Origin of the sequence: Pseudoalteromonas sp. T1lg88, from assembly GCF_002964765.1 — a bacterium.
GTDB lineage: Bacteria > Pseudomonadota > Gammaproteobacteria > Enterobacterales > Alteromonadaceae > Pseudoalteromonas.
In genome coordinates, this window is the sequence record NZ_PQCF01000006.1 from 107,757 (window position 1) to 165,010 (window position 57,254).

The window sequence follows — 57,254 nt, forward strand, 5'->3', positions numbered from 1 at the left end:
TGTTCGGCAGCCAGACGCTCCTGCTCTGCTTGCTCTTGAGCCGCTTGTTCAGCAGCCAGACGTTCTTGCTCTGCTTGCTCGCGGGCCGCTTGTTCGGCAGCCAGACGTTCTTGCTCTGCTTGCTCTTGAGCCGCTTGCTCAGCAGCCAGACGTTCCTGCTCGGCTAGCTGCTCGGCCTTTTCACGGGCTTCCTCGGCAAGCTGTTCGGCTTGCTCTTCGGCTAGACGCTGTTGCTCTAGCTCCTGTTCCTGTTGTTCTTGCTTATCTTTTTTGCCTAAACCGAACCAAGACAGAAACTTACTTTTTTTAGCCATAATCTGAAACCGTACACTCAATATTAAGGTGGGCCATGGGTCTGAAAACGCAGGTATTCCCCCGCCGATATCGACCACCCAAACTCGGGCCGCTGTTGCTAGCGACAAATATTATTTATAATTGCGCGTTATATTATCATTTTCCCAGCATATGGAAAAAGCATAAGTGAGTAAAAGCATGATCGGCCGACGAAAAACGGTAAAAAACAGCCCTAAAAACCACTCTGGTGCCGGACAAATCCGCATTATTGGTGGTCAGCATAGAGGGCGAAAGCTACCGGTTCATGACGTTCTCGGCTTAAGACCAACAACGGATCGCCTCAAAGAAACCATTTTTAACTGGTTAATGATGGATGTACGTGATGCTAGTGTATTGGACTGCTTTGCCGGGGCCGGAAGCCTGAGCTTTGAAGCCCTGTCACGCTTTGCCAGCGATGCGACCTTGCTTGAACTCGACGCCAAAGCGGCAAAACAACTGGAAGAAAATGCGCAACTGCTGAACCTGACCAATGCCGAGATAATACGCGGCGATGCCATGGCATTTTTACAATGCCCAGCCAGCCGCCAGTTCGCTCTTGTATTCGTCGACCCGCCCTTTAACCGCAATCTAAGCACGCCATGTTGCGCCGCCCTGGAACAACAAAATTGGCTAAGCGATCAGGCACTTATTTATGTCGAAGTGGAAAGTGATAATCAGGACTTTTGCGCTCCTGCCAACTGGCAGTTGCTAAAGGAAAAGCAGGCCGGACAGGTTTGGTGCCGACTGTATCAAAGAGTAACGCAGGCCTAGCAAGGGCCAAGCCTGCAAAATAGCCTTATATCTCTACGCCAATATTGGTCTGGCCATCGGCAACGGCCAATTGGCGCAGCGCCTTGGCGCTGTCTTTATCGAGTCGCACCATGGCGGCAACAAAGTCGATTAACTCGCCTAGCACCTCGATTTCATATTCCATCAACGGATGCTGATTCACATCCTGCGCACTGTAAGGCTGCTCATCGAGTTCAAATTGATATTCGATAAGGCGGGCAACGGTTCCCTGCGCTATTTTACAAACGCTCACATACTCGTGCTCGTCCTTACTCTGCAAGCCCTGCAACAAGGTCAGCAAGGCGGTGGCGGCATCTATGGCCGGGTATACGCCAAACACATCGAAGTCATTTACCTCGGGCACATTTGGCTCTACCTTTTCAATCAGTTTTTCTATGCTGATCTTACTCTTAGGCAGCAGGATCTTTTCCCAGCATAAGGCCAGAGCATTGCGCAATACCTCGGGCTCACCAAATTCAAGGGCCTCACTAAAGAGCGTATAATTTGGCAACATGCGTTCTAACAAGGCCGCCGCTAGGGCCGCCTTTTGCACCGTATTCAACTCACGAATACGCTGAAAGTTATTAGGCTTCTTCATTTTTATCTTTCATACAGGACCAGCACAAATCGAAACTAGCGGGATTCCACTGCCGACAGAACTGGCACTGCCATTTCGCTGCTGATGTTTTTGATTGGCGGTATTCTAGCAAGATTTCTTGAGCTGCGGGCAGTTTTATATCGTATACCCAGACACTGACGGTGGTTTCGGCGAAGGGGATCTCGCCGAGCGCCCCTTGCAGGGCTTCACCTTTAAGCAGGCATTGAATGCCGGCATGCTCTAGCATGCCTTTGACAATATTGGCCTCGACGCTGTGCTCAGCGTCAAAGGCCAGTACCCATTTAAAGCTCATTAGTGCGAGCCGATTTAGGCATCGCTTTGCAGCTGTTTCTGGGCGTAGTCGAACTTAAGTTTATATTCCATCATTTTTTCTTGCGCCTGCTCAAGCTCATCTTTTAATTCAAGATGCTCTGAGCGCAGGCTGTCAAATGCCTGACGCGCTTGTTTCGAATCATTGTCGATACGCGAGCGCAGACTTTCATTGCGCTGTTGCTCATCGCGATGACGCGAACCCAGGTTTTCTACCTGAATTTTTAGCTGCTCAATTTCCTGGTTTTCCTGAGCACTGCGATCTTGCATCTGTTCGAGCTCAGCACTAATGGCGTTTTTCTCTTCATCAAGTGCCTGATTTTGCTCTTCAAGCTCGGCTAAGCGCTGCTGCAGTTCGGCATGCTGTTGCTGCCACTGCTCTTGCTCCTGTTTCAGTAAGCTGTGCTGTTGCTTAGCTTGCTCTTTTAGCGCTTGCTCATGCAGCTGCTCTTGCTCTTGCAGTTGCTGCTGTAAATCTTCGATGGCGGCTAACTGCTCACTAAGGCTGGCAATTTCTTGCTGTGCTTGCTCATATTGCTGCTCAGTTTCCTGCTGCTGCGCTTGGAACTCGGCCAGCTGCTGAGTCAGCTGCTCATTAGCCGCTCTTTGCTCAGCCAATTGCTCCTGTTCGGCATTAAGCTCATTGCGTAGCTCTTCGCCCAGGTTCTTTAAGCGCTGCACCATCACCTGCTGGTTTTCACCTTCTTCGGTTGATTCATTCAACTGCTCCGATAGATCCGAAAGCTGTTGGTTTTGACGGCTAACCAGTTGTTCGTAATGAGCAAGCTGTTCTGAAATGGCTTCGTTTTCTTTCTGCAATTCAACAAGCTGCTGTGCCGCTTCCTCACTGCCCTGTTGTTGCTCGGCCATTTCCTTGAGCTTTTCTTGCCAAGCGATATTGCTTTGACGCTGGCTTTCTAACGCTTGTTTTAATGTTTGATTATCTTTTTCAAAAGCTGCTTTTTGCTCTCTTAAGGTGGCTACCGCGTTAAGTAACTCTTCACGCTCACCTTGAGAATTATAGTTATCGCTTTCGAGCTCGGTTAATTTATGCTTAAGCGCGGCCAGCTCATGTTGTTTTTGTTTTAGCTGCACATGCTCATCGGCATACTGAGCGTTTTCTTGTTGCGCTTCTAGTAATTGACGATTCTGCGTTGCATAACGCTCTTTTAAAGCTGCAAGCTCACCGCGTACTTCTTCGAGTTGCTCGGCATCACCGGCATCGGTGTTATTACCCAATTGCGCGGCAACCAAAGCTATACTCAGCTGTTGACTTAGTTGTGCGGCGAATTGGTGCAGTGGTTGATTGTCTGATGAGTCAGCCAGGGCGTTATTTAATTGCTCCGGCTCAACGTTAAATAAATCTGCACAGCGCAGTGTGAACTCCTGTGCCAATTTATCTGGCGCCTCTTTTTGTTGAGGCTTACCATTGTTGATAGCCATGTTTCCCCCTTAACTAGATGCAGGTATTGTTTTTATCACTTAAACCGAACATCTATTCGCATATATATGCTTGATTAAACTTGTCTAATGCCTTAGTTTCTAAGACCGACAGCAAAATTGTTAATATTAAGCCTGTTATTTGTAAAAAAGTCTAGCCTATAGTTAACATTCCACTATTATAAACTCCAATAATGGAAAAAAGATGACATTAACCACGCCAGCACTACTTTTTCCTGCTATTTCCCTACTACTTTTAGCTTACACAAACCGCTTTTTAGTGCTGGCTCAATTGATCCGTGAACTTAATGCTCGTGAGGGTGAAAACATCCGCCCTTTTGTGGTTCAGCAAATCGATAATTTAAAGAAGCGAATTCGCCTTATCCGTACCATGCAGGTGTGGGGTGTTGTTTCTTTTTTATTATGTACTTTGGCAATGTTTGCGCTATTTGTACAGGTTAATTTGGTCGGCACTATTTTATTTGGTATCAGTTTAGTAGCCTTGATGATTTCCCTGCTAACTTCCTTGTATGAAATACATATTTCCTGTGATGCCATTGCCATTGAGCTCGAATCTATAGGACAAAAAAAATAATCCTTTATCATTAAAACCAGTCATTACTTTAGCCAGCAGAAAAGGCGTACAACATCAGGTAAATATAGGCCAAAACAGAGTATAAAATTATATTTTTAGGAGCGCTTATTCAGGTTTCTAATACAAGCGAAAAAACGACTTTTTAGCGGCCCCCCTATTTATTTGGGGTACAATGTACTAATATTGGATTCGGCTACAAAGCAAAGACCTAATATACTTACTTTAAGGGATTTAAAAGTGAGATTTGAACAATTAAAGCAGTTTTTAGCACTCGGCTCGTTACGCCATTTTCGTCAGGCCGCAGAACAAACCAACATCAGTACTTCAGCATTAACCCGCAGTATTCAAACACTCGAACAAGAAGTGGGCCATCAACTGGTTAAACGTTCTACCCGTTCGGTAATATTGACCGAGCAAGGGGAAGTGTTCCTGCATTTTTGCAGACGCACTTTGGACGAATACAGTCAAGTAATTCAACGCTTAGATCATAGCCAGGGGAAACGCGATAACCTCTTAGTGGTAGGTTACACCAACTCCGCCAGCACCATAGTGCCCGTTTCCTGCGGTCAATTTATGGCCAGGCATCCAGAGATCAAAATTGAGATGCAGCTGCAAGAAAGCGATGCGCTTTACTCCATGCTCAAGCGCGGCGAAATAGATATTTATGTCAGCGAAGAAGATCAAGACAACAACACCATAGATCTCCACCTGCCCGATCAACTGCTGCTCTTTGCCCGTCAGGATCACCCTCTGGCCAACCAGGAATGTATTACTCTGGACGACCTGGCTCCCTATCCATTGTTCGGTTGTTTTTCACAGAGCCTGCATGTGCAAAGCATGATAGCCGAAGCGGCACAGCTGCTGAACAAGGGCGATGATATTCGTCTTGGTAGCCTGGGCGAAATCATTAGCTGCGTAAACAACAACCGCAACATAGCTATTGCCGCCATTGAGCATGCAAAGACCCTAAGTGCTCACCCAGAACTGATACAACTTCGCTCCAACAGCAACTCCACTGCGGCTCGCTTTGTGGTCAAAACCCAGCAGGCATCGCAGCCCCATAGCCATCTTGATGAGCTGCTGACAGTCATTACACAAACGGCCAATGCGTTGGGGTTAGAAGCTTAAAAGTAATACCGTTGATAAAGTTCTCACTGCTTTTCTTTTTCAGCGGTATACTTAGCCACCATTAATTACCCTGTCCCACATGTGAATACAGAATTGTTGTTTGATCGTGTCCTTGATGATGTCCATCAACAAGGCTACGCCATTATTGAGCAAGCCCTGTGCCCAGATCTCACCGCACAACTTTACGCAACCGCGCAAGCCCAGCTGTCAGCATTTTCTCCAGCCGCTATAGGCCGCCAGGACGAGCAGCAACTAAATTCTGAGGTGAGAAAGGACAAGACCTTGTGGTTTAGCGGCAGCTGCGCTGCAGAGCGCGATTATTTGGCTGTCATGGAGGCGTTGCGTTTAACCGTAAACAGGCACTTCTATTTAGGTTTATTCGACTATGAATGTCACTTTGCCTATTACCAAGCTGGGGATTTCTATAAAAAACACTATGATGCTTTTAAGGGGCGTTCAAACCGAGTGTTAACTACGGTTTTCTATCTGAATACCCCAGCTCAGGGCGGCGAGCTGTTGATTTATAAACCCCGCTCCAAGGAAATAGCGGAGCGAGTGGCGCCTAAAGCCGGCACCTTGGTAGTATTTGAAAGCGAACGCTTTATGCATGAGGTTTTGCCAGCGCAACAACCACGCTTTTCCATCGCTGGCTGGTTTAGGAAAAATAACTCCATTGCCGGGGTGATCGACCCGCCGCGCTAAGCAACAAATAGCACGAGATGCGCCCATCATAGGGCGCATGGCTAGTACAAACTCGCCACCAGGCCGATAAAGATGGCCATGCCCACATAATGATTATTTAAAAACGCTGCAAAGCAGGCATCGCGGTCTCGTTGGCGACTTAAATACAGCTGACGCATTAACAGTAACGCCGCAACCAAAAGCCCAAGCCAATAAGGCCAGGTCAACTCGGCCGAGCTACCTATATACACAAGTATGGCCATAAACAGGGTATTAAGAAGCGCCACCATGGCTAAATCACAGCGGCCAAAAAGAACCGCCGTGGACTTAATGCCAATTTTTACATCATCGTCCCTATCCACCATGGCGTACAGGGTATCGTAGGCAACAGTCCATACTAGATTGGCAATAAACAACAGCCAGGCCTGCATAGGCACGGTTTCCATCGTTGCCATATAGGCCATAGGAATCGCCCAGCTAAAGGCCGCGCCCAACACCACCTGAGGCAAATGGGTATAGCGCTTCATAAAGGGATAACAGGCTGCCAGGGCCAAGGCTGCAAAAGACAGGACTAGGGTCTGCCAATTGAGCAATAAAACCAAGACAAAAGCCAGCAGGATAAGCAAGACGAATAAACTTAGCGCCTCACCAGCACTGACCTTGCCTGCGGCCAGTGGCCGAGCCTGCGTACGTGCTACGGCGCCGTCTACCTTGCGATCGGCAAAGTCATTGATCACACAGCCGGCGCTGCGCATCACAAACACTCCGGCGGAAAAAATCACTATCAGCTCAATGGCCGGCCAGGTCGCATCACCGGCTGCCAACCACAAAGCCCAGAGCGTTGGCCATAGCAACAACAAGGTGCCTATGGGCTTGTCGGTGCGCATAAGCTGCTTATAGTAAGGCCAGTGCGCCCACTGCAATGCTGCTAACTTCATAGGTAGGCATAAGCTCCAGGTAAAAACACCTCACACACCATAATCTGCTGCCCAGTTAGATTAAAGCGGCTGCGACGCCCCCATAACGGCTGGTTTGGCAAATTAAAGGATTGGGTCAGCGCCAGAAGATCAGCATTAGCGCTAAAGTCAGCAACCTGTAATTGTTGACGGGACAATTGAGGGTCCTGAAAAATCACCTCACCCAAGGGCGTAGCGCCCAGATGAGTCAGATCCACACCCTGCTCTGCGTGCTCATAGCAGGGGATCCAGCTTTGGGCATACACCATAGGGCGATTATCACAAAACAAGATAACTTCACGCACACGCACCTGCTGGGTATCGCAGGTAAATATATCGCCTTGGTAAGCAGCAGCATCCACAAGACGCTCGCTCAGCACCTCAACGGCAAACTGCTCGGAAAATGATTTCAGCCGCCGGGTAAGTGAATTTGGCTCGACCAACCAGTCAAGCAATTGCGCGGATAAGGAGACGCGCTCAACATCTTGCCATTGCGCCTGCAGCGAAAGGGGATAAGTAGGCAAAGGACCACTCGAATAAATCAAAAAAACACCGCAGGATCATACCACCGCTGAGGCAATGGCTAAAGAGATGTGTTTGCCGCTGTGCTGTTGCATTTTGCTTGTCCGCAAAACTACGAGCACCTAAGGTAGCGCTAGAGGAGTTAATTATAGCGATCGCGCCTTATGCATTTTGCAATTAACAAGGTGTTTTAGCAGGATTAATTATTCACATTGGCGGGTACTAAGAGAGCCTAAAAAATGCTTAGAGTGCGTTAAGGTTCTGCTCCAACAAGTAAAAAAGCGACCTAGGTCGCTTTTTTACTATTACCACTGAATGCCATAAACACAGCTATCAGCATGCCGCTAAGCAGGCCTCCCAAGTGCGCCCAATTGGCCATGGGCATAAAGAAGGTATCGGTAAAACCAAAGGCCAGCCACAGCAATAAAAAGCCTATCATACCCTTGGTCATCATCGGCTTGGTCTTCGCCAACAAGGGGTAAATCCAGCAAAAGCCGACCTGGGCATACACCACACCGGAGAGGCCGCCAAAATTAGGCCCCACCATTAAATACTGCGCCCAGCTGCTCACCAAGGAGCCAAGAATAAACACACTTACCAGCGTCAGTTTTGAGGTTTGTCGCTCAATAGCGGGCCCCAAAGTCAGCCACCATAACACATTGAAAATAATGTGAAGCGCGGAAAAGTGGACGATAGATGGCGTCAACCAGGACAAGGGCTGTGCGGGGTTAAACTGCAGCAGCGGGAAAATCTCGGTAAACTGACCCAACAAAAATAAGGCATAGATGAGTATGCTAAGAATACTCACGCCTTTAACCAGCAGGCTTAACTGGTTAAAACGCTGTAGCAGGTTCAGCTTAGTGCCGCCGTAAACCAGGCCCGAGTCGGTACGGCCACTTTGCCAGGCCGCATCCGCATAACGGGGGTGTTCTGGCTGTGCCTGAAATTCTTGCCATAACGGCTGAACCTGATGGAAATGCTCTGGGGCAACGCCAATGATCACATGGCCCTGCTCGCCTTGTCGTAGCGCACCCACAAAGCCCTTAGTGCCGATATAATCGACAAAGCCTTGTGCCGCGCGCACATTATTGGTGCTGCCTAGTTCAATCATTTTTCAACCAGTTCCGGGAATTGAGTAGCCCAGGCCGAGAAACCGCCGTCCATAGTGTACACATCATCAAAGCCCTGCTCGGCCAGGTAGCCCGCCGCGCCTTGTGAGCTAATACCATGATAGCAAACAACAATAATGGGCTGGTCATACTCTTTGTGGAGCATAAACTCACCAATATTACTGTTGCTTAGGTGTTCGGCCTTAGGAATATGTCCGGCCGCGAACGAGTTAGGATCGCGAATATCCGCAATCACCACATTTTCATCATTTAACAGGGCTTGGGTCTGCGCCACTGAAATATGTTTATACGCCATAGTGCTATAACTACTCTTCTAAAACAAAAGGCGGCCTAAGCCGCCTTATTTCTGTGCATTATGCCCAGTCTAGGATGACTTTACCAGACTGGCCGCCAAGCATGGTATCAAAGCCTTCCTGGAAGTCATCGATACTAAACTCATGGGTGATAATGGGTGAGATATCCAGACCCGATTGGATCAGGCTGGCCATCTTGTACCAGGTTTCGAACATTTCTCGACCGTAAATACCCTTGATGATCAAGCCCTTGAAAATAACCTGGTTCCAATCAACGGCCATATCCGAAGGTGGAATACCCAGCATGGCAATTTTACCGCCATGGTTCATGTTATTAAGCATGGAGTTGAATGCCACAGGCACACCCGACATTTCCAGGCCCACGTCGAAGCCTTCGGTCATGCCCAGCTCTTTCATCACGTCTTCAAGTTTTTCCTGGCTTACGTTAACTGTGCGGGTAGCACCCATTTTTTTAGCCAGATCAAGACGATATTCATTGATATCGGTAATAACTACATTGCGGGCACCCACGTGCTTAGCAACCGCAGCGGCCATAATACCGATAGGGCCAGCACCTGTGATCAGCACGTCTTCACCAACCAGGTCGAATGACAGCGCCGTGTGCACCGCATTACCGAACGGGTCGAAGATAGACGCCAGCTCATCTGAGATATTGTCTGGAATTTTAAACGCATTGAATGCAGGAATAACCAGATATTCAGCGAAGCTGCCTTCACGGTTTACGCCCACACCTATAGTGTTGCGGCACAGGTGTACACGACCGGCGCGACAGTTACGGCAGTGGCCACAGGTAATATGGCCTTCACCAGATACACGGTCGCCAATATTGAAACCGCGTACTTCCTGGCCCATGTCCACTACTTCGCCCACATATTCATGGCCAACAACCATGGGCACAGGAATGGTATTTTGCGCCCACTCATCCCAGTTGTAGATATGAACATCGGTACCACAGATGGCGGTTTTACGAATTTTAATCAGTAGATCATTATGACCTACTTCCGGCTTAGGAGCATCCGTCATCCAGATGCCTTTTTCTGCCTTAAGTTTTGATAATGCTTTCATCAACGCGCTCCTTAAATAACGCCCAACTCTTTACCGATACGGGTAAAGGCCGCAATCGCTTTGTCCAGCTGCTCTTTGGTGTGGGCAGCGGAGATTTGCGTACGAATACGCGCCTGACCTTTAGGTACCACAGGGAAAGAGAAGCCAGTGACATAAATGCCTTCGGCCAATAGTTTATCCGCCATGGCGCCGGCTAGCTTGGCATCGCCCAGCATCACAGGAATAATGGCGTGGTCTTTACCGGCACAGGTAAAGCCGGCGGCTTCCATTTGCTCACGGAAGTAAGCGGCGTTTGACCACAAGGTATCGCGCAGCTCTTTGCCGTCGGCCAGCATGTCTAATACCTTGATTGACGCGGTCACAATTGACGGAGCCAAAGAGTTTGAGAACAAGTATGGACGCGAACGCTGACGCAACCACTCAACAATTTCTTTCTTACCCGAAGTATAGCCGCCCGAAGCGCCGCCCAGGGCCTTACCCAGGGTACCCGTGATAATATCAACACGGTCCATTACGCCACAGTATTCCGGCGTACCACGGCCGTTTTCACCCACGAAACCAACGGCGTGTGAGTCATCCACCATCACCAGGGCATCGTATTTGTCGGCCAGGTCACAAACGGCTTTAAGATTACAGATCACGCCGTCCATTGAGAACACGCCATCGGTGGCGATCAGCTTGGTTTTAGCACCCGCTTCGTCGGCAGCGATCAATTGTTGCTCGAGATCCGCCATATCGTTATTGGCATAACGGAAACGCTTGGCTTTACACAGACGCACACCGTCGATGATAGAAGCGTGGTTTAATGAATCCGAGATAATCGCGTCGTCGGCACCAAGAATGGTTTCGAATAGGCCGGCATTGGCGTCAAAACACGAAGAGTACAAAATCGTGTCTTCGGTTTGTAAAAACTCGCTGATTTTCGCTTCAAGAGTTTTATGAATATCCTGCGTACCACAGATAAAGCGCACAGAAGCCACACCAAAGCCGTGATCGCTTAAACCTTGCTGCGCAGCCTTAATTAGTTCTGGGTGGTTAGCTAAACCCAAGTAGTTGTTGGCACAGAAGTTAATAACCTTGTCGCCACTGGCTACTTGAATTTCGGCTTGCTGTTGTGAGGTGATAATACGCTCACTTTTGTACAGACCATCGGCTTTCACTTGCTCGATTTGTGCTTGCAGCTGGCTATAAAACGCAGAAGCTCTCATAAATTTCTCCAATACTTGAACCGACTCCCTTGGCTAGGTCGGTTCAGCGGTTAATAAATATTTGCGGGTATTGTAAAAGGTTTGCGGCACAATTGCATCGTTTGTCGTTCATCACGGCACCTATAATCATGCATGGAACGAGAATAAATACCCAGGCTGTATCTAAGCTTTTATCAGAGCGGGTACTTCGGCAAGGGAATCACAGACCAGATCGGCATCAGCCAGCGCCTGCTCGGCAAATTCCTGGCCGCTGCGCACCAGTACCTTGGTGCCTACGCCGCAGCTTTTAGCCGCCAACATATCACCATGTTTGTCACCAACCATGATGCATTGGCCTGGGTCTAAATCAAAGGCTTCTATGCCCTGTTGCAACATGCCGGGCTCGGGTTTACGACAGTCGCAGTCAACGCCGTAGTCGCCTTGACCCTTGGTTGGGTGGTGGGGGCAATAATAAATGGCATCAAGCTGTACACCATGCTCGGCGAATTGTGCCTTCATCCAGTCGCTCAGCTCGGCAAATTGTGTCTCGCTGTAATAACCCCGACCAATGCCCGACTGATTAGTGACCACGATTAAACGATAGCCCATATTCTGAAATGCGAGACAGGCGCCAAACACGCCATCGATAAATTCAAAGTCTTCGGCCTTATGGACATAGGCATGATCGACATTGATCACCCCATCCCTATCTAAAAATACCGCTTTATTACTCATAGTCGGTGCTCTCGTACTAACTTATCGAACATGGCAATCACATCATCCACGGCAATGCGGTCCATCAGCTCACCCTTGGCGCGTACGCCCCAGGGCAGCTCACTGGCCGGCTTACCGTATTGCTCTTGCACCGCCTGGTTGTACACCTCAACCACATAATCCTGATACAAATAGGGTCCGGTGCGTTTGGGGTTGGAATGGGCGTAAAGACCGATCACCGGCGTACCCTGAGTCACGGCCATGTGTGCCGGGCCGGTATCCGGTGCCAACACCAGGGTCGCCAAGCCCAACACACAGGTTAATTCTTTTAGGCTGGTTTTACCCACCAGGTTGAGCACCGGCTGCTGACAATGGGCAATGATCTGCTCGGCAAGCTGCTGCTCCATGGCCGTGGGCCCGCCGCTAATGGCGACACGGAATCCCTGTGCCATAGCATGCTCGGCCACCGCGGCATAACGCTCCGGCAACCAGTTGCGCTCGGCCTTACTCGCTGCTGGGCTTATCACCAGCAGGGGCTCACCATCGTCGCCCACCAGCTTCATGGCGTTTTGCTTGTCGGTGTCGCTGAGCGGCATTTGCCAATGAGGGGTAAAGTCGGTCACACCCAGTTGCTCGGCAAACTGCATAAAGCCTTCTAATACATGGGGCTGCTCTTTGGCGGCAATACGACGGTTGATAAACCAGCTATGTAATTCTTTTGAGCGCGCCTTATCGAAGCCGATTTTGACCTTGGCGCGAATACAGCGGCTCGCCAATCCGGCGCGAAAGGCAACCTGCATATTTAGCAACACATCGAATTCTCGCCCGTTAAGCTGCTCCCGCAAGGTTTTAAACGCCTGGCGCCCCTGCTTTTTATCAAACACCACAAACTCAACGCCGGGTAAACCGTCGAGCAACATGGCCTCGACCTTACCTATTACCCAGGTGATTTTGGCTTCGGGATGCACCCGTTGAATGGCTTGTACGGCGGCCACCGCGTGACAAACATCACCGATGGCAGATAAACGAAGAATACAGATAGATTGCACGGAATTGAGTTGCAAAACGAGCGTCCTAAAGCAAAAGTCTGAGCAAATGTTAAAGCAACGCCAGCGCATTGCAAGTTCAATAGTGAGTTTATCGTTGCGGCAAAAAAAGCTACACTGGCAAGCACCTGCAGCCAATGTGTTTATTATGCAACTGACTCCCCTAGCCCCGAACAAAACCCTGTTTACCGCAAATGCCAATGTTGGCGAGATCACCGAACTATGGTTTTCTCCTGAACACTGGTTGGCCGAGGATAAGGTGTACGCACAAAAAACCGGACGTGCCACCGCCTACTTTTTTGCCGAGGGCGATTTACGCGCCGTGCTCCGTCATTATTGGCGCGGTGGTCTGATAGGCAAGGTTTTGCAGGATCAGTACCTCTATACCGGCATAAAGAACACCCGGGTGTACCGCGAATTTGACCTGATGTGCGACCTGTATCAGCAAGGCCTGCCCGTGGTTGAGCCCATTGCCGCCCTGGTTAAGCGCTCCGGTCTGATTTACCGCGGCGACATCATTACCCGCGCCTTAGAAGGGGCACAAAGTCTGTGTGAGCGCCTGCAAGCCGGTTCCTTAAACGAGCACACCTTAGAGCGCATAGGCCAAACCTTGGCTCGCTTCCATAACGCCGGGGTCTATCACGCCGATTTGAATATCAATAATATTCTCTTTGATGGCGAAGATAATGTGTATGTCATTGATTTTGATAGGGGGGAGGTACGCCAGCCAGATGAACAATGGCAGCAGCAGAATATGGCCAGATTAGCGCGCAGTTTTGCCAAGGAAGCCGGTCGACAAAGCACCTTTCACTGGCAGGAAAAAGACTGGCTGTGTTTAATGGCAGCCTATCAGCAAGCACTTACCTACTGATAGGGCCTGCTGATAGGATAAACGGCGAATTAAGTGCGGATTTTGCTGATCACGTTGGACGTTGAGCAGCCGTTTAGAAACTCCAGCACCTCAACCTGACCGCCGTGACGCAGTACATGCTCGGCACCTGCTATCTCTTCCACCTTATAATCCCCGCCTTTAACGAGAATATCCGGGCTCACCTGCTCAATCAGCTTGGCCGGGGTATCATTTTCTTCCACTTTTCCGAAGGGGATCACCCAGTCCACCGAGGCTAACGCACTCAGCACCATGGCGCGCTCTTCAAGCGGATTGATAGGACGCTCCGGACCCTTTAAGCGGGCAATGGAATCATCGGTATTTAACCCGACTACCAAGCGGTCGCCCATGGCCTTGGCCTGGGCCAGATAGCGCACATGGCCGGCATGAAGAATATCGAAACAACCGTTAGTGAAAACGATTTTCTCACCATTTTGCTTGGCAAATTCAATATGCTGCAACACGGACTCAAAAGGCGCCTGATAATGCTCGCCATTTTCGCGCAGGTATTGTCCCAGCTTACGGCTGAGCTCTTCCGGCGAAACGGTAGCGGCACCGAGTTTGCTTACCGCAATACCGGCGGCAATATTAGCCAGCTCCACCGCATCCGCTGGGGCCATGCCGGCACCTAGCATCACGGTCAGGGTAGCAATCACAGTATCACCGGCACCGGTAACATCACTGACCTCACGCACCTGGGCGGCAAAGTCGTGCTTTTCTGTGGCGCTGATCAGCGACATGCCCTGCTCGGAGCGGGTCAACAACATGGCACCTATGCCGGCCTCGCGAATAAGTGCACGGGCACTGGCGGTCAATGCCTGCTCATCGCTGCTGTCACCGCCGGCTAGCCTAAATTCATTGAGGTTTGGGGTGATATAATCGGCACCACGATACAGGCTTAGCTGTGGCGATTTAGGGTCAACCAACACGGTTTTGCCGGCATCCTTGGCAACGCGGATCATCGCCTCAATCAGGGTCAGTGAACCCTTGTTGTAGTCGGAGAAAAGTACAAAGTCGTAGTCATCCACCACGCGCTCAAGGCGTTGCAGCAACAATTGTGAATGCTCTTTATTGAATTGCTCTTCCTGATCCAGACGCACCACCTGCTGATGACGGCTGATCACCCGCATTTTCGCTATGGTCGGCAGCTCCACTACCTGCACCAGCTGCGAGTCGATATGTTCCTGAGCCAAAATGCGCTGCAGGGTTTGCCCGCTTTCGTCATCACCGATCAGACCCAGTAAGGCCACCTGGCCATCAAGCCGGGCAATGTTTTTGGCGACGTTGGCTGCACCACCGGCCTTGTCTTCAAGGCGGTTTATCTTAACAACAGGTACCGGCGCCTCAGGTGAGATGCGTCCGGAGTCACCGTGCCAGTAGCGGTCAAGCATGACATCGCCAACCACCAACACCTTGGCTTTATTTAGATTTTTAAGTAATCCCAGATCCATGCTTACTCCGCTACCAGCAAATCAAGCGCTTCACAAAGCCAGTGGCCGATAAACATATGCGCCTCTTGAATGCGGGCGGTTTCATCGTTGGCTATGATGATGGGCAGCTTGGCGATGTTTTTTACCTCACCACCGTCACGACCGGTTAAAGCCACGGTATAAGCACCGATTTCATTGGCGGCTTTGAGTGCCAGATTGATATTGGCACTGGTGCCCGAAGTCGTCAGGCCGATCACCAAGTCTTCTGGCTTACACAGAGCCTGCACCTGACGTTCAAAAACGGTATCGAAATGATAGTCGTTAGAGTGAGCGGTGAGGATCGAGGTATCCGTGGTCAGGGCTATCGACGCCAAGGGGCCGCGCTCTTTTTTATAGCGCACCACAAATTCAGCGGCCAGATGCTGGGCATCGGCGGCGCTGCCACCATTACCAAACCAAACCACCTTACCACCGGCTTGCAATGCCTGATGACAGGCTGCCAGTAATTCGGTTGCTTGCTGTTGATAGGTATCCATAACATCAAAAAGTGCGCGATGGCGGGCAAGGCTATCCAGGTAGGTAGCCGCTAGGGTGTCGGTATTGACCATTTTCGATCCTCATTCATGAGTTTTAACGGCATTATTCCAAAGAGTATTTAGAATTGCACGTTTTTGTCTGAGATTGGCAGCCGCAGCCTGTAATAGACAAGCATACTCGGCAGAGCCTACACGCGGAATTTAGTTAATAAAGCTTAACTGTTAACTTAAATGCCACAATTGGGCACTGCCATTGCCTCCTAGGCTTTGTTATTATTAGCCGGCATTAAACTAAATCAGGCAATATTAGGTGACTAAGCACGGAAGTAATCCCTTAATCGGCGCAACCCAATTAAAAAATGCCAAGCGCATACTCTATATGAGCCATTTGGCACTGGGTGATTACGTCTATCAAGGGGTGTTTTTACAACAGCTGGCCGCCACCTATCCGCATTTAGAAATTGATATTTGGTTTGATGACTGCCGCGAGCAACAAAAAAGCTGGCATGGCGGGCGCAATCAAATTCTCGGCCAATGGTTAGAGAGCGAGTCCCATATCGGCCATATCTACCCCAATCCAGACTCAGAGCAGCAGCGTCAACAGCAAATACAAGATGCACAGCAGCGCAATTATGATCTGGTATTTTTTATCGCCACCACACGCAGCGAACGTTTCTGCCATTATGCCCGCCTGATTGCCGGTGACCGCTGTGCCGTTGGCGCCTACGCCCTGAGCGCCCTGCAACGCTGGCAACACAAAGAGACCATTGCTGCTCTCGATGCCGGTATCAAGGTCAGAAAAAGCACCCGTTTCGATCATATTAGCGATTTTTACCGCCATCACTTTCACGCCCTGGTTGCCATGGACGCCCCAAACCAGGCATTTCAACACCTGCAGGTGCCCAAGCCTTATCTGGATGCGTTGCAACAAAGCGATGAGCTAAATAATTTCGTGTTTATCAATCATCTGTCGACCACTGAAAAGCGCGATTGGCAATTGGCCCAAGTGTTTGAATGCATAACCAACTTGCACCAAAAACAGCCGACATTGCGCTTTGTGATCAACGCCCCCAATGAGCAATTGGCGCAGTTGCAGCAAGAAGTGCAAGACAACGAGCAACTTAAAGGCATCGATATCAGTACCTTTAGCGCTAAACAGCATTTTTATGAATTGCCGGCGATGATCAGCCGAGCTCGTCTGGTGATCAGTGTGGAAACGGCGATCATGCACCTGGCCGCCAGCTTAAACGTGCCGGCGCTGGCGCTGATCCGTGCCAAAGCACACCAATGGCGCCCCTTAGGGCCGGGAGAAATTTTGGTGGGCGGTAAGCGCGTCGACAGCATCAGCGCGCAAACCGTAACCGATAAGGCCCTGGCGCTACTCGCCAAGGCCTAAGGTCTGCTTATCTGTACTGTTTTTACCAGTACAGGGAGACAGAGGCGTGACCGTAACTCTCGTCAAACACATCATTACCATAGGTCACCTGAGTTTCCACTCGATACCCATCAATCATACTGCTATTAAGTAACTGCAGCTCCTGAGCACCGCTGTACTGGGCAGAATCATTATCCTGCAGGGTCAGCTTAAGCTGCCATAAGGAGTCCATATCCTGCTGATAGTCCAGCACCAGAGCATGCACTTCGGCGGGCACACCGTCACCAAAGATACGTCGGTCGCCGGCATAATGACCGAACACAAAGCCATCATTGGTGTTACCAAACTTATACAGGTGGTTGGTATACCAAGATGATTTCCACTTGTTGTACTCGTAACGCAGGGCCACATCCGAGGTTAACTGAGGCAGGTAGGCTCCAAAGGAGGTGACCTGATTACCCAGGCTAAAGTTGCTGCCGCCCTCTGTATCTTCGCCACCGTACTCAAAGTAGATTTCCGTGGGCATGCCCCAATCGAAATAGAAGGTCGAGGTTACCGAGGCCAATTGGTCGCCCAGCTCAGTTTCCCTTTCTTCTTCGCTGTAGCTGTTATCGCTGCCTGCAGGGTCGAAAAAGGCATCAAGCACATCGCCAAAGTCCACCTCACGAGGGCCACCACCGAATTGCATAATACGGTTAAAGCCCAGCTTCCAACCGCTTACCGGCTCAAGACTGATGTGGGTACCGGCGACACGCGGCTTACCATCGTGCCACTCGCCCTGATAGCGAATACCTTCTTTGACCTCGTCCAGCTCGGTGTAAAAGAGTTCAAAGTCAAAGTTCCACCAGTTATGTGCTGGCGCCACCATGCCCAAGGAAATAGAAGGCGAGGCCTTGGCATTGGTCGAGATCATCTGGGCACTGGTTTTAAATGGTGAGAACCAATGCTCCTTGTAACCAATATTAAGCTGCAGATCTTCACCTGCAATGGCCACAAAGGTGTTATAGGGCACCAGGTCGCCCGCTTCGGCGCGGAACTCTAGGCCCACTTGCATCAACATCATATCGTTCGGGCGCCAAATGCCCTCGAACATCACCTGGCCCCACTCGTCCGTGGTTAAACCCCTTTGATTGGCCAAAGGCGTGGTCTGGTCGTGCTCGTAACGCAAGGTCACACCGGCACGGGTGATATTGTCTTCGCCGCGATAACGGATAAGCTTGGCATTGATGGAACTAAATAGAGCCGGGTTTTGCTCTTTTAGCTGGGCTAAGGCCTTATCTATATCGCTAAAGCGATACGGCTTACTCATGGGCGTGCCTGTGGTTTGCACAAACATGCGATCCAATTGCTGCTCTAAATTTACGTCGTAGCCGATTGGCAAATATGCCGTAGGTTTGGCCGCGGCCGCACCACTGAATGCCAATAGCAGAGCTGCACCAGCCACAGAGGTGGCGAACTTATGTCCTTTCATGCGATTTCCTAGCGCCTTAAAATAATGGCGAAAATACTATCAAATTCATGGCCATTACTCAGCTGTTAAATTGTAAAGTTTTGGCACTGGGGAGAACTCGGGTTACACTAAGGCTTTGCAATTTCAGGCCAGTTATTCTTTTGTTTGCGCGCTTTTTATATTCCCTTACCCTGCTAATTCTTATGCCCTTGGCCTGCTTTTATCTGTATGTATTACGCGGGCGTAAAAACCCGGGCTACAGGCAAGACTTTAGCGAACGCTTTGGCTTTACCGACGCCAGCGGCGACATCATCTTGCATTGCGCCTCGGTGGGCGAAGTACTGGCCACATTGCCATTAATCAAGGCGTTGCTTGCCGACAAACATCAATACCGCTTGGTGCTGACCACCAACACGCCAACCGGACGCGAGCAAATAAACCAATTGCTGGCCAAAGATATTGCCGCCGCCCGAGTGCAGGTCTGTTACCTGCCCTTTGATTTACCCCTGTCACAGCGCCGCTTTATTCGCCGCTCCGGGGCGCGCCTGCTGGCGGTGATTGAAACCGAGCTGTGGCCAAATATGTTGCATCAGGCAAAACGAAACGGACTCAACACCCTGATTATCAACGCCCGACTCTCGGCCAAATCGGCCAAGGGCTATGCCCGGGTTGCCCCGCTCACGCGCAGTATTTTGAGCGATCTAGACAGGCTTGCCTGCCACCATCAGGCCGATGGCGAACGCTTTATCAACCTAGGTTTGGATAAAGATAAGCTTGAGACTACCGGTTCAATCAAGTTCGATATCGGCGTCAGCGAACAACAAGCAGAGCAGGCCAAACAGCTTAAGGCCAGCCTGGGACAGGCGCCAATCTGGATAGCAGGCTCTACGCACCCGGGCGAGCCGGAGTTGTTACTTTTTGCCCATGAGCAAGTGAGAAAAAGTTACCCCGATGCCTTACTGATTATCGCCCCACGGCATCCGGAACAATTCGACAAGGTCGCCGAGCAACTCAGTGCTCAAGGCATAAGCTTTTCCCGTCGCAGCCAGGATGAACATCAAGGTCAAGCCGTACTGCTGGCCGACACCCTAGGTGAGCTCGGCATGCTCTACGGCGCCGCCGATGTCGCCTTTATTGGCGGCAGCCTGATTGAGCGCGGTGGCCACAACCCGCTCGAGGCCTGTGCCCATGGCATACCTGTGCTTAGCGGCCAACATACCTTCAATTTTGACCATGTGTATCCGGCCTTGATTGACCAAGGCGGCGCCCTCTGGGTTGATGAGCACAACCTGGTCGACACCCTAAACAGCCTGTTTAGCGAGCCGCAAAAACGTGCCGACATGGGTGCCAGTGGCCTTAAAGTGGTACAGCAAAATCAGGGCGCTATTAATAAAACCCTGGCGCTAATCGAGGAGCAAATCAATGCATAAATGTGAAGCGGCCATGCGCCAATGGGTGAGCTCGGTCATAGTCAAATACAACTTCTGCCCCTTTGCCCGCCAGGAAGTGGAAAATAACGCCATTCGCTATTATCTAAGCGAGGCCACCGAGCTCGAAGAGGCGGTGCTCGACACCTTAGAGCAATGCCGAGAGCTGGATAATCACCCCGAAATAGAAACCACCTTGGTATGCTTTACCCAGGGCTTTAGCGACTTCGACCAGTTCTTAGATTTGATCGATTTAGCCAATGCGCTGTTAGTCGCCCAGGGCTTTGAAGGCACCTATCAACTCGCCCACTTTCACCCCGAGTATGTGTTCGCCGATGCCGATGAGGACGACGCCGCCAATTACACCAACCGCGCCCCCGCTCCCTGCTTGCATATTATCCGCGAAGAAAGCATGGAACAGGCCCTGGCCAACTATGACGAACCAGAGAGCATCCCCGAGCACAATATGCGTTTGGCGCGCCGCAAAGGCGCGGACTTTTGGCAAGCGCTACTTGAGAAGTGTGGGCACAAATCTGTGCGGTAAGATTTTGTAGGTCGGTGCTTCGCGCCGACACCTGTTTTCAAATTTAGATCTTGTCGCGATGCCGAGCTAGATTTATCAGTACAGGGATGTGCTGTTAAATCGCCTCAATGACTAAGCGGAGCGTTTAACAAAACGCTGAGTTCGTAAGCACTAGCGAATCACGGGCGCCTTGGGGTTCCAAGGGGCGGTTGGCGCAAAGCACCGACCTACAAAAAAGCGCTTGTTGGCGCCCCAAAAAAACAAAAAAGGCCGATGAATAAACATCAGCCCTTTAACAACGCATTAGTCGGCGTCTCGACGAACCAAAAGCGCCCTGTCGGCGCCCCGACCCGCATCACGCTGGTTTCAGCGCTGCCTTCTTCTCGTTATATCCACGGATCAACTCATCCACGGTATCCTGACAGTATTCGCGAATACCCGAGACCAGCATGTGCTTCTCACCACGGCCAATTACTGCGCCATTTTCAATCAGGTCAAAGCGCAGGATGATCTTGCCGCGCTTGCCTTCATAGCTGAACTCGTGCTCTCCTTCGCGCAGCTCGGGAGCGTGAGCATCAAGGGTGTCCATATGAATGCTCATGGACTCATAGATGATCATCGGGCGCGCCGGGTTAATCATTACTCCTTGCTTACCCATCAGCGGGATCACCACGTGTGGGAAGGCCTTACCCGAGAATTCCACATAGTTCTTGATCAGCGCGTTGGTCAGGGTCTTACAGGCACTGTTAGCGCCTTCACGAGCCACGCTCAAATAGCATTTGTCGCCGTCTTTAATATCGAACTGGGCGCTGCCCTCTGGCATGCCCAGTTTAACGCCTTCATCCACCATGTTGGCGAAGGTGAAGCGCATCTGCTCATTAATTCCGTACTTATCAAGCACCACTGAAAACAGCAGATCTCCTGGCACACAGAATTTTTTCGCTTCAACGTCATGAAGTGGATTGAAATCATCGGCCACGGCTTTGGCAAAACGACTGCCCTGTTCACGGGTAATACACACGTGGGTGCCAAGATCTTGATAATACTGCTCTAACATAGCTGCTCTACTTGAGTACAAAAAAACTGCGGCAGTGTAACAAAATTTACGCACTGAGAGGTCGTATCTGTTGCTTTTTCCTTTAAAAAGGCACAAAAAAGGCCGCTTTGCGGAGCAAGGCAGCCTTTTTTATTAGTTTTCGGCTTAGTTAAAGTCGCGGTAGGCTTTTTCCAGCGCTTTCGCCTGCTTTTTCGACACACCAAGGTGCTCTAAAGCCAAACGAAGGCGAGCACGGGACATATCCGAGCCCAGGATCTCCATGGCATCTAGCACGGAAGTTGACGACTTCTTGCCGGTAATTGCCACGAAAATAGGCTCTAGGAAGTCTTTAATCTTCAGCTCGTGGAAGGTAGCAACCTTTTTAGCAATAGCGAAGATTTCTGGTTTTTCCCAATGGCGCAGCGTTTCCAACTCCCAGATAAAGAATTGCAATGCCTGACGCACCACACCTTCCTCTACCTTGCCGTCGGTTAACAGCGCCGGATCATAGTGCGGCATACCGGCAACAAAGTGTCCGGCCAGGTCAACCAGATCAGAAAGCGTATCGATACGGGCTTTCGCTTCAGGCAAAATGCGGCGCAGCATGTCGCCATTGTATTTCCAATCAACGAAGCGCTGAATTAATTGCTCGTCGCTGAAGTCTTCACGCAACCAGGTGCCGTTCAGCCATTTCAGCTTCTCGATATCGAATACCGGGCCGCCCAAAGAAACGCGCTTCATATCGAAGTGCTCGATCATCTCCGCCAGGGTGAACTTTTCACGCTCGTCCGGCATCGACCAGCCCATGCGGCCCAGGTAGTTCAGCACCGCTTCCGGCAAGAAGCCCATTTCTTTGTAGTAGTTGATAGAGGTCGGGTTCTTACGCTTGGACAGCTTAGACTTATCCGGGTTACGCAGTAACGGCAGGTGACCCAGTACCGGCGCTTGCCAGCCGAAGTCTTCGTATAGCTTAAGCAGTTTTGGCGCCGAGTTGATCCACTCTTCACCACGGAAGATGTGGCTGATCTGCATATGGTGGTCGTCCACCACATTGGCTAGGAAGTAAGTCGGGAAACCGTCTTGCTTCAACAGCACCTGCATATCAACGTTTTCCCATGGGATCTCAATCTCACCGCGCAGGTAGTCGTTAAATTTAAAGCTGCCTTCGGCAGGGATTTTCATACGGATAACGTAGGGTTTGCCCGCTTCCAGGTTTGCCTTCACTTCGTCGTCGCTTAGCAACAAGCCACGGCCATCGTATTTAGGGCGCAGGCCCTCGGCCATTTGCTGCTCACGCATTTCGTCCAGCTCTTCGGCGGTGGCGAAACAGTAAAACGCCTTGCCCTCTTCAACCAACTGGTGCGCATATTTTTTATATAGATCAGAGCGCTCAGACTGACGATAGGGGCCGAACTCGCCGCCCACATCCGGACCATGATCCCACTGCAGACCTAACCACTGCAGGCTGTCCATAATGGCTTGTTCCGACTCCGGCGTACTGCGCACCTGATCCGTATCTTCGATACGTAAAAACAAACTCACCGCCTTGCTGCTTGGCAAAACAATAGTTAAATAGGGCGATATAGGCAGTGCCTAGGTGCGGATCACCGGTCGGTGACGGGGCTACACGGGTACGAACAGTCGTGCTCTGGGTCATGCTAGCGTCTCTTTCAATTAGCAACTAAAAATTTGCTGCAAATGCTAGCACAATGGCGGGTAATTTCGTAGAGGAAAACGCCGCGACAGGGCACCTGAGTGCGAGAAATTTCAGCACCCAGGGGAAATCTGGAATCTTAAGGTTAAGCGGCAATTTTATCCAGATAGGCGACGATATCCGAAGATTCGTACATCCACTGCACCTGACCGTCTTCTTCAATGCGCAAACAAGGCACTTTCACCTTGCCACCCTGCTCCGCCAGCTCCTGACGGTAGGCGTTGTCGCCTTTGGCATCGCGGGTTTCAATGTTCAGACCGTTGCGCTTAATAGAGCGGCGCACCTTTACGCAAAACGGACAGGCATGGAATTGATACAGTGCCATGTTGGCGGTCTGCGTATCCAGCTGTTGCTGCGCTTGCGGGTCGCGCTTTTTGCTGCGCGGGGTAAAGATAAAATTAAAGAATAAAATAATGCGGCCTAACAACCAGCGAATGACTTTCATAACAACTCTCATCACGACAAAATCAAAGGCGCGAGTGTATCACGCGGTTAAAATTGCGCCAAGGGAAGTGCACACCCCTGGCTCCTGTCGAAAGTTATTACCGAAAACGGCTGCTGTAAGCTGTCGCTAAGAGCTAATCCCGAAAGCTGACAAAGTCATCGCGATGGATCAGCATAGCGCCATTGTCATAGCCCAACACCTGCGCCTTAGACTGCTCCGGGTTCGCCAGCAGCTGCTGCAACTCCTCACTGTGATAACGGGCCACGCCCTTACCCACACTGCAGCCCTGACTGTCGAATACCTGCACCAGATCGCCACGGCTAAACTCGCCGGCAAAACGGGCAATGCCGACGATCAGCAAACTGGCGCCTTGTTGTCTGAGCGCCTTCGCCGCACCATCATCCACATAAATGGCTGCCTTGCTGATGGGGCCGGCCAACAGCCAACGTTTGCGGGTGTCTTTGGGTGCCGTCAGGCTGACAAAGCGGGTGCCCAGCTGCTGGGTTAAACAGTTGCTGATCACATCCTCGCCATGACCGGCACTGATGATCACATCGACCCCGGCATGGCGGGCAATGCTCGCCGCCTCGATTTTCGTAGCCATGCCGCCGGTGCCCACCGCCGTGCCACTGCCGCCGGCCAAGGCCTTAATGGAGTCATCGATATGACGAATTTCCGGGATAAGCTCGGCATCCGGGTTGGTGCGCGGATCGGCGCTAAAAAGCCCGGGCTGATCGGTCAACAGTAGCAGTTTATCCGCATCCGCCAACACCGCCACGCGGGCCGATAGGTTGTCGTTATCGCCCACCTTGATCTGCGCCGTCGCCACCGCATCGTTTTCATTGATAATGGGCACCGCCCCTTCTTTAAGCAGTGCCATCAGGGTATCGCGGGCATTGAGATAGCGTTCGCGATCATCGAGATCGGCGCGGGTTAACAGCAACTGCCCCACCGGCACATTATAAAGAGCAAACAGGGTTTGCCAGGTGTGAACCAGCTGGCTCTGGCCTATGGCCGCCAGCATCTGCTTTTGTGCCAATGTTTCATTACCGGCGCTGCGCCCCAGTAATTCACGCCCTGCGGCCACGGCGCCGCTGGATACCAGCACGATACGGTTGCCGGCCTTTTGCAGCTGCACGCATTGGCGCACTAACTCCACCATATGCGCCCTGTCCAGTCCCTGGCCGTTATTGGTAAGCACACTGGTGCCTAATTTGATCACTATGGTTTGCACCGTGTTTAGCCCTGTTGATAGTTAAAAGAAGTTCATTTTTACCCCAAGCTTGGGCGATTAAACAAGTTAAATTAATTCAACTGTGCTAGCATCGCCGCACATTTTCACCACACTAGTTATCTCTTATGCCAGCGAGCCTTTGCCTGATCATTGCCACCTTTTTATGGGGAAGCTCTTTTATCTCTTTAAAGTATGCGGTGGGAGTCTATGACCCTACTGTGGTGATTTTTTTGCGCATGCTCACCACCCTGGCGGTGTGCCTGTGCTTATGGCGTTTTGTAAAACGCTTTGAATACCAAAGTGGTGACTGGAAATACCTGCTGGGCATGAGTCTGGCCGAGCCCTGTTTATACTTTTTATTCGAAGGCCACGCCATGGAATACACCTCGGCGTCTCAGGCTGGGGTGATAGTCTCCTGTTTACCGCTGATCGTCGCATTCTTGGCCTTTTTTATGCTCAAAGAGCACATTAGCCGCGCCATTATCGTCGGCTTTACCCTGTGTATCGGCGGCAGTGTGCTGCTGACCCTGGTCTCGCCAAGCTCGGAGCAAGCGCCCAACCCCTTACTAGGCAACACCTTGGAATTCCTGGCCATGGTCTGCGCCGCCTTTTACACCGTGAGCGTAAAACGCCTGTGCAGCCGCTATGCGCCGCTTACGCTTATTGCCTTGCAGGGTCTGGCCGGCTCGCTTTTCTTTGCGCCCTTTTTACTCTTTGTGGAAATGCCGCAGCAACACGACCCGGTGGCCTTTGCCCATATTCTTTACCTGGGCACCTTTGTTACCCTGGGCGGCTACGGCATGTATAACTATGCCATCAGCAAGGTATCCGTGCTGACAGCGGCGGCCTACTCAAACCTTATCCCCATCTTCACCCTGCTGCTGTCGGCCATAGTGCTGAGCGAGATCCTGACCCTGTGGCAATGGCTCAGCATCGCCGTGGTTTTTGTCGGGGTGATGATAAGCCAGCGCCATCAGGCATTGGTGGTCGACCTCGACGAAGAGGATATCAGCGAGGCCGACACCAGCAAACGCAACTCGGTCCCGGCTACCGGCGAGTTAAAGGGATAACAGGTCACCAGATGCAGGCCGCTGGCTGCGGCGGCCTGAGTATCGCTTTGATGCACCACCTGTTTGCTGTCGATGCGATAACTCAGGGTGCGACCATCGCGCAGCGTCAGGCTTAATTCATCGCCCACCTGCACATGGCGTAAAAACGCGAAGTGAGTGTCGTTATGGGCGGCAATCACACTGGCGCCCTCACCTCCAAGCGGCCCAAAGGCCTCATCATGAGTTGGTGCAAACGCGAGATTACGGCCGCTGCTGCCGGCCAGCACAAAACGCTGTAGCGCCAAGTGGGGCACGCTCAATTTGGCCACCACATGGGTGTCGGCATAATACCAGGGCGGAATATTGGCTCCGGGCGCTGCCAGGCTTTGCTGCCAGGCCCGCTCAATCAACCATTGCGCCAACCAGGCCTTGCTCTGCATATAAGCGCCCTGAGCAAAAAAGCTTGCCCCCAACGCAAACAGGGCAATGGCGCCGTAGCGCCAATAACTTGCCCGGGCCGCTACTCGCTTTCCCTTAGCCATGAGCCTGTCTCCGCTCTCGTCTCAACCAAGCGGCCGTGCTTAACATCAAGAGTGCGCCCAATAATAAGTGCCACAGGGATTGCCCGTCGGTTTGCGCAAAGCGTTGCACCCGCTGGCCGCTGGCGACGTTATTGGCCACCTGCTCCTTATGCTGTGCCACGGTCGATGTGGCCACCTCTTCAACGGCAATAAAGGCGGTAAAGGGACTTAGCAACTGATGTTTCAGGGCCAAATCCAGCACCTGTGGGCGTACCGCTTCGGCCGGGTTATAAAGCAAGAGCGAGGCAATTTGCTGACGCGCCCACAAGCGGGCAATGGCTTCGCTGTGCGGATAGGTTTGACCGGTCTCGTGCATGGGCATGGTTAAGCGCAACGGTCCATGCTGGGTGTTGGCGTCGATATACATATCCTGTTGCTGCGGTGCCAGTTTGATCGCCACCATCAGCGGCTCACCAAAGTAGAGATCCGGCAAGGGCTGCGGCCAATAGGACAATTCCTTGGCGCGCGCCGCGCTTAGGCGTACATCGCGCAGCGCCGGGTTTTGCAGGCGTTCAAACAGGTCCTGCATCTGGGTTTTCACCTCGTTGCCATCGCTGATAAAGGTATAGCTGCCGCGGCCAACATGGGCGGCACGACGCATAAAGTAGCCATTGGGGGCACTGCCTATGCCCACGGTAAACAGCCGGTTATCACCAAGTTGCCTCTGCACCAAATCAAACAGGGCTTGCTCGTTGCCGACGCTGCCGTCGGTTAAAAACACCACCTGACGCACATAATTGGGATGCGTTTTGCCATCGAGGGCCAAGTCCAGCGCCTGCGCCATTTCCGTACCGCCATCGGCCTGTAATTGATAGACAAAGCGCTCGGCATCGGCGCGGTTAAAGGCATTGGCCGCCACCGCCTGAGGGCGGAATAAGCGCGCACTGCTGTCAAAGTCGATAATGTTAAAACTGTCGTTTTCATCCAGGTTATCAAGTGCATAGAAAAGAGCCTGCTTGGCCGCATCCATGGAGCTGCCGTGCATGGAGCCGGAGCTGTCGATCACAAAGATAAGCTCTCGGGCCAGGCGCTGCTGGGCGCTAAACTGGTCGCTTGGCGGCAACAGCATCAGCAGTCCATAGTCGCCGCTTTGCGCCGTTTGTCGAAAGAAGGCCGCCTGCGCCTGCTGACTCGGCGACACCTTGGCACGCAGCACAAAATCGCGATTCATGGCATCGTCACGTAATTGCACCCGGTAACGGCCAAAATCCAGATTACTCACCTGAGCCTGGTAGTGAGGCGTGCGGATCTGCTCCAGCTGCAAACCAAAATCTATCTCTATATCCAATTGCAGTAAGGGCTCACGCGAACTGTCGATAAAGTCCTGCTGCTGTGCCAGTTGCTCAACAAATTTAGGCGCCAGCCAGCCCTGCGCGCCATTATTGGTGGCGTTTGCAGTGGCTCGTAATTCTTCCACGGCATAACTACGAGGATGATAGCGCGGTGTAAAGGTCATCGGCAGACGCACGCTGAGCTCGGCATCGCGAAAACGGATCATTTCCTGATAACTCAGGGTGATTTCCACCCGCTCTCCGGGGCCAAGATTGGCAACCCGCGAGGAAAACATATTGGCGCGCTGCTGCTTTACCAAGGCCGCCCGTTTACCGGCACGCTGGGCGGCGCGATATTGACGCTCGGCCTGCTGCTGCTCGGCAATTTTACCCACTATGGTGCGCTCGCCGACCTTCATGGTCATGGCATGCACCGCGCTTTCGCTTGGCAGTGGAAACAGGTACTGAGCGTTGACCGCAAAGGGGTGGCGGTTCACAAACACCTGAGTCACCTGCACCTGGTTGATCAGCCCGGTGATCTGCATGGACGCTCGGGTACTCAAAAGGACGCCAGGCGCCACATCCAAACCCCGGGCATCGCTAAATTGCAGTTGCGCCTGGCCATCGGAGAAGGCACTGGCATTGGCGGAGGTAAAGAAAACTAGGGATAAAAGGCTCACGGCGAGGGCTGTGAGCACTTTGTTAGGACAACTCAACATAATTTGGTCCTCGGGTTGCGGTGGCTTAGTTTTTCGCCATGCGGTTTTGCTGCGCACCGCGGGCCGTCAAGGTTACGCGACGATCAAAGAAGTTCGTTTCATATTCGTTACCATTGGCGACAATTTTCTGCTCACCTCGCCCTTCGGCGAACAGCTGAGTGGCGGCCACGCCTTGCTTTACCAGGTACTGCTGCACCGCATCGGCACGGCGCTGAGACAGGTCTAGATTCGCTTGCTCATCCCCTTGCACATCGGCATAGCCATTAAGGTTAAGGTTTAAGTCCGGCTTGCGCTTAAGGATCTGCGCCAGGTGATCCAGCTGCTCGGCAAAGTGGGGTTCGATGTGCGCCGAGCCGGAGCGAAACTGCACCGTCATGGCCAGGAGGTTGTCGATACGAGCTTGCTCTAAACGATTTTGCTCATCTTCCAGGGCGTTGATTTGCGCCGTCAGCGAGCGGTTTTGTTCCAGGGTACTGTGCAACTGTTGCTCCGTGTCCTGGTATTGGCTGAGCTGCACTTGCTGTGATTGGATAGTGCTGTGCGCCGCTTCCTTTTCGCCGATAATGCCGCCGATAAAGGCTCCGGCAAAGGCACCGATAGGACCGCCAACAATGGCCCCTACCGTGGCACCGGCGCCCAGACCCCAGGCGGTCTCGGTGGCCAGCTCTGTTTGCTCTTTTGCCATCGCTGGCGCCGCTACCAAAGTTGATACTAATGCAGTTACTAAAATGTGTTTTTTCATCGTCGTCATCCTTCAATTCTTAATGGGTTGGGGCAAGAACAGAAGTGGTTGCTTCCTCGCCTTGCTTGGTAGTTATTAAAACAAGGCACAGTGGCAACAAAGGGGCGCAAAAATGGAAAAACAGAGGGCAATTATGGCAACAAAGTGGCAAGCCTGACCGCCAACTTAACAGGCTTTAAAACAAGGAGTTAAAGAGGGCTAACCGAGCTCAGCGCAGGATAAGTGCAAGGGGGTAATTACAGGGTTTTCGACACTCGGCCACAGCACCTGTAACTGGGCGCTAAAGCGCTGACTGTCACCACTGGTGAGCAAACGTACTCGACCCGGCGTTGCGCTGGGCTGCGTTCCTAACTGCGTTCCTAACTGATAGCTTGGCGCTAAACGGCGCTGTAATTGCAAGGCCACCGCCTGCTCGGTGGTGATAAGGCTAACGCCCGAGGGCAGAATGCGTCTTAGCAAGGGGGCAATAAAGGCGTAATGAGTGCAGCCCAAGACCAGCACATCCACCCCCTGGCTCAGTAGAGGCTCACAATAACGGCGCAATAGTGCCTCCGTGTGATCACCGTCGAGATGCAGGGCTTCTATGGTCGCCGCCAATTCGGGACAAGGTTGAAAAACAATGCGCCCCAGGTCTTCGGCCTGTTGCCGGCACAGGCGCTGAAAGCTCTGCGACGCTATGGTACTGGGGGTGGCCAGCACGCCAATAACGCCACTTTTACTTTGCTGCAATGCGGGTTTCACGCCGGGTTCGACGCCAACTATAGGTAAGGAATAATGCGCGCGTAGTGAGCCAATGGCCGCCATGGTGGCGGTATTACAGGCCACCACCACCGCCTTGGCGCCCTGGGTCGCCATATAATCGACTATGGCATGGCAGCGCCCGCGTATTTCGTCCTGCGTTTTACTGCCATAGGGCATAAAGCCGGAGTCGGCGATATAAAGCAGGTCTTCGCTCGGCAGCAACTGATGCACCGCCTGGGCCACGGCAAGGCCGCCGACGCCTGAGTCAAAAATACCTATCGCTTGCTTATTCATGGACGAGTTACGCATTATCTGGAGGGTAAACCTTTGGGTGGCAAATTTTAGGGCCTTTGACGGTCAAAGCCAAGTCCAATCACGGCATCGCCCCCTTTCCTCTCGCACGCCTTCGGCAGAACCTTCGGTATAACCTTGCCTAAATGCCAATAGCTGCTAAAAATTAATGCTTACTGCGCGTAAATTCAAAGAGTAATACGCATTCCACTTTCATAATCAAACACCGCATCAGGGAGAGTCCCCAATGAGTAAGGATGTATATATCACGGTTCGTATTAATGATAAGTGTCAGCCCATAGACCGCGGCGACACCTATGAAGACCCATTGGATGAGGTATTGCAGCGACTGCAATTAGGGGAAGTCACGGGTGCCGGCACCCAGCTAAATGCAGAAAACCAAATCGAGTATTGTGAGCTTGACGTCTTGGTCAGCGGCGATATCGACCAGGCCAAGCGCGCCATTATCGACACTCTGGAGGGGATCGGTTTGCCCAAGGGCTCCAAGCTGTTTATTGACCGCGACGAATTTGCCATCGGCAATCATGAGGTGCTGGCCCTGCATTTCGATAACCTCACCCTGCCCGAGACCATTTACGAGCAACACGATATCAACGATGTGCTCGCCGAAGTAGAAACCCTGCTGGCCCACAGCGGCAAACGCAATTGCCACAGCAGCACCCATCACGAAACCATCGTCTACTATGGCGGCCCCTGCTTTACCACCATGGAGCAGCGCATCCTCGACTATGTGCGCCAACATCCGCTGTGCCAAAACGGTAGGATCACCCAGGCGGCGTAAGTTACTAGGATTGAATTAAAAAAGGGTGACGCTTAGGTCACCCTTTTTTATTCATGTTTGATCTTTCCCTGAACTACTAGGCATCTTTTATTTTAAAATTGAAGTAAGATAGAAGGTGTTATGAGAAGTAAATATTCCCAAGAAATTAAAGAGCTTAAACACTATGTATGAAGAAGGACTTGATTACATTGGAGTTGTCGATTGGTTCGGCGGTACTAACAAAAAAACGGGGAAAAACAACCCCTTTGGGTTTATCGATACTCCGGTTAAAAATGGCATCTTTGTTCACAAGCAAGCTGTAAAACATGGACTGTTGAGTGAAGGTGACATCGTTGTTCTAAATATTACAACTGACAAGCAAAAACGAGCTCGAGCGAAAAACGTTGTCTTGCTGACAGATAGCCCCGAGGAATTTTTTGAGCGAGCGCTTCCTCTTTTCGATTCTGTACAAGCTTCATCAAACTTACTGACTAGCTTTGGTGAAATGCTCACTGAAGTATTTAGTTTTGAACAGAGCCTATCATTAGCGAAATCGCTCGCTATGCAAGATATTACCCTAGCCAAGTTGCTTAAGGTGATCAGTAAAAGTCAACTCCACGAGCAGCATTTTTTAAATGTGATGAAGCAGCGTACCTTAGATGATCTAGAGAATTGCAACTGCTCTGTACATGATATTCCAGATAGCTATATAAGCCAGAATTATGAGTACATATTTCAATGGTGGCAAAGACATAGCAGTAAATATAAAAGAACTGCTTTCGCACATAGAGCCATTGAGTATTTACAAGAATCTAGCCACATTGCCTCTGCTATTTTTTCAACACTTGATTACGATGATTTTTGTTCAATACTTTCCAAAGTTCAGGAAGTATGTGGTGAGATGCCAGAACTTGCGCGTCTGTTGATATCGGCTCAGGTCCCTGATAACGTTGTAGTACATTACCTAAAACTTTTAGATCTTAGTGATCAACTAAATAATTTAATCTCGAGCAGGCTATTACCAACGCCCGTAATTGATAAGTTTCTTTTGGAAAAGATTGAGGCCAACAACTTAAGAATCTCTAGTGAAGCATGGGTAGCAAAACTCATCGTAGAGCACGGACTGGTCAGAAAAGCGCTTGAGGCAGCTGGCAAGGAAGAGCAGCTTTTAATTGCTGCAACATTAGGACAGTTTTCTCCATTTAATATCAATACCCTGCTCACAATAAGCCAACAGACTAGCGGTTGGGAACTTCTGGAGAAATATACCAATAATTATTCTCTACAGACTTGCTTAGAAGGTATGCGTTATGTGGTTCCGGACCATAAATGCAAAAGAGACTTACCTCAACATTGCCTGAAGAAGTTGAGAGACGTAAATCTAACCCCAAGTGAAGTACATACTACTCTGCCGCTTTTAACCTTAACTGATGAAAACACAAAGCAGCAATTCTATGAAAAAAATATCCATTGTGTAATCTTGTATCTCGATGAGGTATGCGCAGAAGAAGAGCGAGATGTCTTATTGGAGCTGCTATTGCCGATCCTAGATATCAGCGCGATACTTACACTCATATTCAAAAATATATTGCAGCGAAAGCATATAGAAAAACGACTTTCTGAAGTGTCTGATTTTGTCTCAGATGTCATTGAAAAGAGGCCCGTTAAAACCCTGCCATATTTGCGGGATATATATACCGAATGCTTTACCAATAGCTCATCTTTCTATCAGCATCCAGTTATAAAACCGCTATACATTGCGCACCAGAAAGAAAAAGTGAAAGCCAAGATTTACAATCGGGATATGAGTTTTATCCAAGATATAACTTCAGACGCATTACTTAACCGTGATAATGAGTGTTGGTTTCTGTCACAACTGATTCCACTACTTAACGGTCACAACTCGCCAGAAACCATTAGTAAAGTTTTAAACTCTCGTCTGTGGAATGGTTTGGTAGGACAACACTTTGATATTGAAGATAAATCCTTATATAACTTATTCCCACAGTGTGAAACTTTAGCTCATTACTTTCCAAACATTCGCTTGTCTTGTGAAGCTTTTATTTGGACACCGCCAATCAAAGACAATGAAGAACCAGAAAGTATTTTCTTGTGTCGCTCTAAAAAGTGCAAAGACCCACAGGTTATTCCTAACTTGGCAAAGCACTACTCAGAATATTCAGTATTTGATTGGCTTGCTCTATATGGGATCAGTCAGAATGCTGAAAGTGGCCCATGCAAACAAGACTTTGCAATAAAACTAGCTGGCTTTATCAACCGACTTAAAGAGCTTTACTCGCGGCTAAACTGCCGTTCCTGCGGGTATTTAATGATACCTGATTTAGACTATGCTAGGACTGAACTTACAACAATAGACCCGTCAACTGGCCATGTTGTTACTATGCCTGTTAACGCAGCATATCGCGTTACGGTATTTAGATGTAATACGCCAAATTGCCCAGAGCATAACAAAGGTTACTATATTAACCATTGTTTAGGTCATAAGTGCCACAATCTCATTGATAGCCGTGACCTAAGCGAGAGTTGTGAATTTGGGCGCTATAAATGTAACGAATGTGGGAGCTGCTGCAAGAGGCACGCCCAACATACAAGCGATATTCACTATGATAATCTAAATAGCAAATATACTGCTATGTACGGTAACTCTCCTTTTTATCAAGTGAAGTCAAATAAATAAGTATCAATATGTATTTTGCGCAAACTCACAAATGAGTCATTTAAACTGTCAGAAGCGGGATTCCTAAAAACAAAATGGCGGGGCTTTTAATGAAGCATTTGAAAATTCTCCAAATTGTATTAGTTCTTCAAGAATGCTTTTTTCATTTAAGAGACAATTTTTAAGGCTTAACTCTCAAAGGGTTAAACCTTTTTTATGTTTTTTGAACTAACAATACTGCCCACAGGCGAAGCCGCAGCTCCAGGCGTACTGGAAATTGTAGCCGCCGAGCCAGCCGGTGACGTCGGTGACTTCACCAATAAAGTATAGGCCCGGTGCTTTTTTTGCTTCAAAGGTTTTTGAGCTGAGTTCATCCGTATCCACGCCGCCTAATGTCACTTCGGCGGTGCGATAGCCTTCGGTGCCATTGGGTTTGATTTGCCAGTTGTGCAGGTAGTCATGCAGCGCGGCAATTTGGCCGTGGGTCAGCTGATTGATATTGGCATCGGGGATGGCATTGGTATCGTGCAGCATTTCCACAAAGCGTTTCGGTAAAATGGTCGCCAAGGCATTTTTCAATGACTTTTGTGCGCTTTGCTGGCGTTGTTGTTCTAACCATTCGGTGATGTTTAGGGTAGGAAGTAAGTTAATACTCACTGCCTGCCCTGCGCGCCAAAATGAGCTAATTTGCAAAATGGCCGGGCCAGATAAGCCGCGGTGAGTAAAGAGAATATTCTCGCGAAATTGGGTACCGCACTCGCTTGTCACCAGGCAATCGGCGCTGATACCCGAGAGGCCATCAAAACGGTCTTTATCATGCTGGTGCAGGGTAAATGGCACCAAGGCAGCCATGGTAGACAACACCTTTAACCCGAACTGCTCGGCAATTTTATAACCGATTGGCGTGGCGCCCAGTTTTGGCATGGTAAGGCCACCGGATGCCACCACCAGGGATTCACATTCATAGGTGTGCGTGCCCGTTGTGACTATGTAGCCTTGCTCGGTTTTTTCCACGCCGATGACTTCGCTGCGCAACTGCACGCTTACGCCCGCCCATTCACATTCGGTCATAAGAATATCGACAATGTCTTGGGCGCTGTTATCACAGAACAATTGGCCGAGGGTTTTGTGGTGGTATTGCAGACCGTGGCGGTCGACCAGGTCGATAAAGTCGCGCTGAGTGTAGCGACTCAAGCAGGATTTTACGAAGTGCGGGTTGGCACAGAGGTAATTTTCAGGGCTGGCATTTTCGTTAGTAAAGTTACAACGACCACCGCCGCTGATCAGTATCTTACGGCCGGGCTTTTTGCCCATATCGACCACCACTACATCGCGGCCACGGTAACCCGCTTGCGCTGCACACATTAAACCCGCAGCACCGGCACCAATAATCACCACATCTTTTTTAATCACAGCATCACCCCTAGAAAAACCGCCGCTATTCTACCAAGCCAGGGCCGACAAAGATATTTACCCGGGTTAATTAAACGCGCCGAATGCCAGACAAGGGCACCGAGTTTAAACTCAGGTTGAAATTGCACCCAAAGCAACAATAGAACAAGAATCAACCAGCAAAAACCAATACAAAAGAACCAACAAAATCAAAAATAAAGATACTAACAGATTAATTTTAAACGTATATACGGCCAGATATAACAACCAGTACCCCTTTTATACCCAAAAGTTATTGCAATAATATTAACAAATAATTTACCATCCTCTTCGAAGTGTACTATTTGGGTACAAACTAAAAATAAATGGGGACTCTTATGACAACTAGAAAAACACTCCTCGCGCTAGCTATCCCGATGGCTCTTAGCTCATCGGCCCTCTACGCGAATGACATTCAAGAAGTGACGGCGCCGCAACAGGCGACACTGGCACAAACTCAGGCCAAACTAAAAGGCCAATCGCCATTAACCACACGCTTTATCATCAAGTACAAAGACAACGCCGAGCTAGGCACCAGTGCTGCGACCATGCCGGGCAATGGCAAGGCCCGTGCGAAGAAGTTTGTTGATGGCTTTAAAACTAATCGTGGCCAGGCTCGCGCTCAATATGTGCGAGAAATGGCCCTGCAAAATCACCACGTGATCCGTGCTGATAAGAAATTATCGGCGCAAGAAGCACAGCAGTTCATGCAAGACATGGTTGCCAGCGGCGAAGTGGAATACATCGAAATCGACCAGATGTTAAAGCCGTTCGCTACACCGAACGACCCACGCTACAGCGATCAGTGGCACTACTATGAAGCGGCTGCAGGCATTAACGCACCAGCGGCATGGGACTTTGCAACCGGTGCCGGTGTAACCGTGGCCGTGCTTGATACGGGTTACCGCCCACACGCCGACTTAAACGCCAATATCCTCCCTGGTTATGACATGATCTCTGACACCTTCGTTGCCAACGATGGCGGCGGTCGTGATAGCGATGCTAAAGACCCAGGTGATGCGGTAACTGCGAACGAATGTGGTTACAGCCATAATGCCAGCAGCTCTAGCTGGCACGGCACTCACGTAGCGGGTACGGTAGCGGCCGTTGCCAACAATGGCGAAGGGGTAACGGGTGTTGCCTATGACGCCAAAGTTGTGCCGGTTCGTGTACTGGGTAAATGCGGTGGTTTAACATCAGACATCGCCGATGCCATCGTATGGGCCTCAGGTGGTTCGGTATCGGGCGTACCAGCCAATGCTAATCCAGCGGATGTGATCAACATGAGTCTAGGTGGCAGTGGTTCATGTAGCTCTACTACACAAAACGCCATCAACCAGGCACGTGCCAACGGCACTGCGATTGTTATCGCTGCCGGTAACGACAACGACAACTCGGCAAACTACAACCCGGGTAACTGTAGCGGCGTAATCAACGTGGCCTCTGTTGGCCGTAACGGTGGTCGAGCCTACTACTCAAACTATGGTTCAAACATCGATGTGGCGGCACCGGGTGGCGCACAAAGCTTCGCAAACGACCCTGAAGGTATCTTATCTACCCACAACTCGGGATCAACCTCACCTTCAAGCGACAGCTACCACTACTCACAAGGTACGTCTATGGCGGCACCTCACGTAGCGGGTGTGGCTGCGCTTATCAAACAAGCCAAACCCACGGCGACACCGGATGAAATCGAAAGCATCCTGAAGTCGACCACCAAGGGCTTTAGCGCAACCTGTACCAGCTGTGGTACCGGTATCGTTGATGCGGCGGCTGCGGTTGCTCAGGCAAGCGGCGGTACAACACCACCACCAAGCGGCGGCAATGAGCTGACACCAGGCACGGCAGAAACTGGTTTAAGCGGCGCAGCCGGCTCTGAAACAAGCTACACCATGACGGTACCTTCGGGCGCCACTAACGTGACCTTCACCACCAGCGGTGGCAGCGGCGACCTGGACATGTATGTTAAGGCGGGCAGCGCTCCAACCACATCAAGCTATGATTGCCGACCTTACCAAAACGGTAACAACGAAACCTGTAGCATCGACAACCCAACGGCGGGCACCTACTACGTGATGCTGCGCGGTTACAGCGCCTACAGCAATGCATCGCTATTGGGTGAGCTAACTACCTCAGGTGGCGGCACGGGCACCGGCGGTGGCGGTGGCGGTACCGTATCCGATATTTCAGCATCGGCGGGTCAGTGGAAACACTACACATTAGAAGTGCCTGCGGGCATGAGCACCTTGGATGTAAATATCTCAGGTGGTACTGGTGATGCCGACCTATTTGTTCGCTTTGGCGCACAGCCTACGGCAAGCAGCTATGACTGTCGTCCTTATAAAGGCGGCAACAACGAAAGCTGTAGCTTTAGCAACCCACAAGCGGGTACCTGGCATATTAGCCTTAATGCTTACCAGACCTTCTCTGGTGTGACATTAAACGCGCAATATAACCCTTAGGATATTCTCCTACCCAGCAAAAAGGCCGCGTGATGCGGCCTTTTTTATGCAAGCAAAACTAACCCTTATTAAAGGTTCGCCAGTACATGCTCGGCTTTAGATACTTCAAACTGCTTGTCTTCTTCCACAAACAGCTGGGTAACCACGCCATTGTCTACCACCATGGCATAGCGTGTTGAACGCACGCCACCGAAGTCACCCGTGTCTTTATCCAGCCCCAGGGCCTTGGTAAAGCTGGCATCGCCATCGGCCAGCATACGAATACGATCGGCATTCTGGCTCTCGCCCCAGGCCTTCATAACAAAGGCATCGTTCACCGACACACACATGACTTCGTCAACGCCTTTTGCAGTAAACTCTTCGCGCAGCACAACAAAGCCTGGCAAATGCGCCGCCGAGCAGGTCGGTGTAAAGGCGCCGGGTACGGCAAACAGCACCACTTTTTTATTGGCGAACAACTCGTCGGTAGTGAAATGGTTCAGCCCCTGCTCGCCTAGTTGTGTCAGGCTCGCGGCGGGAATTTTTTGACCTTGGGCAATCATAATTACTTCCTTTTTGGTTATAGAATCAGGGTATATCTTGGGCCATTCTTACGCTTTTAAACCCAGACTAAGACGAATTTGCTGCAAGCTTTACCGGGTGGCTGTTGCGTAAACATAGAGACGCGTCTGCTTATCTCTTAGATTAATATTAATGCACGCAGAATATTAAGTCTTTATGGCAAGAGAATGAAAAAACAAAACCCGGATATTCCCGGGTCTGTGAAGTCGTTATTTCATGGCCGCATTCACGTACACATCGAAACGGTTTTTCTTGGTCTTGATCTGGGTGCTGGGGGTGCGTTCGTTTAAAAACGGCGCATAATCCGGGCGCTTAACCACCACCCTTTTGCTCGCCAGTTGCAGCGCCGGCGTCAGCAGATCATCGGCATCACCGTCATCCCCCACCAGGGATTGGAATACCCGCATTTCCTTTTTGACCAGAGCGGATTTTTCCCGATGCGGGAACATGGGATCGAGGTACACCACATCAACTTCCCCCTCGGAAAGGGGTTGCTTCTCTAACAGCACATGGCTGCTGCCATGATGCAGGTGCATACGCTCCTTCATCCAGGGGCCGATTTCCGCATCCAGGTAGGCGCGTTCCAAGCCATCATACAGCAGGGCCGCGACCACGGGGTGGCGTTCAAACAAGGTGACCTTGCAGCCGAGCGAAGCCAGTACAAAAGCATCACGGCCAAGTCCGGCGGTGGCGTCGAGTACATGAGGCGTGGCGCCCTTATTCAGGCCTACGGCCTTGGCAATGGCCTGACCTTTGCCGCCACCAAACTTACGGCGGTGAGCCGCGGCGCCTTCAACAAAGTCGACACGAATAGGCGTGAGCTTAGGCTCGTCACGCTTGCATAAGGCCAATCCCAACTCATCGTATTGCAGGTAAAATTGCTCATCGAGTGGACATTCGTCCAACTTAAAGCGCTGGCTTAGGGTATCGCAATAGGCTTGCGCGGTATCGATACGGCAATAGATGTGCACGACTTTCTCCGTGGAAATGGCTGTTGAGTGAGTATGATATCAGGATTTTTAGCCGCACCCTTCACTTAAATACAGTAAAAGATGCGGCTAAATAGTTGGCTAGGCCATTGTTGATGCTTTAAGCGGCAATGCCGCTGTGACGCAGCAGGGCATCCACACTTGGTGCACGACCACGGAAACGCTCAAACAACACCGCCGGCTCCTCCGAGCCACCCTGCTCAAGGATATGGGTTAAGAAGGCACGGCCGGTGTCGGCGTTAAAGATCCCTTCTTCCTCAAATTTAGAGAAGGCATCGGCCGAGAGTACTTCCGCCCATTTGTAAGAGTAGTAACCTGCACTGTAGCCACCGGCAAAAATATGGCTAAAGCTATGCTGGAAACGATTAAAGCTTGGCGCCTTAACAACCGCCACCTGCTCACGCACGCGATCGAGAATGGCCTGAATTTCGCTGCCCTTGCTGGGGTCGTAATCCGCATGAATATGAAAATCAAACAAGGAGAACTCAAGCTGACGCACCATCTGCATCGCCGACTGGTAGTTCTTCGCCGCCAATAGTTTATCCAGCAGCTCCTTAGGCAAAGGCTCATGAGTTTCATAATGACCCGAGATAAAGGCCAGCGCCTCCTGCTCGTAACACCAGTTCTCTAAAAACTGACTTGGCAGCTCCACCGCATCCCAGGCGACCCCGTTAATGCCGGCAACGGCGGCGGCATCTACCTGAGTCAGCATATGGTGCAGACCATGGCCAAACTCATGGAACAGAGTGACCACTTCGTCATGGGTAAACAGCGCCGGCTTATCGCCCACCGGACGGTTAAAGTTACACACTAAGTAGGCCACCGGAGTTTGCAATTGTCCGCCTAAACGCACCTTGCGGCCCATGCAGTCGTCCATCCAGGCGCCGCCACGTTTATGCTCACGGGCATAGAGGTCAAGGTAGAAGCGGCCACGCAGGGTATCGCTCCTGTCGTAAATCTCGAAAAAGCGTACGTCTTTATGGTAGGTATCAAATTCTTTTTGCTCTTCAACACGAATGGCAAACAGCTTTTCAACGGTTTTAAACAAGCCGCTGAGAACCCTGTCTTCAGGGAAGTACGGACGCAGTTGCTCGTCGCTGATGGCATATTTTTCCTGCTTTAGCTTCTCGCTGTAATAGGCATAATCCCAGGCTTCCAGCGCCGTTACACCGTGCGTTTGCTCGGCATAGGTGCGCAGCTCCTGTAAGTCTTGTTGCGCCTGCGGCTTAGACTTGGCGGCCAGGTCATTGAGGAAGCCAAATACCTGCTCCGTTGAGTCGGCCATCTTGGTTGCCAGTGACTTTTGGGCGTAGTTTTCAAAGCCTAACAACTGCGCCAGTTCATGACGTAGTTTCAGCTCTTCATCCATAATGGCACTGTTGTCATATTCGCCGGCGTTAGGGCCCTGATCCGAGGCGCGGGTAACAAAGGCGGTGTAGGCTTCTTCACGTAGTTCGCGGTTATCCGCATGGGTGATGATCGGCAGGTACGAGGGGATATCCAGGGTAAACAACCAGCCTTCTAATTCTTTGCTTTGGGCGGTGTGTGCCGCCAGGTCTTTTGCCGACTCGGGCAAACCGGCCAGCTCACTTTCGTCGGTGATATGCTTTTGCCAGGCCAAGGTGGCATCCATTACATTGTTGCCGAACTTGGCGCTCAGCTCGCTCAGGCGACTGACGATTTCGCCATAGCGCTTTTTATCCTCGTCATTCAGAGCTATGCCCGAGAGTTTAAAGTCGCGCAGGGCGTTGTCTATGACCTTTTTTTGCGCCTTGCTTAGGCGAGTGTATTCATCGCTGTTGGCCAGTGCCGTATAGGCATCGAACAGACCCTGATGCTGACCCACAAAGGTGCTGTATTCGCTCAACAGCGGCAATACCGCGTCGTACGCTTCACGCAGCTCAGGGGTGTTTACCACCGAGTGCATATGGGAGACGGGTGAAAATAAGCGGCCCAGTTTGTCATCGGCCTCTTCCAGAGGCATCACCAGACCTTGCCAGGTAAAATCCTGCGCTTCAAGAACCTGGGCTATGGTGTCTTTACATTCTTTGATGCCATGCTCGACGGCTGGTTGCACATGCTCGGGCTTAATTGTTGAAAACGGTGGTAAGCCTTCGAGGGCAATCAAGGGGTTGGTCATAACTGAGTCTCATAATACGATTAATACCTACATTCTTGGGGCAATACGGCAAAATACAAGTGCAGATCAGCGCCTTCATTTCTGCTATGGTATGGCAAACCAAATATGACAGTAAAAGTTCATAGGAATAAACAACATGTCTCAACACTTTGATTATATTTGCATCGGTGGCGGCAGTGGCGGTATCGCCTCGGCTAACCGTGCCGCCATGCGCGGTGCCAAGGTGGCCCTGATTGAAGCCACTCATCTGGGCGGCACCTGCGTAAACGTGGGCTGCGTACCGAAAAAAGTAATGTGGCACGGCGCCCAAATTGCCGAAGCCATTAAACTCTATGCGCCGGATTATGGCTTTGATGTTGAGCTAAAAGACTTTAACTGGCAAAAACTGGTAGAAAGCCGCGAAGCCTATATCGGCCGCATCCACCAGGGCTATAACAAATACCTGGCCAGCAATGGCGTTACCGTGATCAATGGCTTTGCCAAGTTTGTCGATAACAAAACCGTAGAAGTGAACGGCGAGCACTACAGCGCCGACCATATTCTTGTGGCCGTCGGTGGTCGCCCGACCATTCCTAATATTCCCGGCGCCGAGCATGGCATCGACTCTAACGGCTTCTTTGAATTAAACGAGCAGCCAAAACGCGTTGCGGTTGTTGGCGCCGGCTATATCGCCGTAGAAATTGCCGGTGTATTAAATAGCCTGGGCACAGAGACTCACCTCTTTGTTCGTCGCCATGCGCCGCTGCGCACCTTTGATGGCATGCTGGTTGACACCCTGGTCGAGGTAATGAAAAAAGAAGGCCCGACCCTGCACACCGAGTGCTCACCGAAAGAAGTGGTTAAAGAAGCGGATGGCAGCCTGACACTACACTTCGAAAATGGTCACAGCCAAAATGTCGACCAGGTGATCTGGGCCATTGGCCGTACGCCAACCACGGATGCCATTAATATTGCCGCGGCGGGTGTGGAAGTGACCGAGTCTGGTTATGTGAAAGTCGATGAATATCAAAACACCACGGCCGAAGGCGTGTATGCGGTGGGCGATATTATCGAAGGCGGCATCGAGCTGACGCCGGTGGCGGTTAAGGCTGGCCGTATTCTTTCCGAACGCCTGTTTAATGACGAGCTGCCAAATGATATGAAGATGGACTATAACCTGGTTCCTACCGTGGTCTTTAGCCACCCGCCCATCGGCACCATAGGCCTAAGCGAAGAGCAAGCCATTGCCGAGCACGGTGAGGAAAATATCAAGGTTTACACCTCAAGCTTCGCCGCCATGTATACCGCCGTGACCCAGCACCGTCAGCCTTGTTCAATGAAGCTGGTATGCCTGGGCAAGGAAGAGAAGATCATCGGCCTGCACGGCATAGGTTTTGCCGTGGACGAAATGATCCAGGGCTTTGCCGTGGCGATGAAGATGGGCGCAACCAAGGCCGACTTTGATGCGGTGGTGGCGATACACCCAACAGGCTCTGAAGAATTTGTTACTATGAGATAGAAAAGCTTGGGCTAAAGTAACGAAGCAATTCACCTAAAAAAAGGGCCACTAGGCCCTTTTTTATCTTAAGAAATCTTTCCTGCCCCAGCCACCATTCCCCTTAACCTCGTTCCTTTTCCGCCAGATAACTCCCCAGCACTAAACGCAGTTCATTCACCGTTGCCTCGACGCTGCTCGGCTCAAGCAAAAATGCTTGCTGCATGGTACCGGCGGTAATGTTCTGGACCATAATCGCCAGAAATTGACTGTCTTGTGGCGATAAATCCGGGTTACGCAAGGCCACTATCTTGGTCATAAAGAGGATAAATTCGGAGTTTTTATGAGGCTGACGCACTTCTTGAACAACCGGTAAATAGTCGCCGTGCTGCCACACATAATTGGCAAAGGGCAGCAACAACTTATCAACCAGCTCATAGGGAGACAGGGTTAACCACAGCTGATCATCCACCTCTTCCAGGGTACGCACAATATCGCCGATGGACTCTTCGTGTCGCTCGAACAAGGCCTTGAGTACCGCATCCCGGTCGGAGAAGAAATGATAAAGGGAGCCGATAGAGGTGTGTGCCATTTTCGCCAGGTTTTGCATGGTCAAGTTTGCCAATCCATCCGCTTCAATTATTTTGGCGGCGGCATCTAGTAACATTTGCACACGGCGAAATCCCCTTTCCTGCTGGGGAGTGCGTGGGGCTGTGCTTTTAGCATTCGAATTTGTCATAGACTCTTTTACTGACTTGGGTCCTGCTGGACATTAAAAACATTTGAGCACACCCAGGCGATGAAAAACAAGAAAATTAGATGACACCCTCTAGTTTTAAAACTAGAATACCCCCTCTATTTTATTACTCTAGTTGCGAGCAATGCGTTATGAGTATCTGGTACCTACTTTGCCTGCTGTCGACCCTGGCAGTATTAATCGCCTTCAGTAACCAGTTTCTGGTGAAAACTCAGCCCACCATTGCCATCACGGCAGGCTCCTTGTTGATGTCGATGTTGCTTATTCTTGCCGGTAAGGTCTTTGGCACCGAAGCCACACAGGAACTCTTTAACTTAGTTGCCGAAATAGATTTTAAGCAATTTCTACTGGATGGCGTCCTGGGGGTGTTACTCTTTGCCGGAGCGCTGGAAATTGACCTTAGGGTGATGAAAAAGCAACGCAAAGAAATAGCCGTTCTGGTGCTGTTTTCAACCCTGGTCTCTACCTTTATCGTGGCTTATCTCAGCTATCAGTTACTGGGCTTTATGGGTTGGCCCGTGCCCTTTATCTACTGCTTGCTTTTTGGGGCGCTGATCAGCCCCACCGACCCCATCGCCGTGCTGGCCATCATCAAGCAGATGAAGGCGCCGGAAAACATTTCCATTCAGGTAGAAGGCGAGTCGCTGTTTAATGACGGTGTCGGCCTGGTGCTGTTTACCACCATTTTAGCCGTGGCCTTGTCGGGCACCGCGCCGACCGCAGCCGGGGTCGCCCACCTGTTTTTGGTCGACGCGATTGGCGGCATCGCCTTTGGCCTGGTGCTCGCCTTCGTCTCCCATGTACTGATCATAAAAAGTCGTGAAGCCAATATTCGCCTGCTGCTCACCATCTGTATTCCCACCGCCGGCTTTGCCACCGCAAATCTGCTCGGAATATCCGGGGCCTTGGCCATGGTGGTCAGTGGTATCTTTATTGGTAATGTAACCCGAGGAAAAGCGGCGACCATGTCGCGCTACACCAGCGTTCGCAATGTTCGTAACTTCTGGCATGCCATCGAGGGCGCCCTAAATGCGCTCTTGTTCCTCTTGATTGGCCTGCTATTAGTCACCCTGCCCTTTACCTGGGAAGAAATAAGCATAGGCTTACTCATGATACCCATTGTCCTGCTGGCGCGTTTTATCAGTGTGTCGCTGCCCTACCTCGCTTTTCGCCGTTTCCGCCAGTACGACGTCAACGCGGTGCGCATTCTCACCTGGGGTGGCTTACGAGGCGGACTTGCGCTGGCCATGGCGGCCTCCATTCCTGCGGGCCAGGCCGTGGTTAATGGCACGGATATTAAAACCCTGTTGGTGACCTTAACCTACGTGGTGGTGATCTTCTCCATTATTGTTCAGGCGTCCACCATTCGCCCCCTGATCGAGGGCAGTATCCGCGCCTCGGCAAACAAGGATTCCTGAACCCAGGCACAGGTTCAGGGCTAATCTAGGCTCACCCAGATTAGCCCTGATCCTTCTTCGGCAAACGCCGCCCCAGCAACCATTCGTTTTTTTAGAATGGTAAGCGCTAATTTTACTAATTTTCGTTCTTATAAATTGAGTTTATTATTTCCTTATCGCAACACAGAGACCTAATTAAGGAAACGAAGATGAACTTACACACACTTATTAACAGCAACGAGACTCTCACCAACATCAGTGCCCTACTCGCGCGCTTTGGTTTAACCGCACTCTTTGTGCTTACCGGCTTAAGTAAAATCGAATTCTACGATGCCACGGCCCAGTACATGGCCTCGGTTGGCGTCCCCGACATGTTACTGCCGCTGGTTATTTTATTGGAGGTCGTTGGCGGCATCATGATTATTGCCGGCCTGCTGACTCGCTTAACGGCCTTGGCCTTTGCACTCTTTAGTGTGGTGAGCGCCCTGCTGTTCCACTTTCAGCTTGACGACCAAACGCAGTTTTTAATGTTCTATAAGAACATCGCCATTGCCGGTGGCTTCCTTGCCCTGGCGGCCTCGGGAGCGGGCAAATTCAGCCTGGATGCGCTGCTAAGTCGCCGTCAGGCCAAATAACCGCAAATGAATCAACGGCCCGCACCCTGCGGGCCTTTTTGCCGCTTATCAGCCGGGTGAGACCTTTCTTTTTACCCAGCGCATGTTAGGGTTAGGCTATGATTAATCGTCCTTTTTAGCTCATGCTCAGGATCACCTTAGAACAGTGGCGGATGTTTCGCGCCGTCGTCGAATCTGGCGGCTTTAATCAGGCCGCACAGAGCGTGCACAAAAGCCAGTCGAGCGTTCACAGTGCGGTCGCAAAAATTGAGGCTGCCTTCGGCGTTAAGCTCTTTCATATAGAGGGGCGGCGCACCGTACTGACCGACGCTGGAAAAATGCTGCTCAGACGCGCCGAATACCTGTTGGAAGAAGCGGCCAAGGTCGAAGCCATAGGCCATACCTTGGGCGACGGCATTGAGTCGCGTCTGCGTATCGCCGTCGACCAAACCCTGCCACAGCATCTTCTCTATGCCGTGCTCGAAGCCACCAGCAGCCAGTATCCGTTATTACGCATTGAGTTGTTTGAGTCCATTTTGACCGGCGCCTTGGAGTTAGTACAAAACGATCAGGTAGAACTGGCGGTCTCCCCCTACTCTGGCGATGGCTTTAGCGAACAGCTTTGCAGTATCGACTTTATCGCCGTGGCGCACCCGCAGCATGCACTGCATCATCTGGGTCGAGCGCTGACCCGTGAAGATTTAAAAGCCCACCGCCAAATAGTTGTCCGCGATTCCGCTCTTCAGGGGAAACAAGATGCCGGCTGGCTGGGTGCCGATCAGCGTTGGACCGTTAGCCAGATCAACACCTCCATCGACATGATAGGCAATGGCCTGGGTTTTGCGTGGTTACCCAAGCATGCCATTACCCATGCCCTTGCCGATGGCACCTTAAAACCCCTGCCGTTAAGTAGCGGCGCACAGCGCACCCATCCACTGTATCTCTTATTTAAAGACGGCGATAACCTGGGGCCGGCGGCACGGACTTTTATTGGCGAGTTACGCAGCCGGGTATAAATCGCAGGCCCAACAAGCGTTCGCTTAAAACGAACGATATGTGCTTTTTATACTCATTTTAATCTCTTTAGCGGGATATTAGACTGGCTTCAACACCTCAAGTTTGGAGCACATCTTATGAAATATTTTCGCAAAGCCACTGAACGCGGAACGGTTGATCTCGGTTGGCTAAAAAGCCAACATAGCTTTTCATTTGGCCATTATTACGACCCCGCCCATATGGGCGTCTCGGCGCTCAGGGTAATTAACGAAGACAGGGTTCAGCCCGGGCAAGGCTTCGACACTCATGGCCATCGCGATATGGAAATTATCTCCTATGTGATCAGTGGAGCCTTGAAACATAAGGACAGCCAGGGCAATGAATTTATTGTTCCCGCTGGAGAAGTGCAGCGTATGAGTGCCGGCAGCGGCATTATGCACAGTGAATATAATGCCTCGGACAGCGAACCGGTGCACTTTTTACAAATTTGGATTCTGCCAAAATTCAGAGGCATTACGCCCAGCTATGAGCAGATGCAAGTTCATCAGCACAGTGCAATGACGCCCCTAGTGACGCCGACCGGGGAGCCGGGCACCCTGAGCATAAATCAGGATGCACGCATTTCACGGCTGCAGCTAAAACCGGGAGAGCAATACAAGTTGACTAGCGCCGGTACCGGTTATTTGCACCTGGTAAGCGGCCACGCCCACAGCCAGGAGCTGGCCTTAAACGCCGGCGATGCCTTTGCAACAGAGAAGGATGAAACAGTGACTATTTATGCCGATTCGGCCCTTGAAGCGCTTTGGTTTGAGTTACCCTAATGACGCTCACCACGCTTCTCGTTATCGCCGCAGTGGTGATGCTCACCGGCATTTCCAAATCGGGATTTGCCGGCGCCCTGGGTGTTTTTGCCGTCCCCTTACTCCTGCTGGTGATGCCCGCCCTTGATGCCATCGCCTTGATGTTGCCGATTCTCATCATTGCCGATGTCTTTAGCTTAAAAAGCTATTGGCGCCAATGGCAAAACGAGCTGATCCGCCTGCTGCTGCCCGGCGTTGTTGTCGGGGTCTTGATAGCCCAGTGGCTGATTCAAATTATTCCCGCCGCCTGGCTCAGTGCCGCCATCGCCACCCTGAGCTTGCTGTTTGCGCTGCGCAGCTTATTTTTTGCCAAGATACGTTACGGCTTTTTGGCAAGCGATTGGGGCGGACGCGTTATGGCGACCTTATCCGGACTGGCCAGCACCTTGGTCCATGCCGGCGGACCGCCGTTGATCATTTACTTCACCGCCAAGGCTCTGGCCCCGCGCCAGTATGTGGCCACCGCGGCGGCGCTATTTGCACTGATGAACGGCGTTAAACTTGCGGCCTTTAGTGCCCAGGGGCTGCTCACCCTGGACCTGCTGTTCACCGCCTTAGCCTTTGTGCCCTTAGCCCTGCTAGGCAATTGGTTGGGAGTGAAAATTCAGCAAAGATTTAATCCCCAGCATTTTTTACGGGTGATGAACTGGCTCTTGCTGCTGTTGGCCTTGGTCCTCTATGCCAAGCTGATATTTAGCTAGGAACGCTAAGACTTTCCCCCGTCAGCGGCTCGGCGCGCCAAACTTTTTCCTCATTCTTGTGTGCATCCACCATACTGATAGTTTGTCACCCCGATAGGAGCAAAGCCATGGCCCTGAGTCTTCACGTCATTATTTGCAGCGTTCGCCCCGGCAGAGTCGGCCCATCCGTCGCCAACTGGTTTTACGAGTTTGCCAAGGAGCAAGGCAACTTTGATGTTTCCCTGGTGGATATTGCCGCCTTTAACCTGCCCATGTACGACGAACCCAAGCATCCGCGCCTGCAGGAATACCAGCATGAACATACCAAGGCCTGGTCGCGCAGTGTGGCCCGGGCCGATGCCTATGTGTTCGTGCTGCCCGAGTACAACTTTTGCCCGCCCTCGTCTTTCACCAACGCTCTGGATTATGTTTATAACGAATGGAATTACAAACCCTGTGGCTTCGTCAGTTATGGCGGCGTCTCCGGTGGCTTGCGCTCAACCCAGGTAGCCAAACAGTTAGTGACCACCTTAAAGATGATGCCCATGATGGAAAGCGTGATGGTGCAAATGCCCTGGAACCTGCTCGATGAGGATAAACACTTTGTTGCCAATGAACATCACCTCGCCTCCGGCAAATCCCTGTTAGAAGAGCTGGAAAAATGGGCCAAAGCGCTAAAAACCATGCGCTGATACTCAACCTTGCGCCTCAATAAAAAGGAGCCAAACCATGAGCATCAAACTCACTAAAACGGCCGACGGCCAATATCGCCAGCAAGTACAAATCGGCCCACATCGGCTCTTTGCCGATGCCCGTATCGATACCCAGAGCGACAGCGCGCCGGACCCCCATGATATTTACGACTCGGCCCTGGCGGCATGTAAGGCCATTACCCTGCTTATGTATGCACAGAGAGCGGGGATCCCATTAACGGATGTGGCCGTTGACATCACCCGGGATGCCAGTGAGGAACGCCAGGGACGCTACCAGTTGCACCTAGACCTTATGCTGGGCGGTGAGCTGGATGCGGCGCAGCGGCAGAAGCTGGCGCAAATTGCCGATAAATGCCCAATTCATAAACTTATGACCCAGGTAGAAACCATCATCACCACGGACTGCAAATAGGAGCCCATATGAGCAATCTAACCAATGACACCCGCAATGACTGTGAGCTAATGGACGCCTGCGGCGCGGTGAAAATGGTGTTAAAGCCCAAGGACACAGATCTGGGCGGTTTTTCCGTGCGCCGTTTGTTACCAACGGCGCAATTGAAAATGATAGGCCCGTGGATCTTTTTCGATCATATGGGCCCGGCCAGCTTTGCCCCTGGCCCAGGCATCAATGTTCGTCCCCATCCCCATATCGGCATTGCCACCGTCACTTATTTGTTTGCAGGTGAGATCCTTCATCGCGATTCTTTGGCCAGTGTGCAGCCCATTAAGCCGGGGGATATCAACCTGATGGTCAGCGGCAGCGGCATAGTCCACTCCGAGCGCGAGCGCCCGGAGGCAACCGCTCACGCACGCAACCTTAACGGCCTGCAACTCTGGCTTGCCCTGCCTAAGGAGCAAGAAGAAATGGAGCCGGCCTTCTATCACTACCCGGCCAGCAGCGTGCCCCTGGTCAATATTGATGGCGTCCCCGTGCGAGTCATGATGGGCAGCGCCTATGGCGTCGAGTCGCCGGTGCGCACCTTTTCCAATACCCTGTATTTGGAAGCCGTGCTTAAACCCGGCGAGTCATTAACCCTGCCACCATGCGCGGAGCTCGGCCTGTATGTAGTGCGCGGTCAATTAAAAGCGAAAGACACCGACATCCCCGAGCACTGTATGGCGGTGTTTTCCGATACCCATGACATAAGCGCTGGCGTTACTGTCACCGCCAGCGAAGACTCGCGCATCGCCCTTATCGGCGGTGAGCCGCTGGGCAAACGTTTTATCGAATGGAATTTTGTTTCCAGTCGCAAGGAGCGCATTGAGCAGGCCAAGGACGACTGGCAAAACGGGCGCTTTGCCAAGGTTCCCGGCGATGAGCAGGAGTTTATTCCGCTGCCTTAACAAGCAGATGATGTTACCACTTATCGCCATCCCCTTTCTTTTTTTACCGGCTTGACGCATGCTAGGCCGAGTAAAAACTCTAAGGAGCCGAGAGATGTCCAATCAAGATGCATTTTTAGAACGTTTTCCCAAGGCCTGTGAAATCAAGGTGGCCTGGGGTGATATGGATGCGCTGCAGCATGTCAATAACACCCTCTACTTCAAATACTTTGAAATTGCCCGTATCGATTTTTTAAATCAGGCCGGCATACTTGAACACCTTGCCGCTGAGCAGGTCGGCCCTGTACTGGCCGACAATTACGCCAAATATAAGCGCCCAGTGACCTTTCCCGACACCCTGCTGATCGGCGTCAGTATCAGTGACATAGGCAACAGCAGCTTTACCACCCACTACAGCGTGTTTTCCAGTGCGCAGCAATGCGTAGTGACTGAAGGTCAGGCAAAGTTGGTGATGTTTGACTTCAAAACAATGCAAAAAGCGCCATTGAATGATAGCTTGTTATCATTCCTGCACTTAAACCTAAAGGGCTAATCATGGACTATGCAAAGCTCGGCCGCAGCGGCTTAAAGGTATCACGCGTCTGTCTTGGTACCATGACCTGGGGCAAACAAAACACCCAAAGCGATGCCGATGAGCAACTCAATTATGCGCTTGCTCAAGGCGTTAATTTTATCGATACCGCCGAAATGTACGCCGTGCCACCGAGTCCCGATACCTATGGTAAGACCGAAACCATTATCGGCGACTGGCTCTCTCGTCATCAAGAAAAACGTAAGGAGCTGGTGCTTGCGACCAAGATAGCCGGCAACGGCTTAAGCTGGGTCCGCGGTGGCGGCGACATCAACAAAGAAGCGGTGATAACCGCGGTTGACCAATCCCTTAAGCGTTTGCAGACTGACTATATCGATCTCTTCCAGTTGCACTGGCCTAATCGCACCTCACCGCATTTCGCCAAGCAATGGCCGGGCATGGTGGATATCAAGAGCGTCGATAAAAGCACCGAACGCGCGCAAATGCATGCCATTTTAGAGGGGTTAGATACTTGTGTTCGCGCCGGTAAAATCCGCCATTGCGGACTTTCCAATGAAACTCCTTGGGGGCTTAGCCAATATCTGGATCTCGCCAAGCAGTATTCGCTGCCGGCCATGGTGTCGATGCAAAACGAGTTTAGCCTGGTGCATGGCAAGGATTGGCCTTATTTAATCGAGCAATGCCATCATGAAGACGTAGCCTACCTGCCCTGGTCACCACTGGCCGGCGGTATGCTTAGCGGCAAGTATCTAGGTGGTGCGCGCCCGGCGGGCTCGCGCTGGACTATAGCCCAGCGCAATGGTTTGTTCCGCGATACCGAGCAAGGCCAACAAGCGGTGGCTCGCTATCAGGAAATTGCCAAGCAGCAAGGGATCACTGCGGCGCAGCTGGCACTGGCCTGGTGTAACCAGGTGCAGGGCGTCACTTCGACCATTATCGGCGCCACCAGCATGGCCCAACTGCAGGAAAATATTGACGCCTTTGCGCTTCCCCTCAACGAGAAGACCTTGGCGCAAATCGATGCGGTATTTAGGGAGTATCCGGCGCCCTATTAGGGCTGACAAAAGCACCCTGACGACATAAAAAAGGCTTGCAACACGCAAGCCTTTTTTAATTTCATACCAATTCTGTTAAGTATGTGAGCAGATATAGCGCTGGATAAATGATGTGCTAACAAGGCGGAATTTTTCTTATGTAGTTATTCTACATAGAAAAATTCCAACGCAGTGAGCATGATATTTAGCCCGCTAGAATGCTTAGCTATTTAAGTGAATTGGTATTATAACCATTGACGCAGCAACACGGTCAGCGCCAGGAAGGTAAAGGCTACGGCCAGTAATTTATTAATAATTAACTGGTTGCGCTCCAGCCATGGATAGAAACGCGGATGACTGCAAAGCATGGCCACCACACAGTACCAGAGCGCATCGATAACGGTCGGCGTTGCCACCATCACCGCCTGCTGTTGCCATTGCATCGGCTCGGCGGGAATAAAGGGCGAAAACAGGGCGACAAAGAAAATCGCCAACTTGGGGTTTAAAAAGGCAATGGCAAAGCCGTCTTGAATGGCACCGCGACGCTTGCTGCCCGCAGCTTCTATCTTAAGTTTGGTAGCCCCACTGCGCCAGCTGTTAAAGGCCAGATACAACAAATACAGGGCGCCGGCATAGATCAGGATCTGATACAACAAGGGCACCTGTTGCTGCAAGGTTCCCAGGCCTAAAATGGCTAGCAGCGCATACACACCCACACCGAAACCGTGACTTAGGGCGCAGGCAATACCGCCGGAGCGACCACTTTGCAGGCAGTGTTTTAAAACCACGGCCAGACTAGGACCCGGAGACATGGCCCCCATTAAACAAATGCCCACCAAGGCCAGCCAATTTGTTAACTCCATTATTTTTGCCTTTGTTCTTGTATTAATTCAAATAATTGTACCGTGGCCAGGGTGTCATTGATAGCGCGGTGATGCCCTTGTAAATCAATCCCCAACTCCTTGCACAGCTTACCCAGGGAATAAGAGGCATATCCCGGCAGGTGCTTGCGTGCCAAACGCACGGTGCACAGCTTAGGTAGGATCAGGTTTTTGTCGGTACGGGCAAACTCGGCGCGTAAAAAGCCATAGTCAAAATTGACATTATGGGCGACAAAAATGGCCCCTTGTAAAAACTGCCACAGCGACGGCGCAATCTGCGCAAAGGTCGGGGCATCGGCCACCATAGCATTGTCTATGCCGGTCAGCTCGGTAATGTAGCGCGGAATATGGCGCTCGGGGTTGATCAGTGAATGCCAGCGCGCAACCTCCTTGCCGTTCACCAACTTGACCGCGGCGACTTCGGTCACCCTGTGGCTATTCTTTTGCCCACCTGTGGTTTCAATATCCACCACCACATAGGGCTGCTCCGGGTTGACCTGCCAGCTTACGCTTTGCACTTGTACCTCGAACCCGGCTCGCTGCAACTGACGTATGGCGAGCAGCTGATTGCGTCGCAGGCTATCGCCCGGTGCCTTTATCTCTTCAAAGCGCAGCTTGCCTTGCGCTATCACCATCAGATCCGGGTAGCCGTCTTTGGCATTGACGAAGTCCTTGGCCATCACGGTTAATTGCGCATAAATGGCCGACAACGAGGCATGTTCAATCAGAAGCAACAAGGGATCAAGCAGGTTTTCATGCCAACGAATAAAGGCATTGGGCTGCTGATAATGCCGGGTGGCATTGGCGGTAATATGATGCACCAGCTTGGACTTGGTATCACAGTGTGCAAACAGCGCCGCGATATTGTCCCGGTACATGTGATAGAAGCGCCCGTCGCGCAAACTGCTTGGAAATACATCAAACTCGGTGCACACGCCGCCCTGGGCGCTGGTAAAGAGCTCATCCCAAAAACACAAGGCAAAGAGATGAAGCCACAATTGGTTCTCGCAATGCAGCGCCTCGCTCCCCTGTTGCCGATATAAATCGATGACGCCCTGCTCTACGTGGTGAGAATAGGCCTCGTCTATGGCCAAAGGCTCGCCATGGCGCAATAAATCGGTCAAGGTGCTGGTGCGCTTGCCCTGAAATTTAAGGGCATAAAAGTCCTGGGCAAAAAACAACACCTGCTCGCAGCTGGGATCCTCGATTAAGGCCAACAACCGAGCCTCGACCCAATCTTTGTCACCGCGCTTATAGCGCTGGCGCACCACCAGCTCCACCGCCTGAGGGTGTTCGCTCTCGGCCAGCAAATCCAAGGCTAATTGCTCATCACACACTCCCAGGGTCAACAGCTTCTTACCCAGCACATACAAGGACTCATGGCGATAACGCGTCGCCAGCGCTCCCTGTGCCAGCGGCGCCTGGGTTAAGCCAGACGCCAAGACCAGCAACTGGGGTTCTTCCTCCAGGGCTTTCGCCTGAGCGCGCACCTCACCGTAAAAAAACGCACTTTTAGCCTCATCGAGCTGGTTAAAGCGAGCCCCAATCTCCCCCTTGTTGGTGCGGCGAATACCCAGATCGCGCAATGAAAACTGTGTCATCGAGCTATTGATACGACCAAAGAAAACAAACAAGAGGTAGTGCAGCACCGAATTATAACTGTGCACTAAATAGCTTAAAAAAAGCTCGCTGTGACGCACATGACCAAAGCACAGGGTTTGCTGGCAATACGCCAGCCACATCGGCTTTTTCGCGGAGAGGGCAATGCCGGGCAGCCCAAGCTCCTTGCACAGGTTGATCAGCTCCAGCTTAGTGAGGGATTCTAGCCAGGCGGCAAACTCATGCTCCTGCACATGACGCACCCACTGACGGCGCTTAAGCAGCGCCAACGCCAGCGGCACATGGTCGATTTCCTCGTAATGTAGGCTGCTTTGCTCAACAAAGTCGGACTTGCGATTGTACATGCGCACCAGCACACACTGAGCATGCTCGGGCAGGCTCAGAAATTCATTGATATAGCCGCGCTCGGCATCCGCGCACAGATGCCAGGCATGTTGCTGATGATAACTGAGAAACTCTTTAAAATGCGCCAGGTAATAGCGTGGCGGTAGGACTTTCTTTTCCATGCAAGCACACAGTTAGGTAAAACTAACCGTGAGATTAGCACTGTTTATTTATACAGTAAACTTTTGAATTCTAAGACCCTAAAGCGCTTGCCATTGTTTTGTAACCAGGACCTGCTCGTCGAGTAACACCTGTCCCTCGAATACCTGCCCCGTGCGCACCTGCCCCACTCCTTTAGGTGTCCCCGTTAACAACCAATCACCATCTTGCAAGCGCTGCCAATTGGCCAACTCATCAATGGCCGTTTGCACCGGATACAACATCTGCCTGGTCTGGCCCTGCTGCACAAGTTCGCCGTCGATATACAAACGCAACGACAGCCTGGCGATGTCCGCCTCATCGATGGCAGCAAAGTCACTTGCCAGCACGGCACCATCGAAACTTTTTGCTCGCTCCCAGGGCAACCCCTTGGCTTTTAATTCACCTTGCAGCGCCCGCTTGGTGAGATCCAAAGCAAAGGCCACGGCAACCGGACGATTGTTTTTGATGACAAAACACAGCTCCCCTTCATAATGCAGAGCCTCATTTTGATGCTGCGACAGCAACACATCGGCAAGCACCGAGGGCGGCTTGTTGAAGATCACCATGGCATCGGGCATGGCATTATCCAGCTCCTTGATATGCTCGACATAGTTACGGCCTATACAGGTGATTTTTCCGGGTTTTGTTGCCATATTTTTATCTCGTTTTGGATTTTTCCTCAGTGTATGGCGCTGCTTGCACCATCGCAAGCACCAGAGCTCGGCCGCACACATTTTTGCAATCGACGCGACTACTGCGCTGGATCAAACCCATAAAGTCGGTTTTTTGGTTAACTAACTGTAGGAGCAGACTCGGGAGAAACTCATGCCCAGGCTTTCCACCTTAACCCTACTCAAGGTCATTATTGTTTTTGGTGTACTGCTGATCATCGGCGGTCATACCTTGCTGGTGACGGACTCGTTTCGTGATTATTTTGGCATTTACAGCTTTATGATTGGCGCTGTCTGTATTGCGGTGGGCTTGATCATGTCTTTGCCGACTAAGATCTATCTGACCATCTTGTTGATGCGCAATGAGGGCAAGGAGAGTAAATTTAAGTGAGGTAACGACTCACTGAGCCGCTACCTCTGGGTCGATTACGACTTTTCTTGTAGTGTGCGAGCTACGGTACGCATACCCAAGGTGGTTGCGCCGGCAGACCATAGGCTGGTTGGGCTGTTTTGGAAGGCCGCCGCCAGGTCCATATGCACCCATCCCTTGCCTTCGTCACGAACAAAGCGTGATAAGAAACCAGCCGCGTTAGAGGCGCCACCAAAGCCACCGCCTTTTGCGGACGACTGTTTGCTGTGTCGGCATAAGGTGACGGACAGTTGTTCTGGTGGAATTTCTCCAACGGCAGTGGCCACGCGCCTTCAAATTCTTCGCTGGCAAAGCCTTCAACGTCACGCACCATGTCTTTATCCAGACCGAATAACGCATTGTATTCCTGACCTACCGCAACCAAGGCTGCACCGGTTAGGGTTGCCGCGTTGATAATAGTAGCGGCGCCCGTTTCGCTAGCAGCCATCAGGCCGTCGGCCAGTACTAAACGACCTTCGGCATCGGTATTAACGATTTCAACCGTGGTGCCATTTTTGTAGGTAAGAATGTCGCCCAGCTTGTAGGCATGGCCCGAGATCAGGTTCTCGGCACAGCATAGGAACAGCTTTACACGCTTGTCCAGACCGCGATTAATCGCCAGTGCCAGACCCGCTGTCACAGTAGCTGCACCGCCCATGTCGCACTTCATGGTCAGCATGCCTTCACTTGGCTTGATTGAATAGCCGCCGGAATCGAAGGTGATACCCTTACCCACAAGCGCCGAGGCCACAGGGGCGTTATCATCGCCAGTTGGGTTAAAGTCGAGCTCAAGCAAAACAGGTGGGCGCTCACTGCCACGACCTACCTCGTAGATACCAATCCACTGTTGCTCTTTTAACGCTTCGCCCTTGATGATCTGGTAGCTTACGTGCTCAGGAGCCAAAGACTGGATAAACTCACCGGCTTTCTCGGCCAGGCTTTCCGGGTAGATATCTTCGGCGGTGCCGTTGATCATCTGACGCATCCAAATAGCCGACTGCTTAAGCGCCGCCAGCTCTTTTAAATCACTTTGCTCATTATCAACGAATTCAACGCCATCTAGTACTTTAGGGCTCACAAAACCTTGATAGAAAGCCCACTGGCTCTCTGTGCACCAGGCATCACCGGTTAAGGTGACCGCTTTTACGCCTTGGTTGGCAATGGCGCGACCGGCCTTTTGCACATTCACCAGGGTATCGGTTTCGCTTAGGTGCACGATTGCACCTTGCTCATTGAAAGACAGGTTTGCCGCCTCACCCCAATGACCTGGGGCAGCCTGCTCGCTTAGTTGTACTAAAAATTGTTGACTCATAGGGGTCCTCTTGGACTGGGATTACAATTACCAGCAGTTTACACTAGGGCCATGCAGTTCTAAAGCGAAGTACGATTAATGTTATTTCAACCGCCTCTTCAAACCGCCACCCT

At 51.3% G+C, this 57,254-nt stretch carries 55 protein-coding genes and 3 pseudogenes (1 of these 58 only partly in view); 25 read left to right on the forward strand and 33 right to left on the reverse strand.

Annotated features, from left to right (window positions below):
- Positions 1-314: pseudogene (locus C2M34_RS15845) on the reverse strand (signal recognition particle-docking protein FtsY); the annotation flags it as partial.
- A 178-nt stretch (positions 315-492) separates the two neighbouring features.
- Here C2M34_RS15845 and rsmD point away from each other — a divergent pair.
- Complete coding sequence (gene rsmD / locus C2M34_RS02195; protein ID WP_105257952.1) at positions 493-1,104, forward strand: 16S rRNA (guanine(966)-N(2))-methyltransferase RsmD; 612 nt, start codon at positions 493-495, stop codon at positions 1,102-1,104.
- Positions 1,105-1,129: 25 nt separating this feature from the next.
- Here rsmD and C2M34_RS02200 read toward each other — a convergent pair whose 3' ends face one another.
- From C2M34_RS02200 to C2M34_RS02210, 3 genes are read right to left on the reverse strand one after another with little or no spacing between them, the layout of a single operon-like run.
- The gene (locus C2M34_RS02200; RefSeq protein ID WP_105199564.1) at positions 1,130-1,720 is read right to left on the reverse strand and encodes a YjaG family protein; all 591 of its coding nucleotides are present in this window, start codon (positions 1,718-1,720) and stop codon (positions 1,130-1,132) included.
- The gene (locus tag C2M34_RS02205; protein ID WP_105199563.1) at positions 1,707-2,033 is read right to left on the reverse strand and encodes a putative signal transducing protein; all 327 of its coding nucleotides are present in this window, start codon (positions 2,031-2,033) and stop codon (positions 1,707-1,709) included. Before C2M34_RS02205 ends, C2M34_RS02200 begins: the two co-directional genes overlap by 14 nt.
- A 14-nt stretch (positions 2,034-2,047) precedes the next feature.
- Positions 2,048-3,493 carry a hypothetical protein gene (locus tag C2M34_RS02210; protein WP_105257953.1) on the reverse strand — a complete coding sequence of 482 codons (1,446 nt, stop codon included), beginning with the start codon at positions 3,491-3,493 and terminating at the stop codon, positions 2,048-2,050.
- A 202-nt stretch (positions 3,494-3,695) separates the two neighbouring features.
- On the opposite strand from C2M34_RS02210, the gene C2M34_RS02215 reads away from it, so the two are divergent.
- The 3 genes from C2M34_RS02215 (at position 3,696) to C2M34_RS02225 (ending at position 5,915) form a co-directional block, all read left to right on the forward strand.
- A complete protein-coding gene (locus C2M34_RS02215; RefSeq protein WP_105199561.1) occupies positions 3,696-4,085 on the forward strand; it encodes a DUF2721 domain-containing protein in 390 nt (129 codons plus the stop codon).
- Positions 4,086-4,322: 237 nt separating this feature from the next.
- The gene (locus C2M34_RS02220; protein ID WP_105257954.1) at positions 4,323-5,213 is read left to right on the forward strand and encodes a LysR family transcriptional regulator; all 891 of its coding nucleotides are present in this window, start codon (positions 4,323-4,325) and stop codon (positions 5,211-5,213) included.
- Between the two features lie 81 nt (positions 5,214-5,294).
- On the forward strand, positions 5,295-5,915 hold the full coding sequence (locus C2M34_RS02225; RefSeq protein WP_105257955.1) for a 2OG-Fe(II) oxygenase: 621 nt from the start codon (positions 5,295-5,297) through the stop codon (positions 5,913-5,915).
- Between the two features lie 41 nt (positions 5,916-5,956).
- Here the strand turns inward: C2M34_RS02225 and ubiA are convergent, their stop codons facing one another.
- The 8 genes from ubiA to C2M34_RS02265 form a co-directional block, all read right to left on the reverse strand.
- Entirely contained in the window at positions 5,957-6,832 is an 876-nt protein-coding gene (gene ubiA, locus C2M34_RS02230; RefSeq protein WP_105257956.1) for a 4-hydroxybenzoate octaprenyltransferase, read from the reverse strand.
- Positions 6,829-7,374: a chorismate--pyruvate lyase family protein gene (locus C2M34_RS02235; RefSeq protein WP_158681380.1), complete on the reverse strand. Its 546-nt coding sequence runs from the start codon at positions 7,372-7,374 to the stop codon at positions 6,829-6,831. The genes ubiA and C2M34_RS02235 overlap by 4 nt, the downstream gene beginning before the upstream one ends.
- Before the next feature lie 284 nt (positions 7,375-7,658).
- Positions 7,659-8,483: a rhomboid family intramembrane serine protease GlpG gene (gene glpG, locus C2M34_RS02240; protein WP_105257957.1), complete on the reverse strand. Its 825-nt coding sequence runs from the start codon at positions 8,481-8,483 to the stop codon at positions 7,659-7,661.
- Positions 8,480-8,797, reverse strand: a complete 318-nt coding sequence (glpE, locus tag C2M34_RS02245) for a thiosulfate sulfurtransferase GlpE (RefSeq protein WP_105188307.1) — start codon at positions 8,795-8,797, stop codon at positions 8,480-8,482. Before glpE ends, glpG begins: the two co-directional genes overlap by 4 nt.
- A 58-nt stretch (positions 8,798-8,855) precedes the next feature.
- On the reverse strand, positions 8,856-9,881 hold the full coding sequence (tdh, locus tag C2M34_RS02250; protein WP_105199555.1) for an L-threonine 3-dehydrogenase: 1,026 nt from the start codon (positions 9,879-9,881) through the stop codon (positions 8,856-8,858).
- Between the two features lie 11 nt (positions 9,882-9,892).
- Entirely contained in the window at positions 9,893-11,089 is a 1,197-nt protein-coding gene (locus C2M34_RS02255) for a glycine C-acetyltransferase (RefSeq protein WP_105213308.1), read from the reverse strand.
- 162 nt (positions 11,090-11,251) lie between these two features.
- Positions 11,252-11,803 (reverse strand): D-glycero-beta-D-manno-heptose 1,7-bisphosphate 7-phosphatase, encoded by a 552-nt coding sequence (gmhB, locus tag C2M34_RS02260; protein WP_105199553.1) that lies wholly within the window; start codon positions 11,801-11,803, stop codon positions 11,252-11,254.
- Complete coding sequence (locus tag C2M34_RS02265) at positions 11,800-12,900, reverse strand: glycosyltransferase family 9 protein (protein ID WP_105213310.1); 1,101 nt, start codon at positions 12,898-12,900, stop codon at positions 11,800-11,802. Before C2M34_RS02265 ends, gmhB begins: the two co-directional genes overlap by 4 nt.
- 76 nt (positions 12,901-12,976) lie before the next feature.
- On the opposite strand from C2M34_RS02265, the gene C2M34_RS02270 reads away from it, so the two are divergent.
- Positions 12,977-13,699, forward strand: a complete 723-nt coding sequence (locus C2M34_RS02270) for a 3-deoxy-D-manno-octulosonic acid kinase (protein WP_105199760.1) — start codon at positions 12,977-12,979, stop codon at positions 13,697-13,699.
- A gap of 29 nt (positions 13,700-13,728) precedes the next feature.
- On the opposite strand, the gene hldE is transcribed toward C2M34_RS02270, so the two are convergent.
- Positions 13,729-15,168 carry a bifunctional D-glycero-beta-D-manno-heptose-7-phosphate kinase/D-glycero-beta-D-manno-heptose 1-phosphate adenylyltransferase HldE gene (gene hldE / locus C2M34_RS02275; RefSeq protein WP_105199551.1) on the reverse strand — a complete coding sequence of 480 codons (1,440 nt, stop codon included), beginning with the start codon at positions 15,166-15,168 and terminating at the stop codon, positions 13,729-13,731.
- 2 nt (positions 15,169-15,170) lie between these two features.
- Positions 15,171-15,755: a D-sedoheptulose-7-phosphate isomerase gene (locus C2M34_RS02280; protein WP_105199550.1), complete on the reverse strand. Its 585-nt coding sequence runs from the start codon at positions 15,753-15,755 to the stop codon at positions 15,171-15,173.
- 238 nt (positions 15,756-15,993) lie between these two features.
- Between C2M34_RS02280 and C2M34_RS02285 the strand changes: the two genes are divergently transcribed.
- Entirely contained in the window at positions 15,994-17,079 is a 1,086-nt protein-coding gene (locus tag C2M34_RS02285; protein WP_105199549.1) for a glycosyltransferase family 9 protein, read from the forward strand.
- Between the two features lie 22 nt (positions 17,080-17,101).
- Here C2M34_RS02285 and C2M34_RS02290 read toward each other — a convergent pair whose 3' ends face one another.
- Positions 17,102-18,529 carry a capsule assembly Wzi family protein gene (locus C2M34_RS02290; protein ID WP_105257958.1) on the reverse strand — a complete coding sequence of 476 codons (1,428 nt, stop codon included), beginning with the start codon at positions 18,527-18,529 and terminating at the stop codon, positions 17,102-17,104.
- Positions 18,530-18,663: 134 nt separating this feature from the next.
- Between C2M34_RS02290 and waaA the strand changes: the two genes are divergently transcribed.
- Together waaA and C2M34_RS02300 are read left to right on the forward strand one after the other, a co-directional pair.
- Positions 18,664-19,938: a lipid IV(A) 3-deoxy-D-manno-octulosonic acid transferase gene (waaA, locus tag C2M34_RS02295; protein ID WP_267894341.1), complete on the forward strand. Its 1,275-nt coding sequence runs from the start codon at positions 18,664-18,666 to the stop codon at positions 19,936-19,938.
- Positions 19,931-20,479, forward strand: a complete 549-nt coding sequence (locus C2M34_RS02300; protein ID WP_105199546.1) for a DUF1415 domain-containing protein — start codon at positions 19,931-19,933, stop codon at positions 20,477-20,479. Before waaA ends, C2M34_RS02300 begins: the two co-directional genes overlap by 8 nt.
- A gap of 334 nt (positions 20,480-20,813) precedes the next feature.
- Here the strand turns inward: C2M34_RS02300 and C2M34_RS02305 are convergent, their stop codons facing one another.
- The 4 genes and pseudogenes from C2M34_RS02305 to proB all read right to left on the reverse strand — a co-directional run bounded on the left by C2M34_RS02305 (position 20,814) and on the right by proB (position 24,878).
- Positions 20,814-21,515, reverse strand: coding sequence for a DUF3581 family protein (locus C2M34_RS02305; RefSeq protein ID WP_105257960.1), 702 nt, complete (start codon positions 21,513-21,515; stop codon positions 20,814-20,816).
- A 144-nt stretch (positions 21,516-21,659) separates the two neighbouring features.
- Positions 21,660-23,151, reverse strand: a pseudogene (gene gltX / locus C2M34_RS02310) (glutamate--tRNA ligase).
- Positions 23,152-23,293: 142 nt separating this feature from the next.
- Complete coding sequence (locus C2M34_RS02315) at positions 23,294-23,653, reverse strand: glutaredoxin family protein (protein WP_105188322.1); 360 nt, start codon at positions 23,651-23,653, stop codon at positions 23,294-23,296.
- 133 nt (positions 23,654-23,786) lie between these two features.
- The gene (gene proB / locus C2M34_RS02320) at positions 23,787-24,878 is read right to left on the reverse strand and encodes a glutamate 5-kinase (protein ID WP_442792671.1); all 1,092 of its coding nucleotides are present in this window, start codon (positions 24,876-24,878) and stop codon (positions 23,787-23,789) included.
- 134 nt (positions 24,879-25,012) lie between these two features.
- On the opposite strand from proB, the gene C2M34_RS02325 reads away from it, so the two are divergent.
- Positions 25,013-25,957, forward strand: coding sequence for a DMT family transporter (locus C2M34_RS02325; protein ID WP_105188323.1), 945 nt, complete (start codon positions 25,013-25,015; stop codon positions 25,955-25,957).
- Here C2M34_RS02325 and C2M34_RS02330 read toward each other — a convergent pair.
- The 4 genes from C2M34_RS02330 to murI form a co-directional block, all read right to left on the reverse strand.
- Positions 25,861-26,478 carry a class GN sortase gene (locus C2M34_RS02330; RefSeq protein ID WP_105188324.1) on the reverse strand — a complete coding sequence of 206 codons (618 nt, stop codon included), beginning with the start codon at positions 26,476-26,478 and terminating at the stop codon, positions 25,861-25,863. The two genes, C2M34_RS02325 and C2M34_RS02330, sit on opposite strands and share 97 nt — an antisense overlap.
- Positions 26,471-28,507 (reverse strand): marine proteobacterial sortase target protein, encoded by a 2,037-nt coding sequence (locus C2M34_RS02335; RefSeq protein ID WP_105257961.1) that lies wholly within the window; start codon positions 28,505-28,507, stop codon positions 26,471-26,473. The genes C2M34_RS02330 and C2M34_RS02335 overlap by 8 nt, the downstream gene beginning before the upstream one ends.
- A 25-nt stretch (positions 28,508-28,532) precedes the next feature.
- Positions 28,533-29,249: a sortase-associated OmpA-like protein PdsO gene (gene pdsO, locus C2M34_RS02340; RefSeq protein WP_105257962.1), complete on the reverse strand. Its 717-nt coding sequence runs from the start codon at positions 29,247-29,249 to the stop codon at positions 28,533-28,535.
- A 198-nt stretch (positions 29,250-29,447) separates the two neighbouring features.
- Positions 29,448-30,284 carry a glutamate racemase gene (gene murI, locus C2M34_RS02345; RefSeq protein WP_105257963.1) on the reverse strand — a complete coding sequence of 279 codons (837 nt, stop codon included), beginning with the start codon at positions 30,282-30,284 and terminating at the stop codon, positions 29,448-29,450.
- 244 nt (positions 30,285-30,528) lie between these two features.
- Between murI and C2M34_RS02350 the strand changes: the two genes are divergently transcribed.
- Complete coding sequence (locus C2M34_RS02350; RefSeq protein WP_105188328.1) at positions 30,529-31,083, forward strand: hypothetical protein; 555 nt, start codon at positions 30,529-30,531, stop codon at positions 31,081-31,083.
- Between the two features lie 163 nt (positions 31,084-31,246).
- Positions 31,247-33,760, forward strand: coding sequence for a hypothetical protein (locus tag C2M34_RS02355; protein ID WP_105257964.1), 2,514 nt, complete (start codon positions 31,247-31,249; stop codon positions 33,758-33,760).
- Positions 33,761-33,967: 207 nt separating this feature from the next.
- On the opposite strand, the gene C2M34_RS02360 is transcribed toward C2M34_RS02355, so the two are convergent.
- Entirely contained in the window at positions 33,968-35,152 is a 1,185-nt protein-coding gene (locus C2M34_RS02360; RefSeq protein WP_105257965.1) for an NAD(P)/FAD-dependent oxidoreductase, read from the reverse strand.
- 356 nt (positions 35,153-35,508) lie between these two features.
- On the opposite strand from C2M34_RS02360, the gene C2M34_RS02365 reads away from it, so the two are divergent.
- Entirely contained in the window at positions 35,509-37,632 is a 2,124-nt protein-coding gene (locus C2M34_RS02365; protein WP_199878764.1) for a S8 family peptidase, read from the forward strand.
- Between the two features lie 68 nt (positions 37,633-37,700).
- Here C2M34_RS02365 and C2M34_RS02370 read toward each other — a convergent pair whose 3' ends face one another.
- The 3 genes from C2M34_RS02370 to prlC all read right to left on the reverse strand — a co-directional run bounded on the left by C2M34_RS02370 (position 37,701) and on the right by prlC (position 41,322).
- Positions 37,701-38,174, reverse strand: coding sequence for a peroxiredoxin (locus C2M34_RS02370; protein WP_105188331.1), 474 nt, complete (start codon positions 38,172-38,174; stop codon positions 37,701-37,703).
- Between the two features lie 228 nt (positions 38,175-38,402).
- Complete coding sequence (locus C2M34_RS02375; RefSeq protein ID WP_105199532.1) at positions 38,403-39,164, reverse strand: class I SAM-dependent methyltransferase; 762 nt, start codon at positions 39,162-39,164, stop codon at positions 38,403-38,405.
- Between the two features lie 118 nt (positions 39,165-39,282).
- The gene (gene prlC / locus C2M34_RS02380; RefSeq protein ID WP_105257967.1) at positions 39,283-41,322 is read right to left on the reverse strand and encodes an oligopeptidase A; all 2,040 of its coding nucleotides are present in this window, start codon (positions 41,320-41,322) and stop codon (positions 39,283-39,285) included.
- A 136-nt stretch (positions 41,323-41,458) separates the two neighbouring features.
- Here prlC and gorA point away from each other — a divergent pair, with 136 nt between their 5' ends.
- Positions 41,459-42,820 carry a glutathione-disulfide reductase gene (gene gorA / locus C2M34_RS02385; protein ID WP_105257968.1) on the forward strand — a complete coding sequence of 454 codons (1,362 nt, stop codon included), beginning with the start codon at positions 41,459-41,461 and terminating at the stop codon, positions 42,818-42,820.
- A gap of 100 nt (positions 42,821-42,920) precedes the next feature.
- Here the strand turns inward: gorA and C2M34_RS02390 are convergent, their stop codons facing one another.
- A complete protein-coding gene (locus tag C2M34_RS02390) occupies positions 42,921-43,463 on the reverse strand; it encodes a TetR/AcrR family transcriptional regulator (protein WP_234000028.1) in 543 nt (180 codons plus the stop codon).
- 221 nt (positions 43,464-43,684) lie between these two features.
- On the opposite strand from C2M34_RS02390, the gene C2M34_RS02395 reads away from it, so the two are divergent.
- The 10 genes from C2M34_RS02395 (at position 43,685) to C2M34_RS02440 (ending at position 51,744) form a co-directional block, all read left to right on the forward strand.
- Positions 43,685-44,971, forward strand: coding sequence for a cation:proton antiporter (locus C2M34_RS02395; RefSeq protein ID WP_105257969.1), 1,287 nt, complete (start codon positions 43,685-43,687; stop codon positions 44,969-44,971).
- Positions 44,972-45,159: 188 nt separating this feature from the next.
- Entirely contained in the window at positions 45,160-45,585 is a 426-nt protein-coding gene (locus C2M34_RS02400) for a DoxX family protein (protein WP_105257970.1), read from the forward strand.
- Positions 45,586-45,707: 122 nt separating this feature from the next.
- Positions 45,708-46,580 (forward strand): LysR family transcriptional regulator, encoded by an 873-nt coding sequence (locus C2M34_RS02405; protein WP_105257971.1) that lies wholly within the window; start codon positions 45,708-45,710, stop codon positions 46,578-46,580.
- A 117-nt stretch (positions 46,581-46,697) separates the two neighbouring features.
- A complete protein-coding gene (locus C2M34_RS02410) occupies positions 46,698-47,381 on the forward strand; it encodes a pirin family protein (RefSeq protein ID WP_105257972.1) in 684 nt (227 codons plus the stop codon).
- The gene (locus C2M34_RS02415) at positions 47,381-48,121 is read left to right on the forward strand and encodes a sulfite exporter TauE/SafE family protein (protein ID WP_105257973.1); all 741 of its coding nucleotides are present in this window, start codon (positions 47,381-47,383) and stop codon (positions 48,119-48,121) included. Before C2M34_RS02410 ends, C2M34_RS02415 begins: the two co-directional genes overlap by 1 nt.
- A 107-nt stretch (positions 48,122-48,228) precedes the next feature.
- Positions 48,229-48,792, forward strand: coding sequence for an NADPH-dependent FMN reductase (locus tag C2M34_RS02420; RefSeq protein ID WP_105257974.1), 564 nt, complete (start codon positions 48,229-48,231; stop codon positions 48,790-48,792).
- Positions 48,793-48,829: 37 nt separating this feature from the next.
- Positions 48,830-49,225: an OsmC family protein gene (locus C2M34_RS02425; protein ID WP_105257975.1), complete on the forward strand. Its 396-nt coding sequence runs from the start codon at positions 48,830-48,832 to the stop codon at positions 49,223-49,225.
- 8 nt (positions 49,226-49,233) lie between these two features.
- Positions 49,234-50,157, forward strand: coding sequence for a pirin family protein (locus tag C2M34_RS02430; protein WP_105257976.1), 924 nt, complete (start codon positions 49,234-49,236; stop codon positions 50,155-50,157).
- A 94-nt stretch (positions 50,158-50,251) separates the two neighbouring features.
- Positions 50,252-50,689, forward strand: coding sequence for an acyl-CoA thioesterase (locus C2M34_RS02435; protein ID WP_105199521.1), 438 nt, complete (start codon positions 50,252-50,254; stop codon positions 50,687-50,689).
- Between the two features lie 2 nt (positions 50,690-50,691).
- Positions 50,692-51,744, forward strand: a complete 1,053-nt coding sequence (locus C2M34_RS02440) for an aldo/keto reductase (RefSeq protein ID WP_105257977.1) — start codon at positions 50,692-50,694, stop codon at positions 51,742-51,744.
- Between the two features lie 224 nt (positions 51,745-51,968).
- Here C2M34_RS02440 and C2M34_RS02445 read toward each other — a convergent pair whose 3' ends face one another.
- From C2M34_RS02445 to C2M34_RS02455, 3 genes are all read right to left on the reverse strand, one after another.
- The gene (locus C2M34_RS02445) at positions 51,969-52,586 is read right to left on the reverse strand and encodes a LysE family translocator (RefSeq protein WP_105213338.1); all 618 of its coding nucleotides are present in this window, start codon (positions 52,584-52,586) and stop codon (positions 51,969-51,971) included.
- Positions 52,586-54,730, reverse strand: a complete 2,145-nt coding sequence (locus C2M34_RS02450) for an exonuclease domain-containing protein (RefSeq protein WP_105257978.1) — start codon at positions 54,728-54,730, stop codon at positions 52,586-52,588. The genes C2M34_RS02445 and C2M34_RS02450 overlap by 1 nt, the downstream gene beginning before the upstream one ends.
- Before the next feature lie 78 nt (positions 54,731-54,808).
- Positions 54,809-55,402, reverse strand: a complete 594-nt coding sequence (locus C2M34_RS02455; protein WP_105257979.1) for a fumarylacetoacetate hydrolase family protein — start codon at positions 55,400-55,402, stop codon at positions 54,809-54,811.
- A gap of 172 nt (positions 55,403-55,574) precedes the next feature.
- Between C2M34_RS02455 and C2M34_RS02460 the strand changes: the two genes are divergently transcribed.
- On the forward strand, positions 55,575-55,811 hold the full coding sequence (locus C2M34_RS02460) for a hypothetical protein (RefSeq protein WP_105213341.1): 237 nt from the start codon (positions 55,575-55,577) through the stop codon (positions 55,809-55,811).
- A gap of 35 nt (positions 55,812-55,846) precedes the next feature.
- On the opposite strand, the gene C2M34_RS16065 is transcribed toward C2M34_RS02460, so the two are convergent.
- Both C2M34_RS16065 and pepB read right to left on the reverse strand, forming a co-directional pair.
- Entirely contained in the window at positions 55,847-55,954 is a 108-nt protein-coding gene (locus C2M34_RS16065; protein ID WP_442792775.1) for a hypothetical protein, read from the reverse strand.
- 77 nt (positions 55,955-56,031) lie between these two features.
- Positions 56,032-57,141, reverse strand: a pseudogene (gene pepB / locus C2M34_RS02465) (aminopeptidase PepB); the annotation flags it as partial.
- A 78-nt stretch (positions 57,142-57,219) separates the two neighbouring features.
- Between pepB and sfsA the strand changes: the two are divergent.
- On the forward strand, positions 57,220-57,254 hold the start of the coding sequence (sfsA, locus tag C2M34_RS02470; protein WP_105257980.1) for a DNA/RNA nuclease SfsA. The gene runs 670 nt beyond the window's last position; the window shows 35 of its 705 coding nt (coding positions 1-35); it begins with the start codon at positions 57,220-57,222; the stop codon falls past the right edge of the window.

Excerpts from the sequence above, each read along its gene's own strand:
- rsmD (WP_105257952.1), top strand. The coding sequence starts at position 493 with ATGATCGGCCGACGAAAAACGGTAAAAAACAGCCCTAAAAACCACTCT.
- C2M34_RS02200 (WP_105199564.1), bottom strand. The coding sequence starts at position 1,720 with ATGAAGAAGCCTAATAACTTTCAGCGTATTCGTGAGTTGAATACGGTG.
- C2M34_RS02205 (WP_105199563.1), bottom strand. The coding sequence starts at position 2,033 with ATGAGCTTTAAATGGGTACTGGCCTTTGACGCTGAGCACAGCGTCGAG.
- C2M34_RS02210 (WP_105257953.1), bottom strand. The coding sequence starts at position 3,493 with ATGGCTATCAACAATGGTAAGCCTCAACAAAAAGAGGCGCCAGATAAA.
- C2M34_RS02215 (WP_105199561.1), top strand. The coding sequence starts at position 3,696 with ATGACATTAACCACGCCAGCACTACTTTTTCCTGCTATTTCCCTACTA.
- ubiA (WP_105257956.1), bottom strand. The coding sequence starts at position 6,832 with ATGAAGTTAGCAGCATTGCAGTGGGCGCACTGGCCTTACTATAAGCAG.
- glpG (WP_105257957.1), bottom strand. The coding sequence starts at position 8,483 with ATGATTGAACTAGGCAGCACCAATAATGTGCGCGCGGCACAAGGCTTT.
- glpE (WP_105188307.1), bottom strand. The coding sequence starts at position 8,797 with ATGGCGTATAAACATATTTCAGTGGCGCAGACCCAAGCCCTGTTAAAT.
- tdh (WP_105199555.1), bottom strand. The coding sequence starts at position 9,881 with ATGAAAGCATTATCAAAACTTAAGGCAGAAAAAGGCATCTGGATGACG.
- C2M34_RS02255 (WP_105213308.1), bottom strand. The coding sequence starts at position 11,089 with ATGAGAGCTTCTGCGTTTTATAGCCAGCTGCAAGCACAAATCGAGCAA.
- gmhB (WP_105199553.1), bottom strand. The coding sequence starts at position 11,803 with ATGAGTAATAAAGCGGTATTTTTAGATAGGGATGGGGTGATCAATGTC.
- C2M34_RS02265 (WP_105213310.1), bottom strand. The coding sequence starts at position 12,900 with ATGCGCTGGCGTTGCTTTAACATTTGCTCAGACTTTTGCTTTAGGACG.
- C2M34_RS02270 (WP_105199760.1), top strand. The coding sequence starts at position 12,977 with ATGCAACTGACTCCCCTAGCCCCGAACAAAACCCTGTTTACCGCAAAT.
- hldE (WP_105199551.1), bottom strand. The coding sequence starts at position 15,168 with ATGGATCTGGGATTACTTAAAAATCTAAATAAAGCCAAGGTGTTGGTG.
- C2M34_RS02280 (WP_105199550.1), bottom strand. The coding sequence starts at position 15,755 with ATGGTCAATACCGACACCCTAGCGGCTACCTACCTGGATAGCCTTGCC.
- C2M34_RS02290 (WP_105257958.1), bottom strand. The coding sequence starts at position 18,529 with ATGAAAGGACATAAGTTCGCCACCTCTGTGGCTGGTGCAGCTCTGCTA.
- C2M34_RS02300 (WP_105199546.1), top strand. The coding sequence starts at position 19,931 with ATGCATAAATGTGAAGCGGCCATGCGCCAATGGGTGAGCTCGGTCATA.
- C2M34_RS02305 (WP_105257960.1), bottom strand. The coding sequence starts at position 21,515 with ATGTTAGAGCAGTATTATCAAGATCTTGGCACCCACGTGTGTATTACC.
- C2M34_RS02315 (WP_105188322.1), bottom strand. The coding sequence starts at position 23,653 with ATGAAAGTCATTCGCTGGTTGTTAGGCCGCATTATTTTATTCTTTAAT.
- C2M34_RS02325 (WP_105188323.1), top strand. The coding sequence starts at position 25,013 with ATGCCAGCGAGCCTTTGCCTGATCATTGCCACCTTTTTATGGGGAAGC.
- C2M34_RS02330 (WP_105188324.1), bottom strand. The coding sequence starts at position 26,478 with ATGGCTAAGGGAAAGCGAGTAGCGGCCCGGGCAAGTTATTGGCGCTAC.
- C2M34_RS02335 (WP_105257961.1), bottom strand. The coding sequence starts at position 28,507 with ATGTTGAGTTGTCCTAACAAAGTGCTCACAGCCCTCGCCGTGAGCCTT.
- pdsO (WP_105257962.1), bottom strand. The coding sequence starts at position 29,249 with ATGAAAAAACACATTTTAGTAACTGCATTAGTATCAACTTTGGTAGCG.
- murI (WP_105257963.1), bottom strand. The coding sequence starts at position 30,284 with ATGAATAAGCAAGCGATAGGTATTTTTGACTCAGGCGTCGGCGGCCTT.
- C2M34_RS02350 (WP_105188328.1), top strand. The coding sequence starts at position 30,529 with ATGAGTAAGGATGTATATATCACGGTTCGTATTAATGATAAGTGTCAG.
- C2M34_RS02355 (WP_105257964.1), top strand. The coding sequence starts at position 31,247 with ATGTATGAAGAAGGACTTGATTACATTGGAGTTGTCGATTGGTTCGGC.
- C2M34_RS02365 (WP_199878764.1), top strand. The coding sequence starts at position 35,509 with ATGACAACTAGAAAAACACTCCTCGCGCTAGCTATCCCGATGGCTCTT.
- C2M34_RS02370 (WP_105188331.1), bottom strand. The coding sequence starts at position 38,174 with ATGATTGCCCAAGGTCAAAAAATTCCCGCCGCGAGCCTGACACAACTA.
- prlC (WP_105257967.1), bottom strand. The coding sequence starts at position 41,322 with ATGACCAACCCCTTGATTGCCCTCGAAGGCTTACCACCGTTTTCAACA.
- gorA (WP_105257968.1), top strand. The coding sequence starts at position 41,459 with ATGTCTCAACACTTTGATTATATTTGCATCGGTGGCGGCAGTGGCGGT.
- C2M34_RS02390 (WP_234000028.1), bottom strand. The coding sequence starts at position 43,463 with ATGTTACTAGATGCCGCCGCCAAAATAATTGAAGCGGATGGATTGGCA.
- C2M34_RS02395 (WP_105257969.1), top strand. The coding sequence starts at position 43,685 with ATGAGTATCTGGTACCTACTTTGCCTGCTGTCGACCCTGGCAGTATTA.
- C2M34_RS02400 (WP_105257970.1), top strand. The coding sequence starts at position 45,160 with ATGAACTTACACACACTTATTAACAGCAACGAGACTCTCACCAACATC.
- C2M34_RS02405 (WP_105257971.1), top strand. The coding sequence starts at position 45,708 with ATGCTCAGGATCACCTTAGAACAGTGGCGGATGTTTCGCGCCGTCGTC.
- C2M34_RS02410 (WP_105257972.1), top strand. The coding sequence starts at position 46,698 with ATGAAATATTTTCGCAAAGCCACTGAACGCGGAACGGTTGATCTCGGT.
- C2M34_RS02415 (WP_105257973.1), top strand. The coding sequence starts at position 47,381 with ATGACGCTCACCACGCTTCTCGTTATCGCCGCAGTGGTGATGCTCACC.
- C2M34_RS02420 (WP_105257974.1), top strand. The coding sequence starts at position 48,229 with ATGGCCCTGAGTCTTCACGTCATTATTTGCAGCGTTCGCCCCGGCAGA.
- C2M34_RS02425 (WP_105257975.1), top strand. The coding sequence starts at position 48,830 with ATGAGCATCAAACTCACTAAAACGGCCGACGGCCAATATCGCCAGCAA.
- C2M34_RS02430 (WP_105257976.1), top strand. The coding sequence starts at position 49,234 with ATGAGCAATCTAACCAATGACACCCGCAATGACTGTGAGCTAATGGAC.
- C2M34_RS02435 (WP_105199521.1), top strand. The coding sequence starts at position 50,252 with ATGTCCAATCAAGATGCATTTTTAGAACGTTTTCCCAAGGCCTGTGAA.
- C2M34_RS02440 (WP_105257977.1), top strand. The coding sequence starts at position 50,692 with ATGGACTATGCAAAGCTCGGCCGCAGCGGCTTAAAGGTATCACGCGTC.
- C2M34_RS02445 (WP_105213338.1), bottom strand. The coding sequence starts at position 52,586 with ATGGAGTTAACAAATTGGCTGGCCTTGGTGGGCATTTGTTTAATGGGG.
- C2M34_RS02450 (WP_105257978.1), bottom strand. The coding sequence starts at position 54,730 with ATGGAAAAGAAAGTCCTACCGCCACGCTATTACCTGGCGCATTTTAAA.
- C2M34_RS02455 (WP_105257979.1), bottom strand. The coding sequence starts at position 55,402 with ATGGCAACAAAACCCGGAAAAATCACCTGTATAGGCCGTAACTATGTC.
- C2M34_RS02460 (WP_105213341.1), top strand. The coding sequence starts at position 55,575 with ATGCCCAGGCTTTCCACCTTAACCCTACTCAAGGTCATTATTGTTTTT.
- C2M34_RS16065 (WP_442792775.1), bottom strand. The coding sequence starts at position 55,954 with ATGGACCTGGCGGCGGCCTTCCAAAACAGCCCAACCAGCCTATGGTCT.